The 49,453-nt window shown below is 63.0% G+C and carries 43 protein-coding genes; 15 read left to right on the forward strand and 28 right to left on the reverse strand.

What is annotated here, in order from left to right; genetic code table 11:
* The 14 genes from HY852_RS12040 to HY852_RS12105 all read right to left on the reverse strand — a co-directional run.
* Positions 1–983, reverse strand: a 983-nt coding sequence (locus HY852_RS12040; protein WP_291604900.1) for a tripartite tricarboxylate transporter permease, incomplete at its 3' end; no start/stop codon positions are given.
* A 3-nt stretch (positions 984–986) separates the two neighbouring features.
* Positions 987–1,472 carry a tripartite tricarboxylate transporter TctB family protein gene (locus tag HY852_RS12045; protein ID WP_291604901.1) on the reverse strand — a complete coding sequence of 162 codons (486 nt, stop codon included), beginning with the start codon at positions 1,470–1,472 and terminating at the stop codon, positions 987–989.
* A 98-nt stretch (positions 1,473–1,570) separates the two neighbouring features.
* Entirely contained in the window at positions 1,571–2,563 is a 993-nt protein-coding gene (locus HY852_RS12050; protein WP_291604903.1) for a tripartite tricarboxylate transporter substrate binding protein, read from the reverse strand.
* Between the two features lie 142 nt (positions 2,564–2,705).
* On the reverse strand, positions 2,706–3,449 hold the full coding sequence (locus tag HY852_RS12055) for an RsiV family protein (RefSeq protein WP_291604954.1): 744 nt from the start codon (positions 3,447–3,449) through the stop codon (positions 2,706–2,708).
* A gap of 106 nt (positions 3,450–3,555) precedes the next feature.
* Entirely contained in the window at positions 3,556–4,293 is a 738-nt protein-coding gene (locus HY852_RS12060) for a hypothetical protein (RefSeq protein ID WP_291604905.1), read from the reverse strand.
* Positions 4,294–4,360: 67 nt separating this feature from the next.
* Positions 4,361–6,517 carry a methylmalonyl-CoA mutase gene (gene scpA / locus HY852_RS12065; RefSeq protein WP_291604906.1) on the reverse strand — a complete coding sequence of 719 codons (2,157 nt, stop codon included), beginning with the start codon at positions 6,515–6,517 and terminating at the stop codon, positions 4,361–4,363.
* Positions 6,518–6,553: 36 nt separating this feature from the next.
* Positions 6,554–7,015, reverse strand: a complete 462-nt coding sequence (locus tag HY852_RS12070; protein ID WP_291604907.1) for a GFA family protein — start codon at positions 7,013–7,015, stop codon at positions 6,554–6,556.
* The gene (locus tag HY852_RS12075; protein ID WP_291604908.1) at positions 7,012–8,883 is read right to left on the reverse strand and encodes a methylmalonyl-CoA mutase family protein; all 1,872 of its coding nucleotides are present in this window, start codon (positions 8,881–8,883) and stop codon (positions 7,012–7,014) included. Before HY852_RS12075 ends, HY852_RS12070 begins: the two co-directional genes overlap by 4 nt.
* A gap of 95 nt (positions 8,884–8,978) precedes the next feature.
* Positions 8,979–9,470 carry a 2-amino-4-hydroxy-6-hydroxymethyldihydropteridine diphosphokinase gene (gene folK, locus HY852_RS12080; RefSeq protein ID WP_291604909.1) on the reverse strand — a complete coding sequence of 164 codons (492 nt, stop codon included), beginning with the start codon at positions 9,468–9,470 and terminating at the stop codon, positions 8,979–8,981.
* Positions 9,463–9,840 carry a dihydroneopterin aldolase gene (folB, locus tag HY852_RS12085; protein WP_291604910.1) on the reverse strand — a complete coding sequence of 126 codons (378 nt, stop codon included), beginning with the start codon at positions 9,838–9,840 and terminating at the stop codon, positions 9,463–9,465. Before folB ends, folK begins: the two co-directional genes overlap by 8 nt.
* Positions 9,837–10,694 (reverse strand): dihydropteroate synthase, encoded by an 858-nt coding sequence (gene folP / locus HY852_RS12090; protein WP_291604911.1) that lies wholly within the window; start codon positions 10,692–10,694, stop codon positions 9,837–9,839. The genes folB and folP overlap by 4 nt, the downstream gene beginning before the upstream one ends.
* Before the next feature lie 101 nt (positions 10,695–10,795).
* On the reverse strand, positions 10,796–11,167 hold the full coding sequence (locus tag HY852_RS12095) for a hypothetical protein (protein WP_291604912.1): 372 nt from the start codon (positions 11,165–11,167) through the stop codon (positions 10,796–10,798).
* Positions 11,168–11,412: 245 nt separating this feature from the next.
* Entirely contained in the window at positions 11,413–11,820 is a 408-nt protein-coding gene (locus tag HY852_RS12100; protein ID WP_291604914.1) for a DUF4332 domain-containing protein, read from the reverse strand.
* 22 nt (positions 11,821–11,842) lie between these two features.
* Positions 11,843–12,208 (reverse strand): DUF2267 domain-containing protein, encoded by a 366-nt coding sequence (locus tag HY852_RS12105; RefSeq protein WP_291604916.1) that lies wholly within the window; start codon positions 12,206–12,208, stop codon positions 11,843–11,845.
* A 346-nt stretch (positions 12,209–12,554) separates the two neighbouring features.
* On the opposite strand from HY852_RS12105, the gene HY852_RS12110 reads away from it, so the two are divergent.
* Positions 12,555–14,189, forward strand: a complete 1,635-nt coding sequence (locus tag HY852_RS12110; RefSeq protein ID WP_291604918.1) for a helicase HerA-like domain-containing protein — start codon at positions 12,555–12,557, stop codon at positions 14,187–14,189.
* A gap of 128 nt (positions 14,190–14,317) precedes the next feature.
* A complete protein-coding gene (locus HY852_RS12115; protein WP_291604919.1) occupies positions 14,318–15,718 on the forward strand; it encodes a M20/M25/M40 family metallo-hydrolase in 1,401 nt (466 codons plus the stop codon).
* A 108-nt stretch (positions 15,719–15,826) separates the two neighbouring features.
* Here the strand turns inward: HY852_RS12115 and HY852_RS12120 are convergent, their stop codons facing one another.
* Entirely contained in the window at positions 15,827–17,473 is a 1,647-nt protein-coding gene (locus tag HY852_RS12120; RefSeq protein WP_291604920.1) for a glycosyltransferase family 39 protein, read from the reverse strand.
* Positions 17,474–17,784: 311 nt separating this feature from the next.
* Between HY852_RS12120 and HY852_RS12125 the strand changes: the two genes are divergently transcribed.
* Together HY852_RS12125 and HY852_RS12130 are read left to right on the forward strand one after the other, a co-directional pair.
* Positions 17,785–18,660 (forward strand): DUF308 domain-containing protein, encoded by an 876-nt coding sequence (locus HY852_RS12125; RefSeq protein ID WP_291604922.1) that lies wholly within the window; start codon positions 17,785–17,787, stop codon positions 18,658–18,660.
* A 178-nt stretch (positions 18,661–18,838) separates the two neighbouring features.
* Entirely contained in the window at positions 18,839–19,252 is a 414-nt protein-coding gene (locus tag HY852_RS12130) for a MucR family transcriptional regulator (RefSeq protein ID WP_291604923.1), read from the forward strand.
* Positions 19,253–19,258: 6 nt separating this feature from the next.
* Here the strand turns inward: HY852_RS12130 and HY852_RS12135 are convergent, their stop codons facing one another.
* A complete protein-coding gene (locus HY852_RS12135; protein WP_291604924.1) occupies positions 19,259–19,684 on the reverse strand; it encodes a SufE family protein in 426 nt (141 codons plus the stop codon).
* Positions 19,685–19,756: 72 nt separating this feature from the next.
* Positions 19,757–20,170 (reverse strand): DUF5330 domain-containing protein, encoded by a 414-nt coding sequence (locus HY852_RS12140; RefSeq protein WP_291604956.1) that lies wholly within the window; start codon positions 20,168–20,170, stop codon positions 19,757–19,759.
* 386 nt (positions 20,171–20,556) lie between these two features.
* Between HY852_RS12140 and HY852_RS12145 the strand changes: the two genes are divergently transcribed.
* From HY852_RS12145 to HY852_RS12160, 4 genes are all read left to right on the forward strand, one after another.
* A complete protein-coding gene (locus HY852_RS12145) occupies positions 20,557–22,383 on the forward strand; it encodes an ATP-binding protein (RefSeq protein ID WP_291604926.1) in 1,827 nt (608 codons plus the stop codon).
* Positions 22,376–23,059, forward strand: coding sequence for a peptidoglycan-binding domain-containing protein (locus HY852_RS12150; RefSeq protein WP_291604927.1), 684 nt, complete (start codon positions 22,376–22,378; stop codon positions 23,057–23,059). The genes HY852_RS12145 and HY852_RS12150 overlap by 8 nt, the downstream gene beginning before the upstream one ends.
* Positions 23,060–23,239: 180 nt before the next feature.
* Positions 23,240–23,440 (forward strand): hypothetical protein, encoded by a 201-nt coding sequence (locus HY852_RS12155; RefSeq protein ID WP_291604929.1) that lies wholly within the window; start codon positions 23,240–23,242, stop codon positions 23,438–23,440.
* A 64-nt stretch (positions 23,441–23,504) separates the two neighbouring features.
* Positions 23,505–23,858, forward strand: coding sequence for a DUF1491 family protein (locus tag HY852_RS12160; protein WP_291604930.1), 354 nt, complete (start codon positions 23,505–23,507; stop codon positions 23,856–23,858).
* Here HY852_RS12160 and HY852_RS12165 read toward each other — a convergent pair.
* Entirely contained in the window at positions 23,855–24,826 is a 972-nt protein-coding gene (locus HY852_RS12165; protein ID WP_291604931.1) for a DUF2336 domain-containing protein, read from the reverse strand. The genes HY852_RS12160 and HY852_RS12165 overlap by 4 nt on opposite strands.
* Before the next feature lie 246 nt (positions 24,827–25,072).
* Between HY852_RS12165 and HY852_RS12170 the strand changes: the two genes are divergently transcribed.
* From HY852_RS12170 to HY852_RS12185, 4 genes are all read left to right on the forward strand, one after another.
* Positions 25,073–25,261 carry a hypothetical protein gene (locus tag HY852_RS12170; RefSeq protein ID WP_291604933.1) on the forward strand — a complete coding sequence of 63 codons (189 nt, stop codon included), beginning with the start codon at positions 25,073–25,075 and terminating at the stop codon, positions 25,259–25,261.
* A 16-nt stretch (positions 25,262–25,277) separates the two neighbouring features.
* The gene (locus HY852_RS12175; RefSeq protein WP_291604934.1) at positions 25,278–26,039 is read left to right on the forward strand and encodes a hypothetical protein; all 762 of its coding nucleotides are present in this window, start codon (positions 25,278–25,280) and stop codon (positions 26,037–26,039) included.
* Positions 26,040–26,316: 277 nt separating this feature from the next.
* Positions 26,317–27,456 carry a peptidase M15 gene (locus HY852_RS12180; RefSeq protein WP_291604935.1) on the forward strand — a complete coding sequence of 380 codons (1,140 nt, stop codon included), beginning with the start codon at positions 26,317–26,319 and terminating at the stop codon, positions 27,454–27,456.
* A gap of 19 nt (positions 27,457–27,475) precedes the next feature.
* Entirely contained in the window at positions 27,476–28,669 is a 1,194-nt protein-coding gene (locus tag HY852_RS12185; protein ID WP_291604936.1) for an aspartate kinase, read from the forward strand.
* 132 nt (positions 28,670–28,801) lie between these two features.
* On the opposite strand, the gene HY852_RS12190 is transcribed toward HY852_RS12185, so the two are convergent.
* From HY852_RS12190 to HY852_RS12205, 4 genes are read right to left on the reverse strand one after another with little or no spacing between them, the layout of a single operon-like run.
* Positions 28,802–29,629: a hypothetical protein gene (locus HY852_RS12190; protein WP_291604937.1), complete on the reverse strand. Its 828-nt coding sequence runs from the start codon at positions 29,627–29,629 to the stop codon at positions 28,802–28,804.
* Positions 29,630–29,650: 21 nt separating this feature from the next.
* Complete coding sequence (locus tag HY852_RS12195) at positions 29,651–30,238, reverse strand: DUF1254 domain-containing protein (RefSeq protein WP_291604939.1); 588 nt, start codon at positions 30,236–30,238, stop codon at positions 29,651–29,653.
* A complete protein-coding gene (locus HY852_RS12200; protein WP_291604940.1) occupies positions 30,235–30,813 on the reverse strand; it encodes a DUF1214 domain-containing protein in 579 nt (192 codons plus the stop codon). Before HY852_RS12200 ends, HY852_RS12195 begins: the two co-directional genes overlap by 4 nt.
* 6 nt (positions 30,814–30,819) lie before the next feature.
* On the reverse strand, positions 30,820–33,093 hold the full coding sequence (locus HY852_RS12205) for a transglycosylase domain-containing protein (RefSeq protein WP_291604941.1): 2,274 nt from the start codon (positions 33,091–33,093) through the stop codon (positions 30,820–30,822).
* Between the two features lie 299 nt (positions 33,094–33,392).
* Here HY852_RS12205 and HY852_RS12210 point away from each other — a divergent pair, with 299 nt between their 5' ends.
* Together HY852_RS12210 and HY852_RS12215 are read left to right on the forward strand one after the other, a co-directional pair.
* Positions 33,393–33,908 carry a YcgN family cysteine cluster protein gene (locus HY852_RS12210; RefSeq protein WP_291604942.1) on the forward strand — a complete coding sequence of 172 codons (516 nt, stop codon included), beginning with the start codon at positions 33,393–33,395 and terminating at the stop codon, positions 33,906–33,908.
* Positions 33,909–34,068: 160 nt separating this feature from the next.
* On the forward strand, positions 34,069–35,649 hold the full coding sequence (locus tag HY852_RS12215; RefSeq protein ID WP_291604943.1) for an MDR family MFS transporter: 1,581 nt from the start codon (positions 34,069–34,071) through the stop codon (positions 35,647–35,649).
* A gap of 17 nt (positions 35,650–35,666) precedes the next feature.
* On the opposite strand, the gene HY852_RS12220 is transcribed toward HY852_RS12215, so the two are convergent.
* From HY852_RS12220 to HY852_RS12245, 6 genes are all read right to left on the reverse strand, one after another.
* Positions 35,667–36,914 carry an adenylate/guanylate cyclase domain-containing protein gene (locus HY852_RS12220; RefSeq protein ID WP_291604944.1) on the reverse strand — a complete coding sequence of 416 codons (1,248 nt, stop codon included), beginning with the start codon at positions 36,912–36,914 and terminating at the stop codon, positions 35,667–35,669.
* On the reverse strand, positions 36,911–37,300 hold the full coding sequence (locus HY852_RS12225; protein WP_291604946.1) for a response regulator: 390 nt from the start codon (positions 37,298–37,300) through the stop codon (positions 36,911–36,913). The genes HY852_RS12220 and HY852_RS12225 overlap by 4 nt, the downstream gene beginning before the upstream one ends.
* Positions 37,297–41,985 carry a GAF domain-containing protein gene (locus HY852_RS12230; RefSeq protein ID WP_291604948.1) on the reverse strand — a complete coding sequence of 1,563 codons (4,689 nt, stop codon included), beginning with the start codon at positions 41,983–41,985 and terminating at the stop codon, positions 37,297–37,299. The genes HY852_RS12225 and HY852_RS12230 overlap by 4 nt, the downstream gene beginning before the upstream one ends.
* A gap of 230 nt (positions 41,986–42,215) precedes the next feature.
* Positions 42,216–43,724, reverse strand: a complete 1,509-nt coding sequence (locus HY852_RS12235) for a hypothetical protein (RefSeq protein ID WP_291604949.1) — start codon at positions 43,722–43,724, stop codon at positions 42,216–42,218.
* A gap of 594 nt (positions 43,725–44,318) precedes the next feature.
* Entirely contained in the window at positions 44,319–45,956 is a 1,638-nt protein-coding gene (locus HY852_RS12240; RefSeq protein WP_291604958.1) for a thiamine pyrophosphate-requiring protein, read from the reverse strand.
* A 295-nt stretch (positions 45,957–46,251) separates the two neighbouring features.
* Entirely contained in the window at positions 46,252–46,941 is a 690-nt protein-coding gene (locus HY852_RS12245) for a hypothetical protein (RefSeq protein WP_291604950.1), read from the reverse strand.
* A 260-nt stretch (positions 46,942–47,201) separates the two neighbouring features.
* Here HY852_RS12245 and HY852_RS12250 point away from each other — a divergent pair, with 260 nt between their 5' ends.
* The gene (locus HY852_RS12250; protein ID WP_291604952.1) at positions 47,202–49,124 is read left to right on the forward strand and encodes an ATP-dependent helicase; all 1,923 of its coding nucleotides are present in this window, start codon (positions 47,202–47,204) and stop codon (positions 49,122–49,124) included.
* Positions 49,125–49,453: the final 329 nt, after the last annotated feature.

Consider the following 49,453-nt stretch of genomic DNA (forward strand, 5'->3'; position numbering starts at 1 on the left):
GCGATGGTGTCGCCGGGAATGCCGAACAGGAGCGACGGCACCCAGCCCGAGGCGATGCTCGCATTGTTGCTGGCGCCGGACTCGACGAGGCCCTCGACATGGCCGGTGCCGAACTTCTCGGGCTCCTTCGAGAAGCGCTTTGATAGCGCGTAGCTGACCCAGGCGGCCATGTCGGCACCGGCGCCAGGCAGCACGCCGATGATGATGCCGACGATGTTCCCGCGCGTCATCTGCCGGTGATATTTCCGCGTGAGCCTCCACTGGCCCGCCATGATGCTTCCGAACTTGCGCCGCGGGATCGGCGGCGGCTCCGGGGTGAGCATTGCGCGCATTACCTGCGCGACGGCGAACACGCCGACCAGCGCCGGGATCGGCTCGATCCCGCCGAACAGGTCGGTGATCCCGAACGTGAAGCGCGGCACACCGCCCGGATTTTCAATGCCGATGCACGCCACAAGCAGGCCGATGAACATGCCCGCGATCGCCTTCACCGGGGACGATCGCGCGACCAAAGTGGCGCACATCAGGCCGAGGAGTGCGAGCCAGAAATACTCGAACGTCGAGAACGAGAGCGCGATTTCGGCGAGCGGCGGCGCCAGGATCATGAGCGAGAGCGTGCCGGCGATGCCGCCGACCGCCGAAAACCATACGCCGGCGCCGAGCGCGAGCTCGGCCTCGCCCTTGCGTGTCATGGCGTAGGCTTCGTCGGCATAGGCTGCCGACGCCGGCGTTCCCGGAATGCGCAACAGCGCGCCCGGGATGTCGCCGGCAAAGATCGCCATCGAGGATGCCGCGACGATGGTGGCGATCGCGGCGATGGGCGAAAGATAGAATGTGACGGGCACGAGCAGGGCCGTCGCCATCGTCGCCGACAGGCCCGGCAGCGAGCCGATCACGAGGCCATAGACCGATGCCACCAGCATCGCGATGATGACTTCCCAGGTCGAAATGAGAGAAAACGCCTCGAGCAGGGTGTTCAGCATGGATCACCAGGGCATCGGCAGCAGACCGGCCGGAAGGGGTACGCGCAACAGTTTGGCGAAGATCAGATGGACGCCGATCGGCGCCAGCACGGCGAGCGGTAGCGCCAGCTTCCAGCGGGCGCCGAGCGCCGTCGACGTCACGTAGACGATCAGCGCCGCGGTGACGATGAAGCCGAGCCGTTCGGCGACTGCCACATAGAAGATCAGGAGCGCCGGCGGGAGCAGGGCGCGCAGGCCGTAAAGCTTCCCTGTCGGCGCCCTGGCCTGGCCTTCCTCGACCGGCACGAGCTCCTCTTCCTCTTCGAAGCTATGGCCGATGCCGAACGTGATCGCGAGCCCGCACAGCGCGAGTCCGGTCCCGATCACTAGCGGAAAAACGTTGGGACCGACCGGCTGTCCCGGCACGGGCGGCAGTAGCCAGCCCCCATAGGCGGCGGCAGCGCCGAGGACAATGAGAAACGATCCCGTAACCTGATCGGGAAGCCGCATGGCAAAGTCCTTCAGAGGGGGTTCCAGCCTGTCAGGAAACAACGATGAAACGTGCGCCGCAGGACGGCAGACGTGAACGCGTCCGCCGCCAGAACGGATCAGGCCTTGGAAAGACCTGCAGCCTTCATTGCCTCACCCATCTGGGCATCGCCCTTGTCCATGAAGGCGGTGAATTCGGCCGCATCGCCCCACACCGTGCCGAAGCCGCGATTGCTCATGAAGTCCTTGAACTCCTTGGAGTCGTAAACCTTCTTCAGCGTCGCGGTGAGCTTGGTTGCGATCTCCGGCGGCAAGCCCTTCGGCCCTGCGATGCCGCGCCAGGCTCCGGTCGAATAGTCGATGCCCATGGCCTCCTTCAGTGTCGGGACGTCAGGAAACACGGGATTGCGCGCCGGCGCCATGATGGCGAGGCTGCGCGCCTTGCCGGCCTCGATGATGGCGCGCGCTTCCGGCACCGAGCAGGTGGTGAGGTCAAGGCCGCCCGCGGCGAGATCCTGCATCGCGGGCGCGGCGCCGTTCGATGGCACCCAGGCGACATGATTGGCGGCGAGCCCCATCGCCTGCAGCCAGCCAACCAGGGCGAGATGCCAGATGCCGCCCTGACCGGTGCCCGAGGCCTTGAATTTGCCGGCCGGTGCCGCCTTGATGGCGTCGGCAAGCTCCTTCACGGTCTTGTAGGGCGACGACGAGGAGACCTGAATGCCCGGCGGATCCTGGTTCATCAGCGCAAGCGGCGTGTAGCTGCGCGGGGTCAGCTCGGTGAGCCCCTGCCAGTGCATCATCGAGATTTCGACGGTCAGCATGCCGATGGTGTAGCCGTCGGGCGCTGCGGTAGCGATCGCCGAATGGCCGACGACGCCGGAGCCGCCGGTGCGGTTGACGACGTTGAACGGTTGGCCGAGCTCCTTCTCCAGCAGCGCGGCGACAATGCGGGCGGTCGCGTCGGTGCCGCCACCCGCGCCCCACGGCACGATCACGGTCACCGGACGCGCCGGGTAGGCTTGCGCCAGGGCTGGTTTGAAAGCGAACGCTGCCGTAGCCGCTGCAGCAATGGACGAGGCCGCAAATGCGCGTCGCGTGATCTTGGTCATGCGTTCCTCCCGACCGGCGCCCGTGACATCGGGCGCTCTTGTATGTGCGACATTCTAGGCAGCTTTGCGCCGCGCTCGCAAGCAGTGAGGCCGCCATGCCGATGCGCCGCGTTCCAGGCAGCGAGCAGGCGCTAGTCAGCGGTTATTGCCGCTCGTTCTCGTCGCCTTTGGGCCGGCCGCCGCCGAAGATACGCTGTCCCTCGGGCGACAAATACGGTTTCAAGGTCTCCCAGGGAACGAAGGCGACATACTCGCCTTCGGCGTAGGGACCGACCGCATAGGGCGGGTAATGGAAAGTAAGGCCGGAGCTCTTGCCCGCTTCGGTCGACGGCGCGAGCGTCACCGCGCCGATCTTGAGCAGTCTGGGTTCGAGATCCTTGAACCACTCGGCGGTCGCGGTGTCTGCCGCATCGCGCTTCTTCTTCTCGACCTTGAGCGAGGCGATGACCGCTTGCAGCATCGCCTTCATGGTCGGGCCGTTGTCGGCGGTCTCGCTTAAGAACGGGCGGATGCTGATGCGCTTGTTCGCGGTCTTGTCCCACAGGATGGTGTTGACGTCGGAATTGGGATGGGCGCCGTGGGTGTCCATGTAGTCGGACCTGATGACGCTGACATAGCGGTCCACCACCACCGAACGGACCTGATATATGCGCTCGAAGTCCCAGCCGCCGTCCTTGAAGAGCTGCGGATCCTGCTTGCGTGAGGCGGCGGCCTCCGCGGCATTCTTGTCAAGCCACCTCCGCCCCTCGGCAAGGCAGTCGGCGGCGAGCGCGGGATCGGCCTTGATCCTGTCATCGAGCATGATGCGCGCGTCGATGTTCCTGTTCTTGATCTGGGCGACGGGCGTGGGTTCGGCGGCTTGCATCGGCGTCCACGCGCCGCACATTATCAGTGCGGCCAGGATTGCGAGGCTTGCGACGGTGCGCCGCGATTGGCCCGCGACAAATGCGAGCTGTGCTTGATCCTGCATGTTGATCAGTTCATTCGCTCTGTTAGATTTCTCTTTCTTTCCACTCGCCTGCGAATATCGCACGCCCCTGTGCGGACAGGTAGCGGCTGAATTTCCGCCACGGCACGAACACGACGACTTGCTTCGGTGCAAACCGGCCGGGGACGAAAAGCGCGTAATGAAAATTCAAGCCGGCGCTCTTTCCCGGAATCGTGGAGCCCGCCAGCGAAATTGGCCCGATCCCGGACAGGGAAGGTTCGGGCTCTCGGACCACGACGGCGCCGGCGCTGTGGGCCAGCTTTTCGGCAAGGCCGGCTTTCACCAACTCGAACAGCGCGTGCATGGTCGGTCCACGGTCGGCGGCTTCCGTCAAGAAGACGGCTGGCGAGACGCGACTGTCCGTCTTCGCATCCCAGAGCAGGGTATCGATGTCGAAGGCCTTGTATTTGCCGTCTATATCGGTGCCGCTCATGCGGATGATGCTGTAGTAGCGCCGGCCGGCGATCGATCCGATGTCGTAGCGGCGGCCGAAATCGGCAAGCTCGCCTGGCGGTACGCTCGCTCGCGCCATTGCCTCGGTTTCGACTGTGTTGGCCCAGTCTCGCGTCTCCTGCTCGCAGTGCTCGGTCAAGCCGCGGACCTGCAGAATGCGGTCGTCCACGAACATGAAAACTTTGGAATACTGGCCGATGACGCGGACCAGCGGCGGCATGTCGTTGGCGATGCCCGGCGAGGCGCCGAACAGGAAGAGCAGGGCGAGGGCGACGGCCGACCGTCTCATGGTCGTTCGTCGCACCAAGAGCTCTCCCGGTTCACGATTCGAGCTCTGGCTACCTGCGTTCGGCTGATTACTCCGCCGCCTGGCTGCTGTGGCCGAGCCGCGCGTTGAGCTTGTGGATCAATTCCTCGGCGGCGTCCGCGATCACCGTGCCCGGCGGGAAGATCGCTTCGGCGCCGGCCGCATAGAGGGCATCGTAATCCTGCGGCGGCACCACGCCGCCGACGATGATCATGATGTCGTCGCGGCCCTGCTTCTCCAGCGCTTCCTTGAGCTCCGGCACCGCGGTGAGGTGCGCGGCAGCGAGCGAGGATACGCCGAGAATATGCACGTCGTTCTCGACCGCCTGCCGCGCCGCCTCCTCGGCGGTGGCGAACAGCGGCCCGATGTCGACGTCGAAGCCGAGGTCGGCAAAGGCGGAGGCGATCACCTTCTGGCCGCGGTCATGGCCATCCTGGCCGATCTTGGCGACCAGGATGCGTGGCCGGCGGCCCTCGGCTTCCTCGAAGGCTTCGATCAGCGCCTGCACCTTTTCGACCCTGTTGGACATGGCGGATGCCTCGCGCTTGTAGACTCCGGTGATGGACTTGATCTCGGCGCGGTGACGGCCGAACACTTTTTCCAGCGCGTCGGAAATCTCGCCGACGGTAGCTTTCGCCCGCGCGGCATCGATGGCGAGCGCGAGCAGGTTGCCGTTGCCTTCGCCGGCCGAGCGGGTCAGTGCCGACAGAGCTGCTTCGACGTCCGTACTGTTGCGCTCACCCTTCAGGCGCTTGAGCTTGTCGATCTGCAGGCGGCGGACGTTGGAATTGTCGACCTTGAGGATCTCGATCGGAGCCTCGTCAGTCGGCTTGTACTTGTTGACCCCGATCACGGCCTGCCTGCCAGCGTCGATCCGCGCCTGGGCCTTGGCGGAGGCTTCCTCGATGCGCAGCTTGGGCAGCCCGGCCTCGATCGCCTTCGCCATGCCACCGAGCTCTTCGACCTCCTGGATATGGCCCCAGGCCTTGACCGCGAGGTCGCGGGTCAGGCGCTCGACGTAATAGGAGCCGCCCCAGGGATCGATGATGCGGTTGGTGCCGCTCTCTTGTTGTAGGAACAGCTGGGTGTTGCGGGCGATGCGCGCGGAGAAGTCGGTCGGCAGCGCCAGCGCCTCGTCGAGCGCATTGGTGTGCAGCGACTGCGTGTGTCCCTGCGTCGCCGCCATCGCCTCGACCGTCGTGCGCATCACGTTGTTGAAGACGTCCTGCGCGGTCAGGGACCAGCCGGAGGTCTGGCAGTGGGTGCGCAGCGACAGCGAGCGCGGATCCTTCGGGTTGAACGGCTTGAGCAGCTTCGCCCACAATAGGCGCGCGGCGCGCATCTTGGCGACTTCCATGAAGAAGTTCATGCCGATCGCCCAGAAGAACGACAGGCGCGGCGCGAAGCGGTCGACGTCGAGGCCGGCGGCAAGACCGGCACGCAGGTATTCGACGCCGTCGGCCAGCGTATAGGCGAGCTCGAGATCCTGCGTCGCGCCGGCCTCCTGCATGTGATAGCCGGAGATCGAGATCGAGTTGAACTTCGGCATCTTCTGCGAGGTGAAGGCGAAGATGTCGGAGATGATCCGCATCGAGGGCGATGGCGGATAGATGTAGGTGTTGCGCACCATGAACTCTTTCAGAATATCGTTCTGAATGGTGCCCGACAGTTTTTCCGGCGGCGCGCCCTGTTCCTCGGCCGCCACCACGAACAGCGCGAGGATCGGCAGCACCGCTCCGTTCATGGTCATCGACACGCTCATCTGGTCGAGCGGGATGCCTGCGAACAGCGTGCGCATGTCGTAGATGGAGTCGATGGCCACGCCCGCCATGCCGACGTCGCCGCCGACGCGCGGGTGGTCGGAATCGTAGCCGCGGTGGGTGGCGAGGTCGAAGGCGACGGAAAGGCCCTTCTGTCCCGCAGCGAGGTTGCGCCGATAGAAAGCGTTGGAATCCTCCGCCGTGGAGAAGCCGGCATATTGCCGGATGGTCCAGGGCTGGTTGACGTACATGGTCGGGTAGGGGCCGCGCAGATACGGCGCGATGCCGGGCCAGGTCTCAAGGAAGTCGAGGCCGGCGACATCGGCTTCGCCATAGGCCGGCTTGACCGGAATGCCCTCGGGCGTGAGCCAGGGTTCGGCCTCGCCGGCCGGCGCGGCGGCGGTCTTCTGGAAAGCGATGTCGACGAAATCAGGTATGCGGCTCATGGTTCCAACTATAGCAAAAGCGGGCGCTCGCGGCGCCTAGTCATGGTCCGGGTGCTGGTGGCTGACGATGCCGGCCATCTTCTCCGGCCCGTAATTCTGCAACGTGGTCTGGCTCGGCAAATTGGCGATCCCGACTACCCAGCCGAGGCGGGACTCGCTGCCGTACTGGCGGGTCGGCACGACGTGGTCGGGCCGATCGAACGTGCCGGTCATGATCTCGATGCGGTCGCCGTCGATGCGGCGATAGCTCAGCGGCGTGCCGCAGGCGGCGCAGAAGTCGCGCTCGGCAATGGAGGAGGAGCGGAATTTGGCCGGCGTGCCGCGGGTCCAGGCAAAGTCCTTCTTGTCGATGTCGGCAAGGGAGGCAAAGGGCGCACCGGTTGCCTTCTGGCACATCCGGCAATGACAGATGCTCACGCGGGTCGGCGCCGCCGCTGAGAAGCGGATGGCGCCGCACTGGCACCCGCCGGTGAGAACCGCCTTGCCCGCCTCGGTCATGCCTGCTCCATCCGTCGATAGGCTTCCTGCAGGGTCGCGAGCGCATCGCCGCCGGCAAAGATGAAGTCCTTGATGCCGGCGGAACGGAGCCCAGCCTCCTTGTCGCCCGGACGGCCCGCCAGATAGATATGCGCCCCGCCGGCGCTTTGCAGGGCCTTAGCCGCTGCTTCCGCCTGTTCCGCATAGACCTTGTCGGAGGAACAGAGGCAGAGGAGTTCTGCGCCCTCGGCCTTGTAGGCGGCGGCCAGTTTGGCCGGATCTGAAAAGCCCGCGCTGTCGACGACCTCGATGCCGCCGGTTTCGAAGAAGCTCTTGGCAAAGGTCGCGCGCGCGGTGAAATCGGCGGGCGTGCCGAGGTTGGCGAGGAACACCCTGGGCCGCGCCCCCGTCGCCTTCAGCCTGCCATCGGACTTGTCGCGCAACCGTTCGAACGGCTCGGCAAGGCGCATGGGGCTAAGCGCCTCGAACTTGAATTTGGGCTCGCCATAGGGCGAAAGGACAACGGGGCTCGCTTCCAGCACCGTGGCGTCGGCCTCGTGCAGGTTGGGAAACTCGCTGGCCCCCGTCAAAATCTCGCGGCGCTTGGCGATATTGGCCTCACGCGCCTTGCGCGTTGCGGCCACCTTGTTCTGGATCAGGTTGCTTTGCAGCGCGGCAAAGATGCCGCCCGCTTTCTCGATCTCCTGGAACAGCGCCCATGCCGCTTCGCAAAGCTGGCTGGTCAGCGTCTCGATGCCACCGGAGCCGGCCGCCGGATCGGACACCTTGGCGAGGTTGGATTCCTCCAGCAGGACAAGCTGGGTGTTGCGCGCGACGCGGCGCGCGAACGGATCCGGCAGGCCCAGCGCCTGCGTGTGCGGCAGGACCGTGATCGCGTTGGCGCCGGCAAGGCCGGCGGCAAAGGTCGCCATGGTCGCGCGCAGCATGTTCACGTAGGGATCGCGTTGGGTCAGCATGCGCCAGGCGGTCTCGGCGGAGATGAACAGGCGCTTCGGGTCAAGGCCGCACGCCTCTTCGACCCGCGCCCACAACAGGCGCAGCGCGCGAAACTTCGCCATGGTCAGGAACTGATCGGCATCGGCGGCAAGCCGCGCATAGACCATGCTGCTCGCCTGCTCTAGCGAGACGCTGCCTTGCTCGATCGCGCGCAAATAGGCAACGCCGCAAGCCAGCACGAACGCAAGCTCCTGAACCTCCGATCCGCCGGCATCATGGATCACCCGTCCGTCGGCCGCGACGAATGGACCCTTGAAGCCTGAGGCGACGAGGCCCTTGACCGCGTCCGCCACCGCAGGCGCGATCTCGTCCCAATTGTAGGGGCTGTGCCCCCACGCCGCGCAGGCCGCGAGGGGATCAAAGCCGAAGCGAATGTCGCATGCGGCCGGATCGAAGCCCTTCTTCTTGACGTATTCCGTGACATGGACGGCGGCCGCCCGCGACTGGGGTCCGACCTGGAGTTCGAGCGCAATGCCGGCATCGAGATGTACGCCGTCCAGCACCTGCGCGACGGCTTCCGCCGTCGGTTCGAGCCCGAAGCCGTGGCCGCCATTGCTGTCGGCGAAGACAAGCGTCAGCCCGGTCGCGCCATTCTCGAGATCCAGCAAGGCCTGCGCGTTGGCCATCGCAGCGTCCGGATGGTCGATCCGTTGCATGACTTGCCAGGGGGCGGCGGCCGGCCGGCCAACGACCGGCGCAACCGATGCGGCGCGCCGATAGATCGGCTCGATCTTCAACCCGTCATAGGTCTTGGCCACGAGTTTCTCGAACGGCGCACCCTTCAGCACGCCATCGACCAGCTTGCGCCAGTCGTCGTATGAAGCCTGCGGAAAATCCGCCGCAAGTCGCAAATCGTCAGTTACCGAGGTCATTCGGTAGGGGGCTCCCTGGGTCCGTCGTCGTCATCATTTGGCGCGAAATTGCCACGTCGCATAGGCCAAGCCAAACAGTTGTTTTCCGGCCTTGCTTAACCGGTATCGGGCAGCCGCTCAATTCCCTCCGTCGACATCCCTGCCAGCGCAACGCGAGCCGTTCGGCCGCCGATCAGGCGATCCGGCGCAATCTCCGCGAGCGGCACCAGCACGAAGGCGCGCTCGAACAGGCGCGGATGCGGCAACCCCAGTTCAGGTGTTTGCAACGTGACGTCGTCATAGGCGATCAGGTCGAGATCGAGGGTGCGCGGGCCCCAGCGCCGCGCCTTGTCGCGTTCGCGGCCGAACTTCTGCTCGATCTTCTGCAGCACGAACAATAACGCATGCGGATCGAGGCTGGTTTCGATCTCGACGCAGGCGTTGATGAAGCGCGCCTGGTCGTCGTCGCCCCAGGGCGGGGTCGCATAATCCGACGACCGCGCCCTAAGAGTGGCTTGCGCCATGCCGCAGATCTCGGCGATCGCCTCTCTGAATGTCGCGCGGACATCGCCGACATTGCCGCCGAGCGCAATCAAGACGCTAGCCATTGGAGGGGTGCCGCGAGCGCGTGAGAACGATGCCGACGTCATCGAAGATCGCGGCAATCGGCGCGTGCGGCTTGTGAACGGTGACCTTCACGGCTCGGATGCGCGGAAATGCGGAAAGGATCGCGTCGGCAACCGCGCCGGCGGCGCGTTCCAGGAGCCTATAGTTGGTGTTCTTGAAGGCGGCAGTCGTGGTCGCCACCACGTCGGAGTAGGACACCGTGTCGGAAAGCCGGTCCGTGCGGGAGGAATCCGACAAGTCGGTATAGAGCTCGAGGTCGATCACGAAGCGCTGACCGACCTCCGTCTCATGCTCCATCACGCCATGGCGCGCATGGATGACGAGGCCGGAGACGAAGATGGTGTCGGTCATTGCTGTTTCTCGATGGCGGCCGCGACCCGCAGCGCCTGCACGGTTTCTGCGACGTCATGGGCCCGGATGATCTGAGCTCCGCGCTGCGCCGCGAGGATATGCGCCGCGATCGAACCACCGAGCCGTTGCTGCGGCTCGGAGGGCGAAACGGAGGCGATGAACCGCTTGCGCGAGGCGCCGACCAGGACGGGTAAGTTGAAACGGCGAAACTCGTCGAGGCGCGCGATCGTCATCATGCTCTGCTCCGGCGTCTTGCCGAAGCCGATCCCGGGGTCGAGCACGATATTTCCGGGCGGGATTCCGGCGTTGGTCGCGATCGCGATGGAGCGCTCGAAGAAAGACACGACGTCCTCGATGATGTCGACCGCGGGATCGGAGCGGTCGCTGTTATGCATCACGATCACGGGCGCATTGCGCGCAGCGACCACCTTCGCCATGCCGTCATCGCGCTGGAGCCCCCAGACATCATTGGCCATCGTGGCGCCGGCGTCGAGCGCCCAGGCCACCACTTCGGACTTCATGCTGTCGATGGAGACGGGGACACCGAGCGACACCACTTCGGCAAGCACCGGTTTCAGCCGCCGAACTTCCTCCTCCATCGAGACCGGCTGCGCGCCGTAGGGACGGGTGGACTCGGCCCCGATGTCGATAATGTCGGCACCGTCTTCGATCAGGCGCCGGGCCTGGGCCAGTGCCCGCTCTGGCGCGATGAAACGACCGCCGTCCGAAAAGGAATCCGGGGTGACGTTGAGCACGCCCATGACGGCGGGACAGGATTTTGCCAAGAGCGCCCGCAGCACCGGATGTGGGCCCGGGGCGGTCGGTGCGGCGGGGCTGGATGGCCGGGCGATCATGCCGTCGCTTTGCGCGGTCGGGGAAAAGGAGTCAAGACGGGGGAGGGGTGGCGGCACCGTTTGGACCATCAGAGCGCGATCGAGCGGACGTTCGCGATTTCTCAGGTCTGTCGCCTTCTCCATGTGAGAGCCGATAATCCGGAACAGGCCACGGCTGGAATGACGCCGGCCAGGCTAAAGGGCAGAAGTTGCAACAGCCCAATTCCAGTCAGCCCCGACGCATACAAGACAAAAGGCGTCGCGAAGAGTCCTGCCAGCGCCCCTACCATGCAGGCCCGCTTCCAAAATTGTGCCTTCCGCAAGAGAAAATCCAGCAAGGCGCATAAAAGAAATGGGACGAGTCCGAATTCGTAGACAATGAGCAGAAACTGCCAATGCCGCAAAAGATCGCCGCCATACGGAACGGCCAGGACGCAAACGACCAAGAAACTCATGGGAAGGCCGAGCAGGGCGAAAATCGGGAAGCGTCTCATGCCGGGAATTGTACCGCTTGAACGATTAAGGCGCAGTTGCTTCGCGCCCTCGGGGTGAGGAAGATGCCGCGTTGTCGTTGCGAGCCAACGGGTCGCGCGAACGCGCGCCCGATGACAGGCTCCGCGAAGCAATCCAGTGTGTTTCCGCGGCGGCAATCTTGATTGCTTCGTTGCTATCGCTGTTCGCAACGACGAGTTCGCTGAGACGATGTCAATCGTACGAGCGCGGATAGCGGTGCAACAACTTAATACGAAATCTTAGGCGGGAGCCGGCGCGCTTTGGCAATCAGGTCCTGAACGGACTTCTCCGACGGCAATACCCGGACCAGCTTTTGCTTCTCATTCACTTCGCGCATGTTCTGCGCAAGCCGAGCAGGGTTGCGATGGGCGAGTTCGCGGACCGTGGTCACGCCGGCCGCGCGCACCAGGCCGATCTTGGCCTTGCCCATGCCGGGAATGCGCATGTAGTCGGACACCTTGGCCCATTCCAGCAATTGCTGTTCGCTGATCCCGGTCTTTGCTGAAAGCGCCTTCCGTCCTTTCACCGAACTTGCCGCTTCGAGCAGCGCATCGGTGGTTCGGATGCCCAGCGCTTTCAGTTTGGTGGCGGAGAAAGCCGATAGGCCTTCGATCTCTGAGATGGGATATGTCATGGTGCGTGATGAGGAATGTGCTTCAGGCAAATTGGCTTAGCCCAGGGGTGCCGGAGATGATCGCGCCTATCCGGTCCGCTCCGATTTTGTTCCGGCCAAACCTGAAAAGCTCTCGCGCGACGTTCTGGATGTCGGCCATACCCAACCCGAGGCCCATCAGGCGGCTGCCGACGGCCATCAGGCCGCCGCCCATCAGCCTGCTGAAGCCGGCGCTGTTGTCGGCGGACGTGATTGCCGCCTCCGCGCCGGGGATTTCAGCGATCAGGGCTTCGACAGGATCGGAAGGACCTTCGCTGCGAAGGAAACTCAGGACGATGCCGACGGTTTTTTCGGCGACAGCAGTTTCGACGCCGGCATTGGCTGCCAGCCTTCCGATCAGCTCATCCATGTTTGTCGCCCCTCAGCCGGCTTCAATCACCGGGTATTCCTTCTCGGATTTATTCTGAGCTTGTGCGAATCGAATTACAAGCGATCACCGCATTCGGAGGCGCCATTTCGTCGCGGAAGATTATCGAGTGTTGCAGCGTTGCAAGAGTGGAGCTGAGATTTGCGAGGAATTGCCGCCGCGAGAACTTCCAATTTGCCACTTTCGGCTTAGAAGGCGCGATTGCTGCGTCGAACAACACGGCCTATCTCATACGAACGAGTTGACCGGTTTCAATCAATTCGCAACATAAGTTAAGATTGTACAACGGGCCTTCGAGCCTCTCATTCGCGCGATAAGGTAGGCAGCGATGGCGACATCCGACACCAAGTTGGCCGACACCGGCGACAAGATCGTCGTCGGCAAGGGAGAAAAGCCGGCGTGGCTGACGCTTGCATTTGCCAATCGCCACGGCCTCGTCACCGGTGCCACCGGAACCGGCAAGACCGTCAGTTTGCAGGTGATGGCCGAGGGATTTGCGCGCGCCGGCGTCCCCGTGTTTGCCGCAGATATCAAAGGCGACTTGTCCGGGATCTCGCAACCGGGTGAGGCCAAGGACTTCATCCTCAAACGGGCGGCCGACTTGGGGCTTGCGTTCCAGCCGGATCAATTCTCGACGGTGTTCTGGGACGTTTTCGGCGAGCAGGGCCATCCGGTACGCGCCACCGTCACCGAAATGGGGCCGCTGCTGCTGTCGCGCATGCTCGATCTGAACGACGTGCAGGAAGGCGTCCTCAACGTCGCCTTCCGCGTCGCCGACGACAATGGCCTGACCCTCATCGATATGAAGGATCTGCGTGCGCTCCTGGATGCGATCGTGCCGGATCCGGGAAAGAAGGGCGAGGAAGGCGAGGAGGATCCGTTGGCGCCCGTCCGCAAGGCGGCGCAGGCCTTCGGCAACGTCACCAAGGCGACCGTCGGCACGATTCAGCGTCAACTCCTGGTTCTGGAGAACCAGGGCGGAGAGAAATTCTTCGGCGAGCCGGCCTTGTTGCTAAAGGATTTCATGCGCACCGACCGCGACGGGCGAGGCTACATCAATATTCTCGCCGCCGACAAGCTGATGCAGAGCCCGCGGCTATACGCGACCTTCCTGCTGTGGATGTTGTCCGAGCTGTTCGAGGAGTTGCCGGAAGTCGGCGATCTGCCCAAGCCGAAGCTGGTGTTCTTCTTCGACGAAGCGCATCTGTTGTTCACCGATGCGCCGAAGTCGCTGTTGGACAAGATCGAGCAGGTGGTGCGGCTGATCCGCTCCAAGGGCGTCGGCGTCTATTTCGTTACGCAAAATCCGATCGACGTGCCGGACCGCGTGCTCGGCCAGTTGGGCAACCGCGTCCAGCATGCGTTGCGCGCCTTCACGCCGCGCGACCAGAAGTCGGTCGCCGCCGCGGCGCAGACCTTCCGGCCCAACCCGAAGCTCGATACCGTCAAGGTGATCACGGAACTGGGGAAGGGCGAGGCGCTGGTGTCTTTCCTGGAAGGAAACGGCACGCCCTCCATGGTCGAACGCGTGATGATCCGGCCGCCATCGGCGCGCATCGGCCCGATCACGCCGGAAGAGCGAAAGGCGATCACCGATGCCAGCCCGGTGAGAGGCAAGTATGATACCGCCGTCGACGCCGAGTCCGCTTATGAAATGCTGCAGAAGCGCATCGCGGGAACGGCCGCAACGGCCGGTGATGGCGGCGAGGGCACCGGTGGCGGTCGTGGCGGCGGAATACTCGGCGAGATCGGCTCGATCTTCGGAAGCATCTTCGGCACCGGTGTCAAGCGCGGCAGGCTCACGACAGGGCAGAAGATCGTGCGCGAAGTGACGCGGACCGTCACCAACACGGTGGTTGGCGGCGTGGTTGCCGATCTCGGCAAGTCGGTCGGCGGCCAGCTCGGCGGCTCGGTCGGCCGCGCGCTGGTGCGCGGCGCGCTTGGCGGATTGTTGCGGCGATAACCTTCGTCTCGCGTTCCCCGTCGTCCTAAGGGGCGGATGTGCCGAGATTCCCTCGCTGCAGGTGCTGGCTCGCTGGCGCCGGCAGAGCTAAAACGCTAGCCCGGAGCCACCGCAGTCAGGAAACAAGAATGTCCAACGCACAGCTTCAGACCGTGCTCGGCCGCATCGATGCCGATTTAGACAACAGCCTGGAGCGGCTGTTTGCGTTGCTGCGGATCAAGTCTATCTCGGGCGATCCGGCGTTTGCCGCGGACTGCAGGGCCGCGGCCGAGCATCTCGCAAGGGACATTTCGAGCATCGGCTTTGCGACCGAGGTTCGCGCGACGGCCGGCCACCCCGCCATCGTTGGCAAGAGCAGCGGCAAGGGAAAAGGGGCGCCGCACGTTCTGTTCTACGGCCATTACGACGTGCAGCCGGTCGATCCGCTCGATCTCTGGCGTCGTCCGCCCTTTGAGCCGGTCGTGACCGAACACGCTGATGGGCGGAAGATCATCGTCGCGCGCGGCGCGGAGGACGATAAGGGACAGCTGATGACCTTTGTCGAAGCCTGCCGCGCTTGGAAGGTGGTGACCGGTTCGCTGCCGCTCGACATCACCATCCTGATCGAGGGCGAGGAGGAGATCGGCTCGAAGAATTTCGTTCCGTTCCTCGAGGCCAACAAGCAGGAGTTCAAGGCCGATTTCGCGTTGGTCTGCGACACCGGCATGTGGGATCCGAACACGCCGGCCATCACGACATCGCTGCGCGGTCTCGTCTATGACGAGGTCAAGATCAAAGCCGCCAATCGCGACCTGCATTCCGGAGTGTTCGGCGGTGGCGCGCAGAACCCGATCCGCGTGCTGACGCGGATTCTCGGCGGGCTGTTTGACGATAATGGCCGCATCACCATTCCCGGCTTCTACGATGGGGTGAAGGATGTGCCGCCGGAGATCCTGGAGCAGTGGAATAGGCTCAATCTGACCCCGGAGACCTTCCTCAAGCCGATCGGGCTGTCGATCCCCGCAGGCGAGAAGGATCGCCTGCTGATCGAACAGGTTTCCTCACGCCCCACCTGCGACATTAACGGCATCGTCGGCGGCTATATCGGCGAAGGCTCGAAGACGGTGATTCCGTCGCTCGCTTCGGCCAAGGTCTCCTTCCGCCTGGTCGAAGGACAGGACCCCGTGAAGATCCGCAAGGCTTTCCGCGAGTACGTGTCCGCGCGGATTCCGGCCGACTGCTCGGTCGAATTCGGCGAACACTCCGGTGCGCCCGCGATTGCGCTCGACTGGAACATGAAGCCGCTCGCCGCCGCCAAGCGGGCGTTGACCGAGGAATGGGGCAAGGAGGCTGTATTGATGGGGTCTGGCGCGTCGATTCCGATCGTCGCCGACTTCAAGCGCACGCTGGGCCTCGATTCACTGCTCGTCGGCTTCGGACTCGACGACGACAACATTCATTCGCCGAACGAGAAATACGACCTGAAGAGCTTCCATAAGGGCATCCGCTCGTGGGCTCGCATCCTCGCCGCGCTGGCGGAGGGGAGGTGACCACACAACGAAAACGCCGCCCGGGATTGGACGGCGTTTCATTCCAGAAAGTGCAGAGGTAGTTCGACGCAATACTACAACGAGATTCCGGATTTTCAAACCCGGATGCTACGGCGCCGGGATCGAGAGCAGGCTGGAGATGGAACGGCTGCGGATGTCATAGACGCGGGCGAACACCACGTCGTCGCGTTTGATCTCGACCATGACCGGGGCGGTCAGTCCCTTGCAGTAGAACTCGCCGAGCGTCATGGCGAAATCGGCCGCGTGGCTGTCCCAGCCGATGGTGAAATCGGGGCCGAGCGCGACCTGGGCAGGACGTTGCGGGCCGCACACGGCGACCTTCCATTTGCGTCCCCCCGGGAATTCCTGCCGCTCGACCAACTGTTCGCGCAGGCCATCGGAGGCCTGCTTCAGTGCCAGGCCCCAATAGTCGAGCATGAACCGCTCGTCGGCGTCGCGCACCGTGCCGGCGATTTGATTGAAGTGGGTGTACTGGTAGGGGTGCAGGCGGATCATCTCGGCAAGCGGCAGGAGCAACCCGAAGCAGAACACCGCGAGCACGACTGGCTGCCAGCTCCGGTGGTTTTCCCGCAAGCGCTCCATGATCCAGGCCAACGCGATCCCGCCGAGCACCGTCATCGGCGGAATGACGAAGATGAAATGACGGATGCCGTTATAGAGCGCCGGCCGCTTCACCATCGCGATGACGAGCGGCAAGGTGGCGGCGAGGGTCAGCATCAGGAGGATCGTCTTGCGCCGCGCCGGCACGCTGCGGCGCGTCAGCATGACCAGCGAACCGACCGCTCCGCCGATCGAGAGCACCAGCAGCACTTCGGGAAGCTGCAGCGCGAACAGCGTCGGCAAATAGAACCAGGGCATGTCGGGCACGGAGACCAGCGCGCCGTCGAACATTTCCTTCCAGGGCTTCTCGAAGAAATGCGAGAAGTAGGTCAGCGCATCGAACGGGTTGCCGGGTTCCATGATCGACCACGGCCACATCAGACCCATGACGAGATAGCCGAGCACGAGGCCGGGAAGCAGCACATAGACCACATGGGCGAGGCGGCGGGTCGCTTCGCGCACGCCCTGAACCTTGACCTCTTCGATGAGCAGCGGGACGAAGCCGATCAGAGCGTAGATCACCGCCAAGCCGCCGAGAATGCGAGAACCGATCGAGAGGCCGGCGCCGAGGCCGAGGATGAGAATGGTGCGCGGCGATGGTGTGGGGTATTCCTCCGCCAGCCGTACAAGGCCCATCATCAGGATGACCATGGACACTGCGAACGGCGCGTCCTTCGGATTCATGAACATGTGCCCGTAGAAGGTCGGGCACAGCGCCAGCAGCAGCAGCGCGGTAGCTCCGGCGAGCGGCCCGGCGACGCGCCGCGCCAGGCGCCACGTCACTGCAAGTCCGATCACGCCGACGATGGCGCCGACCAGCCTTCGGGTTTCGAACAGCTCGAGCGGAATGATCTTGTGCAGGAGCGCGGCAGCCATGTCGAAGCCGCCGCCGTACATATAGAGGTTGGCGAAGGACAGCGCTGCGGTGTCCTTGAACCCGGAACCGAACATGCGCAGCAACAGGTCGGCATATTCGGCGTGGGTGTAGTCATCCCAGCCGAGACCATAGTCGCGGAAGCTCACTCCCGCGACGACCGCCACCACCGCCAGCACCAGCATGGCGAGGTCGTCGCAAGTCCTTTCGATCGAGCGCTGTACAGGCGTGTCGATCGCCGAAGTTGTTATCGATGACATGACTGCTAGTGACCCGGCGTTCCCTGTCGGCCCGAAGTGCGCTCTCGGGCCTGTTCCCCAGGGTCCATATAGCGCAGTTCCAATTCTAAGTAATTGGGATCGTGCTGAATTTACTGATGCAATGCAGCAAACGAAGCTCCATTGCTGGTGTTAAGACGTAGAGGGTCGAAGCTGAAGGGAATGTGAATAAGTTCCTGATTGCGTTGATTTAAGGAGCAGTCGGCGTAAAGCCAGCTGGCGAGGCGCACAATATGACTATATCGTGGCAAAGCGGTCTTGCGCATGGGTCGCGCGGCCGGGGGTGAACTCAGATGATGCTCGCTCTACTGATCGGGGGGATTGGCGCCATCCTGGCGGGTCTCCTGGCGATCCTTTTCGGCATCCCGGTCCAGGAGTTCAGCTTCGGCAACACCTTAATATTGACCGGGGCGGCAGGTGTCTGCACCGGAATGGTACTGCTCGGCCTCGCCGCGGTCGTGTGGGAGCTTCGAATCATCGCCCGCCGCCTAGGCCCCGCCATTCCGGCCGAAACGCGGGTCAGGCCGATCCTGCCACCTGGGATATCGGCGGCAGCAATTCCTGCCGAGGGAGAGGGGCTCCTGTTTGGCGGTGACCAGGCCCCCGAGCCCGCCCAGGAGGAAGTGCCTTCGCCCCCGCCTTGGCATGACCAGGCTGGGGCGCGCGAGCGTTTGCGACCAGAGGCGCCGCCGCCTGAGGCGGCGGAGGGAGCGGCGCCGGCCCAACGGCAGCGGCGCAATCTGCTGTTCGCCTCGACGTCCCGGAAGGAGCGCGAACGTGCAGAGGCGCGTGCCGCCGAAGCGGTGCCGCCCGACCAGCGGCCGCCGGTCCAGCCCGAACCACCACAGCCGAGCGAAGCGCCACCCGCAACCTTTGAGGACGCTTGGCCGAAGCCGGAGCGCAGGTCGCCGGAGCCCTCGGAGCGGCGTCCGGTGCGGGCCCCGTCGATCTTCCCCGAGCCGGGCTCTACAGCGTCCTCGGAACGGCAGCCTCCGGTGCCGCCCAAGCAGCAGCCCCCGCCGGCGGTCACCGTGCTCAAATCGGGTGTGGTCGACGGCATGGCGTATTCGCTGTATTCCGACGGCTCGATCGAAGCGCAGATGCCGGAAGGCATGATGCGTTTTGCCTCGATCGACGAGCTGCGCGCACATCTCGACCAGAAGTCTTGAAAACGGCAAGTTTTGCTGGCGCGTTTCGCTAAATAGTGCGCTGTAGTTCTTGTCACGCGCCTAGTAATCGGCCCATATTCATCGAATATCGCGTGCCCAATCAGCGTATTGGCGATGCGGAATACCATTCCCGGTCTATCGGGCGTCCGGGCCCGATGGGGAGCTCGAGAGGTGAACCATGACCGATGCCGCCGGCAAGAGCTTCATTGAGCTGACGGCCAACATCGTCTCGGCCTATCTCAGCAACAATCCGACGCCGGCCGGCGAGATTCCAAACCTGATCAGCCAGGTTCACGGGGCGCTGACGCGGGTATCCAGCGGACGCACGGAGGCGCCGCTGGAGCCGACCAAACCGGCGGTGTCGGTGAAGAAGTCGATGACGCCTGACTACCTGGTCTGTCTCGAAGACGGCAAGCGCTTCAAATCGCTCAAGCGCCATCTGCGCACGCAGTACAACATGACCCCGGAACAGTACCGGGAGAAATGGGGCTTGCCGCCCGAGTACCCCATGGTGGCGCCGAACTATGCCGTTGCACGTTCGCAGCTCGCCAAGAAGATGGGGCTGGGGCAACAGCGGCGGCGGCGAAAATAGCCCTGCTCAGGAAACTTCGGCCAGCGTCTGCCGGGCGTCGGACCGGATACGCTCGACCATCGACCGCAAGCCGTTGGAACGCTGCGGTGTCAGGTGCTCGCGGAATCCGAACTCGTCGAACACCGCGAGCGCATCGGTGGAGAGGATTTCCTGCGGCGTACGACCGGAATAGAGCGTGAGCAGGATTGCAACCAGCCCGCGCACGATATGGGCGTCGCTGTCGCCGAGATAGCGCAGCACCGGCTTGCCGTCCTCGCGATCGGTCCGCTTGGACAGCCACACCTGGCTGACGCAGCCCTGCACCTTGTTCTTGGCCGAATGCTCGGCCTCCGGCATGGGTTCCAGCGTTCGGCCGAGTTCGATGACATACCGGTAGCGGTCGTCCCACTCGTCCAGAACAGCGAAATTGTCCCTGATATCGTCGATCGTCATGATGGCCTGCGGATGATCCCGGTACGCTTATATATAGGCTCGCAGGCGTCGAAATCGATAGTTTCGGAATGCCTAATTCGGCGTCTCGGGCCCCCGCCAATCCACGGCCAGATCGTCCGCCGTCAAGGTGTCGGGCGCCACTTCGGGGGGCGCGGCATCCGCGACGCCGATCGAGCCGGTATGGTCGGGCGCCTTCTTGTCCGGGATCACCTGGTCCTTTTTGTCTTTGTCCGTGATGATCTGGTAAAGCTTGCGCGCTCCGTCCTGCGCGCGCTGGCCGATCATGGTCGCAGCCTGGCCGCCCACTTCGCATGCGGCCGGCTGGCGCTTGCAGAACTGGGTCATGTCGGAAACGGCCGCGGTCGCGGCCTGCACGGCTTCGGTGGCGCCGATTTGCGGCGCCTTTTCCGGTGCGGGAGTCTTGTCCCGCGGCAGGAGCACGAGCACCAGCCCGAGCCAGAATGTGATGCGGAGCAGAAAGCGCATCTTGCGACCTGTCTGTTCGATCCTGTTGCGGGTTGCCCTCGCAAGCAGGGTCTGACTAACAGTCATCGATAAATCGCAAGTGATTGCATTGTGCTTAATTCATGCGGAAATCGCACCACTTTCCCTCCTCGGCACACTCGTAAATTTTGGATTGACGGCGGGCCACATCCACCATTTCGAAACCATAACGGCGCGCGGAAACCGGACATTCACCATCCGCGCCGAATGAGCGCGCCAATACAGACAAAATCGGTCGCGCATGCAGCGTGCCCGGCCACGTCCTTGCGGGCCTTAGCGTTCGTTTAATGTCGCTCTGACACGGTGGGGCAACGACAAGGAGGCGTTGCGGCACGTCTTCCCGACGAAACAGCCGAAGCGCAAGACCCGTGAGTGTGTTGAGTATCATCCGTGAATGTCTAGATGCGCTGCTGCATCCGTCGGCGCGATTTGATGCGCTGACGCGGGCCCGCCATCGCGCCTTCATGGCGCCACGGTTGCTCGGAAGTCTCGCGGCCTTCGCCGCATTTCCCATTTATCTGGCGATGCGCGGCGCGCCGAGCGCGATCGAGGTCGCAGCCTTTGCCTGGCTGATCGCGCCAATCCTGCTGTCCTGGTACCTTTCGCGCACGGGCCGTTATGAAGGGGCCCATGTGCTGTCGTCGCTGGCGCTGGCCGGCCTGATCATGGCCGTCGCGGTCACGACCGGCGGCATCGAATCGTTTGCCGCGGTCTGGCTCGTCGTGGTTCCGCTCGAGGCGGCCCTGTCCGCCTCGCGGCGCGTTGCCGGATTCGCCGCCGTGCTGGCAATTTCCTGCGCGGCGCTGCTCATCGCGCTCGGGCATTTCGAGCTGTTGCCGGCGGACCACGCCGACCCTGCCACGCGCAGCATGTTGATGGCCTTCGGCGTCGGCTCTGCGACCGTCTATGGTGCGGGACTTGCGTTCGGCGCGGAATCGCTGGCGCGCACCACGGTCGCCCTGTTGTCGCGCGAGGAAGAGCGATACCACCTGCTGGCGCGGAACATGAGCGACGTCATCTCGCGCCACCAGCATAATGGCGCGGTGCAGTTCATCTCTCCGGCCGTCGAGACCATGCTGGGGATCCCGCTCGCACAGCTGCTCGGGCACGGGCTGTTCGATCGCGTCCATGTGGCCGACCGTCCGGCCTATCTCACGGCCCTGTCGGATGCGGCGCGCGGTACCGTGCGCAGCGTCGAATTCAGGTTGCGGCGGGAGAACTGGAACGGAAACGGGCCCGGCGAGCAAGGGCAGGTCGATTTCATCTGGGTCGAGATGCGCTGCCGGCCCATGGAGCAGGACCGACGTGCCGAGCAGGTTGAAGTCGTCGCCGTGATGCGCGACGTCACCGGCCGCAAGATCCAGGAGCAGGCGCTGGAGGAGGCCCGCAGCGCCGCCGAGGCCGCGGATGCGGCAAAGACCCGCTTCCTCGCGACCATGAGCCACGAGCTGCGCACGCCGCTGAATGCGATCATCGGTTTCTCGGAAATGATCGCCCAGGAAGATGCGCTGATGCTGGACGCGGCCCGCCGCAGGGAATATGCGCAGCTGATCAACGATTCCGGCCAGCATCTGCTGTCAGTCGTCAACGGCATTCTCGACATGTCGAAGATGGAGTCCGGCAACTTCGAGATTTCTCCGGAGCCGTTCGCTCCGCGCGCGGCACTGATCAATTGCTGCAATTTGCTTGCGCTAAAGGCGCGCGAGAGCGGCATCGATCTCGTGACCGACGCGCCGCAGGACCTGCCGACGATGACCGGCGACCCGCGGGCCTTCAAGCAGATCGTGCTCAACCTCGTCACCAACGCCGTCAAGTTCACTGAGCGCGGCGGCAAAGTCACCGTCTCGGCCGTTGTCGATGGATCGCGGCTGACGCTTCGAATCAGCGACACCGGCGTCGGTATCGCACCCGACGATTTGAAGCGGATCGGCGCGCCTTTCTTTCAGGCCGGAACGACCTATCAGCGCCGGCACGAAGGTACCGGGCTGGGACTATCCATCGTCAAGAGCCTGGTCGCGCTGCACGGCGGTGAAGTGAGCGTGAAGAGCAAGCTTGACGAGGGGACGACCGTCGCGGTCACGTTGCCGCTGGTCTTCAAACCGGAAGCCGGAAAGCTTCCTGAAAGCAATGTCGCAAAGCTCATGCCGGTGCCACGGCTCGAACAGCAACCACCTGCGGTGAAGAAAAGTGCCTAGACTTTCTGCAAGAGATGACGACATGCCGAGCCGTCGCCGGGGCGCGAAAGCGGTCGCACTCGATACCGAGACCGAGCGCAATCTCGCGATGCGGATCCTGCTGCACAGTCCGAAGGACGCCCTCGCGACTTTGCTGGCTTTAGCGGCCATTAGCGCCGTCATCTTCAATGCGTTGTTCCTGCAGGCTGGACGCCATCCGGCGCCGATTTTCGGGACGGTGCTTGCCTTGCCTGCGGCTCCGGTCCTCGTCCCCGCCAATCCGCTGCCGCGTCCGCGTCCGGCGGAGGCGGGTGCGTTGCCGCTCGAACCGAGAGCGATGGAGTACAGGCCGGCCGAACCCAGGGCTGCCGAGAAGCCTGCGGAGGTGAGGTCATCCGCCGATCCCTTGACCAATCTCGTAAAGGCGACGGCCGGCACGACTTCCGCATCGTCCGCGAACGTCGCGCGGCCGCCGGCTCCAATTCCACAGGCCTCGGGCTCGCGCCGCGTCGCTGCCGTGCAGCGGGCACTCACTGAATACGGCTATGGACAGTTGAAACCGACGGGTACCATCGGTGCCGACACCCAGGCGGCGATCGGCAAATTCGAACGCGAGCACAAGATGCCGGTGACGGGACAAGTGTCGGAGCGCCTGGTGCGCGAGCTCGCCGCGGCGACAGGACGCGCGATCGAGTAGCGGGAAGAATGTGCGTCGGTCAGTGTCATTGACCTGCGTCAACAGTCGGTTCGACCAAAGAACAATCTGCATAGCCAAAGAAGAACCTGAGAACCGGCATTGATTTGCTGCGGATCAATGCCCGCAAACGTGCGGCGGAAAAAATCCTCTGATCCCTCACAGAGGAAAAGAGAGGCAGCTATGCTCAAGGTTTCGGTGATCGTGTGGATCATGCTGGGGACCGTGCTCGCGGGAATTGCCATGATTGTGGTGATGATGACTCCCAGCTTGACCGGCCAGGAGATGAAGAACATCCCCTACGCCGTTCTTGTCGGCTTCATCCTTGCCATGCCGCTGTCATACATGGTCGCAAAGCAAATCGGCGGAGCGCGAGAAGGCTGAAACCAACTGCCGTCCGGCATAAAGGCCTAGGCGCGAATCCTGCGCTGGCTTATACCGTCGGCGCATGCGGTTGAAATCGGGCATATGGGTGGCGGCGTATTTGCGTCGCTGCCAGACTGAGGGCGTGTTCGGCGCGGTACGACGGCGCGGGGCGGAAGAAGCTGGCGCCGTGTTCGTCAAGGTGTCGCTGCTGAACGGCAACGCCATGCTGTACGTGCCGGCGCCGCAATCGGCCTACGATGACAGTCGGCCGATCGAGCGATTTTTCGTTCCCATCTCGGCTGAGCCTCTGCCGGAAGCTGCGGTGGAGGAGCGACTCACCAAGGAAATCCGCTTCGACCCCGACGTCTGGATCATCGAGGCCGAGGACCGGGCCGGGCGGCACTTCCTCGATCTCGCGCGCCCTCACAGGGGCTAGCGCCCCGATCCGTGTGTCCCCGTTCGCACGGTCGTGCCGGGCTGCGCGGCGGCGCGCGGCTGCGACGAGGCTGCCCGCGCGCGCTGGCGTTCGTCGTCATAGAGCTGGGATTGATATTTGGCCCGCGTGACGGCGATCGTCGAACCGCGCCAGGCGGCCAGCATCACCAGCGCCGAACGTTCGCTCAAATGGTCGTACAGCCGGGACAGCCGATACACCATGTGTACGGAGGTGCCGATCTCCGGTTTGAAGAACAAAAGGATTCGCTGGAACACCGGACTTGGCATGTCGAGCGTGCGGGCCGCGACCGCCAGGGGCTCGCCGCCGGGATCGTCGACGATGTGTGCGGCGACGCGCGATGGCAGAATGAGGCTTTCACCGAGCTCGAGCGTGAAATTCTCGACGTCGCGGGCAAAAGCAGCCATCTCGAGGGTCTCGATGGCGCGTTTGGCGCGCCCAGTCGGAATGCGCGGCGCGGCTTTCAGAGGGGTGACGGCGAGATTGTGCAGGATCAAAGCCCGCTCGGAGCCCGTCGCGCGGAAGAAGATGTCGTAGATTTCGGCGGCATCCTTCGGCTGCAGTGACATGTTCGTTTGCATGCGCGACTGCGCCTCGCTTGGCGCCCTCGCAGCCACTGGGGCAGGGGACGAGGGAGGAATTTCGCGCGCGTGCGGCACCCGTCGTTCGGGCTCGGCAGCCTTGAGCCCGAGTTTCCGCTGGATGATGGCCGGGGCCGCCGGGTAGATCGCAAGCCGCGCGCGGACCGCCGCGCGCGTTGCATCGTCGACCTGATCGACCAGCCGCGAAGCCAGCTCCACGAACTGGCGTTCCTCATCAACGCTATGGGTGCTTGCCTGGACATAAAGGTCAGTCAGCACGCGCAGCAGCGTGGGGCGGATGTCGACGCCCTCGCGACGCGAGAGGTTCATCAGCCCGTCGAAACCCGTAAAGAGCGGCTTGGTATTCATTTGCAGGCGTACGCGACTCGGTAATCGTCGCTTTAGGCTATGCTGGATTGCTTTAATGCCCCGTTAAGGAAAACGGGGCGTGAAGCCGACCTCCGGTTTGCGCTTGTTGTCGTGCCGCAAAGGGACGACGGCTTGCGGCAGGAGTTTCACGGCGACGCCGTAAGTTAACATCTCGTTAACCATGAGCTGATCTTAATCACGACGTGTCGCAGGCCGAGTTCGGTCGCGCGGCCGAAGAGGGCTGACATGGGGACCATCATTGAATTTCCGGTGTCGCGGCGGCTGGGCTCGCCGGAAGATGCCAGTCTGCTCGCAGAAGAGGCGACGGTGGTGATCCTTCCCGTCATCCGCATCGAGCGCGAAACGGACGAGACCAGCGGCGACAGCGGACCCGAGCAGGGCACAGCGCACGGACGCCGTCGTCGGCGCCGTTGATAAAGGGCATATCGATATGCCGGGGACGTACCGCCCGATCCGGTGTCTATCATCGGCCCTGACGCTCCTCATCCTCGGAGCGATGCTCGGGGCATGCAGTGGCGGTGATTTCGGCCGTACCCGCGACGATCTCCGCAGCGACGATATGCACCGCTGGATCGGCGCCGAAGCGACCTCCAGCATCGGTGCACGGCCCTCCAGGTTCCAGCTCACCGACGAAGAGCGCCAATTGCGGGACCTCGCCTATCCGCTGATCGAGCCGCCGCGCTCGCGCCCCGCCTGGAAGAGCGTGTTCGGCGACTACAAGCCGATCCCGGCGCCGTGGCGCCAGAACGTGGCGTTTGATCGGACGACCTACGGGCGCACGCTGATCGACGAGCCGCACCGCTCGCATTCATCGCGCTACTCGCAGCTCATCGAGGACGTGCGTGACGACATCACGCGCTTCGAGCCGTTCTTCGCCAGTGCGATCCGCGTCATCGATCTCGACCGCAAGCGCCACGCCACCATGGGGCATGTCTCCGAGCTGACGCCGCACGAGCGCGCCGATGCGGTCGCCCGCATGCAGGAAAACTCTCTGATCGTGCAGTGGGTGCAGCAATGCCTCGAGCGTCGCGTCTCTTCCTATCGTTGGGCGCTCGAGCGGCTGGTAATCCAGGCTCCGGACAGCATGGCGGCGGACGCCGACCGCCTGATCTCCGAGCTTGCTGCGCAGACCGCTAATCCGCCGGTCGCCTCGCGCCCCCCCTTCGGGCGCGCGATCAGCGTGCGCGGCTAGCGCCTCTGCGGCAGCGTGCGATCGAGAAAGGCAAACAGCCTGCGTTCGAAATCTGCGAAACGCCACGCGGCTCCACAGTCGGCGGGCTCATGGCGCATGATTGGAAGCTCCCGATTCATAACAACTGCTCGCGTTGCGTTTGAGCAACACTGTTTGGAAAAATTGCTGACCTGCAGTTTCCGCCATTGCGCGTCCATATTGTGATCCAAAAAATCAGCGGCCTCGCAGGCCTTGGCTATTCAAACTGGCTCAAGTGGAGCCTTTGGAGGCTCGGATCATGAAGCCACGGACAGTGGCGGCGCCGTTGTGCGGAACCATCGTTCTCGCGGTTTGGGTCGTCGCGTGGCTCGCTGGCGTCGGTTCGGCCGATATCGAGAACCCCGGCACAGCGCAAGTCGTGGACCGCCTCGCACCATATCTCGCCGCCAACGCCGAATTGGCCGACGCCCCGCAGGCAACCGCAAGGGGCCACGCCACTATCGCTAACGCCGATGTGGCGGCCGCCGACGCGGTGGCAGGGATGGCCACCAACACGACGGCGTCCTCGGATGAGCCCCAATCGATCGTCGTGGTCGCGTTGACCGATTCGTCGCAGATGCTGTCGCCTGAAACTCCGCCCATGCAAATGGTGCCAGCGAGCACGCCTGATCCGGTGCCTGGCGACGCCAAGGAGGCCGCGGGCTCCATCGAAATATTGGACGAGTGCTTGTTAGCGGACGTCTGCGTCGACCGTTACCTGTGGGCGCTCTACCAGCGGGCGCCCAAGGAGGACACCATCAAGGTCCATGAGCGGAGGAAAGTGACAGTCAAGAAGAAGGGCAGAACAGTGACCGTCACCAAATCCTTCATCAAGCTCGTAAATGAGAATTTTGCATGGAAGGATCCGAAGGCGGCGGAAAGAGCCGGCATGACGATGATGGACTACGTGATCGGCGGCATGGATCGGAACTTCAAGCTGAAGCTCTTTCATACTCTCCATGCGGCCGAGGCGGCCGGGCTGTCGCCTGGCATAACCAGCGCGTTCCGCGATGACTACCGTCAATCGATCGCAAGCGGCCTGAAGGCAGCGTCCAACAGGTCGTACCATGGCGGGAGCCTCCGCGGCGGCTATGGCCGCGGGCTTGCGGTCGATGTCGTGAGCGTCAAGGGCGGCACACGGGCGCAGCGATGGATTTCCAGTGAAGCCCTCTGGAAGTGGATCGACGCACACGGGAAGGAGTTCGGAATCGGGCGACCATATCTCGACAGGGATCCGCCGCATCTGGCTCCGGTCGACGGCAAGGAATATGCCGCTCACCAGCGCGGGACGAAAGTTCAACACGCGGGATCAGATTTGAAGAAGCGCAACCGGCTAGCCGATCACAATGTCGGGAAACGCCCAAGAACCGCAAGATCGTCGAAGGCGAGAACGATCTAACCCGTTCAAGCACGGCAGAATGCGCAACAATCACATCATCGTGCAAAAATACGGCGGCGCCTGTCTGGAAACGCCGGCAAAAATCCGCGCGGTCGCGAGCAGTCTCGCCGATTTGCACAGGCGAGGTCATCGCGTCGTAGCGATCGTTTCCGCGATGGGTAGGACCACCGACGAACTTATCAAGATGGCCTATCAAGTAAGCCCGCATCCCAATCGCCGTGAACTCGATATGTTGTTAACCACCGGTGAGCGCATCAGCATGTCTTTGATGAGCATGGCGCTGTCCGATTTGGGCGTTCCGGCAATTAGCCTTACCGGCAGTCAAGCCGGAGTGATGACCGACGAATCCCATTCCTCCGCGCGCATTCTGGATGTGCGGCCCATTCGCGTGCGCGAAGAACTCGAACGCGGACGCGTCGTGGTCTTGGCAGGCTTTCAGGGCGTGAATCCGAGGACCAAAGAAATCACCACGCTGGGCCGGGGCGGCAGCGACACCACGGCGGTCGCCATGGCCGCGGTGCTAAAAGCCGAGTGCTGTGAGATCATCAAAGAGGTCGACGGAGTTTGTTCGGCCGATCCGCGCATCGTGGCGAATTCAAAATCCTTGCGTCAGCTGGATTTTGCATCGCTGTCCGAAATGTGCTTTTGGGGCGCCAAGGTTCTGCATCTTCGCAGCGTCGAGCTGGCACAAAGCCAAAACGTGCCTTTGGTCTTGAAAAAATGGGGCGGCGCTGAACACAGCACGCAAGTGATGAAAGAAGTTACGGCGATGGAAAGCGGAAAAATCTTGGCCGTCAACTCGATGGCCCGCATTGAGCATGTGGAGATCGACTCGGTGGATCTCAATCAAGGTCTTGAGAAATTCGCGCAGCATCTCAAACAAAATGGCTTGTCTTGGCCGCAACTCCTTGCCTCGGCTTTCACAGCCGGAAAAACCCGCATTATGATGACCTCCGATTCGGAGTCGCTCGACACTTTGCTGCGCACGCTTGAAAGGAGTGAAGACTTACGCAAACATCGTGAGACTTTGAGTTCGGTGAGCGTCACTTGCTTCGGCGGCGTTTCTTCAGACCTGCCATTTAAGGCGATTCAGACTCTGCAACATCACGGGATTGTCGCCGACAAATATGTCTTGTCGCCACTTTCGGTAAACCTGCTTGTTCCTGTGGAGAGCCGCGAGGCTGCGGTCAGGGCTTTGCATTCGCTGATCTAGGCCGTGTACCCATAAATTGGTGTCGTGACGCGACGATGCCATATCACTTTGCCCCGTTAGCAGCCGAGGGCACGTGGTGTTGCAAATCTGTTGCGAAGGGCCAGAAGCAGAAACTGGCACAAAGCCATCCACTCAGCTATTCAAGATGTTGGAGCCTCGGTCGTAAATCTGTTGATCGACGTGCCCGGCACCATGCGCGATTTCGAGTCTCCAGCCAAACTTCGCACCGAGACTCTCAGCTAACTCCGTACAGTGCTTGAAATGCCAGAGCCCGCGCGCGAGGCGATGAGGTCCTTGAGCCATGGCATAGTCCATCCGGGGCAGGTCGATGGCGTCAGGGTCACTGTCGGCCTCGCCTAGTAAGATGACGAGAGGCCGCCCCAAGTATCTCCGCAGATGAATTGCGTTGAGATCGAGTCCTCCCATGCCGATTGGATACTCCGCAGTGAGGTTCGGCAGCATGTAGACTCCGCAGTTGGCGGCAACGGCCAGATCAACGGAAGCGGCATCGGTGAGTGCAAGGTAGCGTAGGACGAACTGGGCTCCTGCGGAGTTGCCAAATAGGCCGAAGGTGCCTCGGCTGAAACCGTTCGCATGTCGAAGATAATGAAACAGCCTGTCGATGATCCCAAAATTCCACTGATCGCGCGGCAAGACTGTGTTGTCTGGCGGCGGCAGTCGCACTCCTCCGAAATTGTATGCATGCAGGCCCGGGAACTGATCCGGATCGAACTCCGGTACCAACACGATTTGCCCGTTGCGCTCAGCTTGCGGTGCAAGAAGGTCGCGAAACTCTGCAGCAGCGCGATTCAAGCCATGCATCGCAATGATGATACGTGCGTGCCGACCACTCGACCGGGGACAAAAGGAAAAGACCCGCATCGTTCGTCGCGAAGAGACGGCATCATCATCGCGAAACACGAATGAGCCGGCGCCTTCATCCAGAGTCAATCTGCTCAACTGCGTGCCTCCCCGGTTTCTTTAGCGCCGGCGGCGCGGGGCATCCGCCTGTTTTGCCGGCGTGTCCGTCTGGACCGCGCAGGTTGCGGTGGCGAGCGAGGCTTGCGCCTGCTGCATCAGGCCGGGCTCGGGCGCGAGCGCCTTCAGAAGGATCAGCCCGGTCGTGGTCGGGGAATCGATGATCAGGCGGTCGGCCGCCGTCACCTCCTCATCCTCGGGAAGGTCGTGGTGCTGGGCTTCGGTCATCAGGTCGAGTTCGATCACCTTGCGGCCGGCCGAGCGGTCGTTGATGGCGTAATAGGCGATCTCGTTGCGGGTATAGAAGGACACGGAGGTGTAGGCCTGGCTCACGGGCACCTTGAGCTTGATCGGGCCGTCCGACAGGTCGTAGCGGCAGATCGCCATGGCAAAGGCCGGATCCATGAACGGCATCGGCGAGTTGCCGGGATCGGCAAGAGGAAGCGGCGTGACGGAGGTCAGATTGGTCATCGGCATCAATCGCGCATAGGCGTCCTGGGTCGCGATGCGTGGCAAGGCAAGCACGCTGACCAGGTGCACGATGAGCCCGAGCACCACGCCGGCGATGATGGTGAATGCAATCCGGATCATAGGCACCCGACCGTTGCAATCGAGGGCATCGGCGCGTCGCGCTGCGTGCGCGTCGCAACGCCGACCGGCGTGTCATAGAGGCGCAGCATCAGGGTGTAGCGTTCTATGCCGCCGGTGGGGAGCCAGTTGCCGGCGCGGGCGCGCGAGGCAACGTGGATCTCGAACGATCCATCCGACTGCCGGATGATCTCCTGGCTGGTGAAGCCATAGCGCTGCAGCGAATTGGCGACCAGGTGTCCCTTGCGGTCATAGAGCGTCAGCGTCCAGAACCGCGCCGCGGGAGTTACACCGCTGACCACCACGTCGCAGCGGCCGTCGAGCGGCTTGCTGCTATCGTCGGCCATTGCCGTGAACGCCACGCCGTCGCCGGTGCCGATCGGCAATTCGCCGTTGCGGACGATGGTGGCGCGGGAATAGGGATCGACGTCGGCGGTGCCGGTCCTGGGCCGCGCCGTCCAGGCTCCGATCGTCAGCGTGCCGAGCTCGGTCCCGCGCGTCGTGGTCATCCAGGTTGCGCCGACGCCGACGACTGTCGCGAGAAGCAGCGCCAGCAATGTGATGAGGACCGGCCGCACGATGAGTTAATTCTTGCGCGAGTCGGAAGAGCCTGCGGTCTCCGCGACGTAGTTTTGCGGGAAGGCGAGCGCGCTTGAGGGAGCCGGTTTCGCCGGCTTGGGCGGCTCGTCCGATGACGACTTGGTCGCGCTCCTGGCCGCATCGTCGAGCAGCTTCTCCACTCGCACCAGGATGTCGGCGCCGCGCTTGGTCAGTACGGGTGGGGGCGCCGGCCCGACTTCCGGAGCCCTTGGGGCGCCCGTCGCCGCCATCGTTGCCGGCATGACCGGTTGCGGCAGCTTCGTGCCCATGCCGACGCCGGCGATTTCCTTGATTTCGACCCCGCGATGGGCCGCAACCATGATGTCGTGCCAGGTCTGTGCCGGCAAGGAGCCGCCGGTCATGCGGTTGGTGGGCGAATAGTCGTCGTTGCCGTACCAGACCGCGCAGGTGAAGTTGCCGGTGTAGCCGACGAACCACGCGTCACGGTAGGCGTTGGTGGTGCCGGTCTTGCCCGCGGTCGGAATGCCGTCCAGGGCGGCGCGGCGCGCAGTACCTTCGCTGACCACGTGGCTCATCATGCCCGCCATGTCGGCCGCAACCGAAGCCGGGATCGCCTGCCGCGGCTTTGGTCCGTCACGGTCCCAGCGCCAGACCGGGTCGCCGGTGCCGGTGCGCACCTCCAGCATTGCATGAGGAGTCACCGCCTTGCCCTTGTTCGGGAAGGTCGCGTAGGCGACCGCGTGCTCGAGTACCGTGACTTCGTCGGAGCCGATCGGCAGCGACGGGGTGTCAGGCAGCGGGGCCTTGATGCCGAAACGGCGCGCGACCTCGACGATCTTGGCGCGGCCGGCCTTCGGACCGTCCTTGCCGCCCATCGCGATCGACAGCTTGACTGGCACGACGTTGATCGAGCGGGTGATCGCCTGGGTCAGCGTGACCGAGCCGGAATAGGAATGGCCATAGTTCTGCGGGCACCAATTCCCGATGCACACCGGGCCGTCGACAATGGTCGAATTCGGCTTGAAGCCGTTCAGCAAGGCCGTCGTGTAAACATATGGTTTGAACGAAGAACCCGGCTGCCGGTAGGCGTCGGTCGCGCGGTTGAACTGGCTCGCGCCGTAGTCGCGGCCGCCGACCATGGCGCGGACGCCGCCGTCGAGATCGGCGACGGCCGTTGCCGCCTGCGTCGCGTGATAGTCGCGGCCGAACTGGCGGAGCTGGTTCTCGACCGCATCTTCCGCCGCCCGCTGTACGTTCATGTCGATCGCAGTGCGGACCACGAAGACACGTTCCGTATAGGACCTCGGGAAGGTATCGACGAGCTTGCGCATCTCCTCGAAGGCATAATCGAGATAGTAGTTCGGCGAGTTCTCGTCGCGGCGGTCGACGGCAAAGGCGGGGTTGCGGCGGGCGCCGAACACCTGGCCCTCGGTCATGAAACCGGCGTCGACCAGGTTGTCGAGCACCACGTTGGCGCGGGCGCGCGCCGCGGGCAGGTTGATGTGCGGGGCGTATTTGGTCGGGGCCTTGAACAGGCCGGCCAGCATCGCCGCCTCGGCCAGGTTCACGTCTCGCGCCGACTTGTTGAAGTAGAAATGTGCCGCGCCGTCGACGCCGAAGGTCCCGCCGCCCATATAGGCGCGGTCGAGATAAAGCTTCAGGATCTCGTTCTTGGTCAGCCGGGTCTCCAGCCAGATGGCCAGGAACGCCTCCTTGACCTTGCGCTCGATCGTACGCTCGTTGTTCAGGAACAGGTTCTTGGCGAGCTGCTGGCTGATCGACGATCCGCCCTGCCGAACGCCGCCGGCCTGGGCGTTGGTCACCAGCGCGCGGGCGGTGCCGGCGATATCGATGCCGAAATGGTCGTAGAAGCGCCGGTCTTCGGTGGCGAGCGTCGCCTTGATCAGCACGTCGGGGAAATCTTCCAGCGGAATCGAGTCGTTGTGCTTGATGCCGCGGCTGCCGATCGGGTTGCCGTAGCGGTCGAGGAAGCTCACCGCGAGGTCGGACTTCTTGAGCCAGTCGTCGTCGGCGGTTTCGCGAAAGGCGGGGATTGCCAGCGTCAACAGCAGGATCAGACCGCCCAGCCCCAGGGTGGCGGCCTCCGACAGGGGCTCGACGAAGACCCAGCGCTTCCACCGGCCGACATAGAAGCGGTCCATGAAGGTGGAGTACCGCTCATAGAGCTCGCGCGCGCCCTTGGCCGACGAGAACAGGGAGGAGTCGATGCGCGCGTCGACGTCCAGCAGGACGTGCCGGATCTTCGTCTTCCAACGCTGCGGTATGATCTGGCGCACTTGGAACCCTTAGGTCCGTTCAATTCGGGTCGGTTCGAAGCGTTCAAGCACCCGGCAGGGCCATCGAGACGTCTTGCGGGAATGTTGCGGCAAACCCAAGGCGCTCAGTGGCGTCCGTGGGGACTCAACGTTTCTTCTAGCCGAGCAGGGGCTATAAACCAATGCCGAGCTTGGCATTTTGACGCAAGCGCATGACGTGAATCCCGACTTTGATCGCACACCGCAGAGACACTGCTTGCGGTTATACCTCCGCACCCCCTAGATGCTTGCCAAGGCTCTTTCAAAATCACCTGAACCACATGACCGCAGCTCCCAAACGAATTTCCGACCAGGAGGAATTCTTCTGGAAAATCAAGACGTTGGATGAGATGTCTGAGGCTGAATGGGAAAGCCTGTGCGACGGCTGCGGCCGCTGCTGCCTGGAAAAGCTGGAAGACGAGGATACCGGCAGGATCTATTTCACCCACGTGGCGTGCAAGCTGCTCGATGCCGGCCTGTGCGCCTGCAAGGATTATCCGAATCGATCGGAGAAGGTTCCCGACTGCGTGCGGCTGAAACCGGCGAATGTCCGCACCCTGAACTGGCTGCCGCCGAGCTGCGCCTACAAGCTGGTGGCCGAGGGGCGCGATCTCTACTGGTGGCATCCCCTGATTTCCGGCGATCCCGCAACGGTGCACCAAGCCGGCGTGTCGGTACGTGGGCGTGTGCAGGGGACGGAGGACGAGATTCCGGACACGGAGCTCGAGCACCATATCGTGCAATGGCCGGCACTGTTGCCGAAGCGCGCACGGCTGAAGAGGCGGCCGAAGGATTGAATCCTGCGGTTTGGTGCGGGCACATCATCGGGATGGCCCGCCCGGCGGCGGAATGCGCCCATGCGCTGGGGCGGCTGCCGCGGCGTGGATTTGCTGCGTACATTGCCATTCATAGAACGAATCCATCGCGGCGTTGCGCCGCTGCAAAGTTACGCCCGAGATGAACAGGATCGAACGGCAGAGCGGTCAATCTGCCGACCAGGACGCGTTGTCGGCCGATGCTGAGGCGGAGCTTGCGAAAGTTCCGGAGCAGGTGATCGCGCTCAGCGAGGCACCGCCGCTGGCGCCGCCCGCGCCGCTGTCCCCTGGCGAGGTCCGCACCATCCTGATGAGCCTGTTGCTGTCGATGTTCCTGGCCGCCCTTGACCAGACCATCGTCGCCACCGCGCTGCCGACCATCGGGCGGCAGTTTCAGGACGTCTCCAGCCTGTCCTGGGTGATCACGGCCTATCTTCTGGCCTCGACGGCGGTGGCGCCGGTGTTTGGTACGCTGAGCGACATCTACGGCCGGCGCGCCATGATCATCGTGTCGCTGAGCTTGTTCATTGCCGGTTCGGTCCTTTGCGCGGTTGCGCCGAACTTGCCGGTCCTGATCGTCGCCCGCGGCCTGCAGGGGCTGGGCGGCGGCGGCATCATGCCGGTGGTGCAGACCGTCATCTCCGACGTGGTGAGCCCGCGCGAGCGCGGCCAGTACCAGGCCTGGTTCAGCGGGGTGTGGACCGCGGCGGGCATCAGCGGACCGGTGTTGGGCGGCCTCTTTGCCGAACACCTGCATTGGTCGATGATCTTCTGGATCAACGTGCCGCTGGCGGTGGGGGCGCTCGCGCTGCTGCTGCCGAAGATGAGCAAGCTCCCGGTCTATCATCGCCGGCGCGAAGTCGACTGGGTTGGCGGGGTCCTGTTGATGGCGTCCGCCGTGGTTTTCATGCTGGTGCTGACCTGGGGCGGTAACCGCTTTCCCTGGCTCTCACCGACCATCCTGTCGATGGTTGGCGCCTCTCTCGCCCTGACGCTCGCCTTCGTCTGGCACGCTCGCCGGGCGCACGAGCCCTTCCTGCCGCTGTCGCTGATGCGCGGAACGGTGGCGCCTTATGCGATCACGGCCGGCGGATGCGCGTTGGGGGCGATCACCGGACTGACCGTCCATCTGCCGCTCTATTACGAGGTCGTCTACCACCTGAGCGCCAGCGAGGCGGGCCTTGCCCTGATCCCGCTGGCCGCGATCTCCACCGTCGGCGCGGCGATTGCCGGGCGGAACATGGTGCACGCCAAGCACTACAAGCGCCTTTCCATCGTTGGCACCTCCGTTGCCGCCATCTGTGGCGCGGGGCTGGCGCTGACCACGCTGCCGCTATGGGGACTGCTGGTGCTGATGTCGGTGTTTGCGCTCGGTCTCGGCACGACGTTCCCGGTCAGCGTGGTCTCGCTGCAGAACTCGGTCGCCCGCGCCCAGATCGGCACCATTACCGGCGCGATGAACTTTTTCCGTTCGCTGCTGGCTTCGTTCACCGTCGCAGCTTTCGCGGCCATCCTGTTGATGGTGCTTGGGACGGACATCTCGCTTGCCGGCGAGCACCGCGGCTCGATCGGCGCGATCCCGACTGCCGACATGATCACCGCGTTCCGGTATGTGTTCGGAGCGGCTGCCGCGCTGCTCGGCATCGCTACGCTCTGCCTGATCGCCATGGAGGAGCGCCCGTTGGCCGGCCCCGCCTCGCGGCCGGTCGAGGTGGTGGAGTAGGCGGGCGGTGAGAACGACTATTCGAGCTGCATGCGGACGCCCTTGGCGCCGTTGAGCAGTCGTCTCAGATGAAAACCGGCCAGGGCATCGTCGGCATGCAAGCCCACCAGCGCCGCGAAGGCCGGCATTGCTGCAGCATCGCCTGCCTCGAGCTTGGCGAAGGCCGCGGCATACTGGCCCGCTGCCGGCCCGCCAAAGCTCTCCGGCGACAACGGTTCGTAGGCGCGCAACGGCTCGCTGCGACCGCGCAGCATGAGGTCGCCGACCGGGCGTCCTCTGAAATTCTCGACCGCATTCGCAACCGTGGCGCTGACGCAAATGCGGGTGCCGAGAAACTTGTTCGCCGCTTCGAGTCTCGCCGCCGTATTGATGGTGTCTCCGTAAGCGGTGTAGTCAAAGAAGCGGCTGCCGCCGAAATTGCCAACCAGCGCGGGACCGGCGTGAACGCCGATGCGGGTGACGCCGAAATTCACATCCCTTGCTTTCCAGCGTTTGCGAAACGCCTCCGCCCAGGCGTCGAGATCCTGCGCGCAGGCGACTGCGCGCGTCGCATAGTCGGGCTGGTCGCTCGGGGCGTTGAACAGAACCTCGATCGCATCACCGATCACCTTCGCCACGGTCCCCTCGTGCGCGAACACGACATCGGTCATTCCGCTCACATATTCGTTGAGCAGTTCGCCCAGGAGTTCGGGCGCGGTGCCTTCGATGAGGGAGGTGAAGCCGGTGATGTCGGTGAAGATGGTCGCAACGTCGCGCCAGTGCACCTCGGTGCCGTCGCCGACGCTCGCGGCAAGACGCTTGGCGAGCGCCGGCGAAAAGTAACGGGACAGCGAAGCATGGGCGCGCTCGGCTTCGGCCTGACGGCGACGCGTCTCGCGCAGCATTTCGACGTGTCGCAGGGTCTTGTCGATGGTCGCTTCGAGGTCGGCAAAATCGATCGGCTTGGTCAGGAAGTCGAACGCGCCGCGATTCATCGCCGTGCGGATGTTGCTCATGTCGCCGTAGGCCGAGACGATGATGGTCGATTTCTTGTCTTCGGACTCCTGCAGCTTGGCGAGCAGCGACAAGCCGTCCATGCGCGGCATGTTGATGTCGGAGACCACCAGATCCACGTGCGGATGCTTTTCGAGCGACAGCAGCGCTTCAAGCCCGTCACGAGCGAACATGAAGCTGACCGAACCCTCGCGCAGCTGCCGTCGGAATTTCTGAAGGACCAGCGCCTCCAGGTCCGGCTCGTCATCGACAACGAGGATGGTTGCGGTCATGCAGCCTGCTCAAGTCTTGCATCGATCTCCTGGCGCAACACGATGAAATCGATCGGTTTGGTCAAAAGGTCGGCCGCGCCGACTTCGAGCGCCTTGCGCCTGGTTTCGGCATCGCCATAGGCCGTAATCATGATAACGGGCACGTCGGGCCGGATCTCCTTGACCTTCGGCAGCATTTCGAGCCCGCTCATTCCGGGCATGTTGATGTCCGAGAGGATCAGGACCAGCGAAGGCTCCGGAATTTCCCCCGCATGCTTGAGCGCCAGCAGCGCCGAGGTGGCGAACTCCATCTGGAAGCGCCCCAGGCGCAGGTCGCGCCGGAATTGCTGACGGAACAGAGCCTCGATATCGGGCTCATCATCGACGACGAGAATGTAGACGCTCAATTCTTGCCTCCGGTCTGCACTTGCGCGGCCGCAGTACGTGGCAGCGTAATGATGAACTCGGTGAATACGCCAGGCTCGGTGTCGACGTCGATCTTGCCGCCGTGTTGTTTCACGATGATGTCGTGGCTCATCGAGAGGCCAAGTCCCGTGCCTTCGCCCGCCGGCTTGGTGGTGAAGAATGGATTGAACATCTTCTCCTTCACCTCTGGCGCGATGCCCGTGCCGTTGTCACGGATGCGGATTTCCACCTCGGTCCCGAGGTTCTTCGTCGTTGCGCGCAGGGTCGGCTCGAAGGAATTCCCAGCGGCTTCCTTGCGCCTGGTGGCCGAGTAGAAGCCATTGGAAATCAGGTTGAGGAATACCCGCGTGATTTCCTGCGGGTACAGGTCGATTATCCCCGCATCCGGATCGAGGTTTCGCTCGAGTGCGATGTTGAAGCCGGATTTCTCGGCGCGCGCGCCATGATAGGCAAGATTGAGGCTTTCCTCGACGATCGCGTTGATGTCGGCCGGGCGACGTTCGCCAGAGCCCTGGCGCGAATGCAGCAGCATGTTCTTGACGATCGAGTCTGCGCGTTTGCCGTGCTGCACAACCTTTTCGAGGTTGCCCTTCAGCATTTGCGCAAGCTCGCCGATCTCCTCCCGAATCTTGCCGTCGAGGGCGGCATTTTCGAGACCCTCGTTGAGCTCATCGATCAGTTCCGACGACAGCGCCGAGAAGTTGTTGACGAAATTCAGCGGATTCTTGATTTCATGCGCGATGCCGGCGGTGAGTTGGCCGAGGGAGGCGAGTTTCTCCGTCTGAATCAGGCGGTCCTGCGCGGTACGCAGGTCTTCCAGCGACTGCGACAATTCCTTCGTGCGCGCGCGAAGTTCATTCAACAGCCGGGCGTTTTCAATCGCGATGACGGCCTGGCTGGCGAAGTTGGCAACAACTTCAGTCTGTTTTTGCGTGAAGGGCTTAACCTCCTGGCGGAAGATCGTGATCGTACCGATCAGTTCATCCTCTCTGTGCATGGGAACGATGACGAGCGTTCGGGCGCCGGCGAGATCGGCCAGCGCGCGAACGTTGGGGTTTCCTTCGAGATAGGGCGGCTGATTCCTGATGTCATCGATCTGGACGGTCTGCTGGGTTCGCTCAAGGGTCGCGAGCCCGCTTGCCGGATGCGGTCGAATGAGTTGGTAGAGGTGGGTGTCGACGTAAGCCTGCGGCGCGTTGTATAATGCAACCGTGCGAAACGCACCTTCTTCGTAAAGATTCATGGTGCCGAATTTGGCACCGCAGACGCGGATTGCGTTTTCCAGCATTTTCCGGAAAACCGGTTGCAGGTCTCCGCTTGAGGAGCTGATGGTTTCGAGAACTTCCGACGTCGCGGTCTGCTGGGCCAACAACTCTGTCAGGTCGGCGGTACGCTGACGCAGCTCCTTCAATAGCCGGGTGTTCTCGATCGCGATGACCGCTTGTTTGGCGAAGTTGGAGACGAGATCGATCTGCTTGTCGGTGAATGGCCGCACCTCACGGCGGTAAATAGCGATCGCTCCAATCAGATCATCTTCCTTGAACATCGGCACCAAGAGCAGCGTACGGATGCCCGCCAGTTCCACCGCCGCTACAGGCAGCGGATCGCCATCAAGATAGGAACGATTCTCGCGCATATCGGCTATCTGCACGGCACTTCGAGTTTGCATGACAAGAGCCAAGGGCGAGTATGGGGTGGAATGGTAGAGAGTCCCGCTTCGCCATTGCTCGGTATAGGCGGCCGACAACGCCCCGTGGATCGCCGCGCTGCGGAATGCATCACCTTCGCGCAGCCACATCACGCCGTAACTCGCGTCAGACAGCCGCGTTGCATTAGCCAGCATGGCCTTGAAGACCGGCTCCAATTCGCCCGGTGAGGAACTGATGACCTGTAACACTTCCGACGTCGCGGTCTGCTGCTCCAGGGACTCTGTGAGCTCGCGCGTGCGCGCCTGCACCTCCTCGAACAGACGGACATTGCCGATCGCGATCACCGCCTGGTCGGCGAAGGTCTGAAGGAGGCTGATCTGTTTGTCGTTGAATGGATTAACTTCAGTGCGGCGCAGCACAATGGCGCCGATGCTCTCACCGTCGCGCAATAGCGGCACGCTAAGTACGGTGCGGACGTTCGACCGATATGCATATTCTCTTGCGATCGGAAAAGCGTCCCCTTCGGGCCCGAGGAGATCACGCACGTGGACCGGATGACGATCGAGAATCGCGCGACCCGAGGGTGTTTGCCGATTGACCGATTGTCGCTGCCAGACGACGGGAATGGATCCGTGATGCGCAGGGTACAGGAGTTCATCGCCATGCTTCAGAACGGCCAGCGCATCAGCGGCCTCGCAAAGCTCGCAGGCGCTTTCGACGATCGCATTCAGGACCGGACCGACGTCGGTCGGGGAGGAGGCGATGACTTTCAGGATGTTGGCGCTGCCGGTCTGATAGGTGAGAGCCTCCTGCAGGTCGCGGCTCTTGGCCTGCACTTCGTCGAACAATCGCACATTTTCTATGGCGATCACCGCCTGGTCCGCGAAGGTTGAGACAAGTTCGATCTGTTTGTCCGCGAAGAGTTCAACGGCCTTGCGGCCGAGAAACAGCACCCCGATCGGCTGACCGGATCGAAGCAGGGGAACTCCAAGCAGTGTGCGATATCCCCCGACCCTCTGCTGCTCGGGAAAGGCGTATTCGGGATCCAGCAGGACATCCGGGATCTGAACGGCCTTGCCCTCGAGCAGCACCCGCCCGATCAGGCTGCCGCGGTCCGGATGCAGCCGAATGCCATGAGAGACCTTGGCCCACTCGGGCGAGAAGTTGTATCGGGTCGCATGGTAGAAGGTGCCGTCGGCGTCTTGCCGGGCGATGGCCGCCATCTCGGCGCCACAGAGCCGCGCGGCCGATTCCGTCAGCGTGTCGAGCACCGTTTGCAGGTCGAAAGCGGATCGGCTGATCACCTTGAGCACATCGGCGGTGGCGGTCTGTTGCTGCAGGGATTCGCTCAGATCGTCAGTGCGCTGGCGAAGCTGGTCGAGGAGCCGGACGTTCTCGATGGCGATGACTGCCTGGTCGGCGAAGGTGGAGACGAGCTCGATCTGCTTGTCATTGAACGGACCGACTGCGAAGCGGAAAAGGTTGATGACGCCGAACGTGTTTCCTTCGCGGACAAGGGGCACGCCGAGCGCCGCCCTGAATCCCATCAGCTTCTGTGCCTGCGGCCGCGCAAATTCGGCATCCGCAAGCACGTCGGGAATGTGTATGGTATGCCCATCAATGATGGTTCGACCGAACACGGAGCCTCTGTCCGGCTTTGTCGAGTAGCTTGAGAAGTGGCTGACCCACGCCGGCGGGCAGCCGAAGGTCGCGGCGAGCCGGTAATCGGAGCCGTCGAGGTAGCGTATCGTTCCGATGTCGGATTCGCACAGTCGGCATGCCGACGACAGCAAGGCATCCAGCACCGTTTGAAGGTCGAAAGCGGATCGGCTGATCACCTTGAGCACGTCGGCGGTCGCGGTCTGCTGCCGCAGGGATTCGCTCAGATCGTCAGTGCGCCGGCGAAGCTGGTCGAGCAGCCGGACGTTCTCGATGGCGATGACTGCCTGATCGGCGAACGTCGTGACGAGCTCAATCTGCTTCTCCGTGAATGGCTGTACGCGCTGACGCGCCAGCACGATTGCCCCGACCGGCTCGTTTTCGCGCAACAGCGGCACGCAAAGCGCGGTGCGCTGTCCGGCAAGCATGGTCGATTCCTGCAACTTGTATTCAGGGTCCGCGGCAACGTCCAGGATTTGCACCGGACATTTCTCGAGCACGGCGCGGCCGGTGATGGTGCCGCGATCGGGCCTGATCGGATGGGCCTTGAGAAACTCGATGTAATCTGCGGTGTAGCCGACGGCGGCGCCGGCGCGATACAGATCGCCTTCGCGCCGCATGATGAAAGCCATCTCGGTGTCGCACAGCCGCGCGGCCGTCTCTACCAGCGTGTCGAGCACCGGCTGCAGATCAAAGGTCGAGCGGCTGATCGTCTTGAGGACGTCGCCGATCGCGGTCTGCTGCTGCAGGGCCTCCGTCACATCGTTGGTGCGCTGCCGGACTTCGTTGAACAATCGCGCGTTTTCGATCGCGATCACCGCCTGGTCGGCAAACATCTGCAGCAACTGCGCGTGATGTTCGGGGAAGGCGCCGGGCTGGATCCGCGTGACGCTGATCATGCCGATCGATTTTCCGTCCTTCATCATCGGTGCAAACAGCATGGCACGGAAACCGCGCAGCCGTGCGACGTCCCTGATCTGCAGCTCGGAGATGGCTTCGGTGTCGGGGATCGGGACGACTTTGCCTGACGAGGCGAGCTCGAAACTCGGAAAATCCGCCACCGGCCGCGGAAACATATTCTGCAAGCGGTCGTCCGCGACGGGATTTGTGCGGGTAAACGCCGCAAGGTGCGCAATTCCGTCGACGAACCGGAAGACCGTGGTGGAAAAGCCGCCGATCAGACGGTTGGCGCTGGTGGCGATCGCATCGAACACCGGCTGCACGTCGGAAGGCGAGCTCGCGATCACCTTGAGGATGTCGGCGGTGGCGTTCTGGCGGTCTTGCGCGGCGCGCAGCTCCGCCGTCAGCCGGGCGTTCTCCTCCCTCAAGTCGGCGACGTCCTGAACCACCGCGGGCATGAGATGAAATCCACATCGTCCGGTGCCTCGCGGCATCCGGCCAATAATTTGCAGCAGTTGTAGCCGAATTATTTCATCACGGAACGCTTCCGGCCAGCATATCCGGACGAGTTCCGCACAATGGATGTCAGGTTCCAGGCCGGACTAGTGATGAATCTCAACACTCGTCATCGGACTCGATCTTCCGAATGCCACGCCTGATCGCTCGATAGATCCGGGCGCGGGCGCCCTCAATCGTCGCGCGATCTCGCTTCGCGATCCTCGGCCTCGAACGCGCGCGCTTCTTCGGCAAGCTTGTCACGGAATGCCTCGGGGATCAGCGCGAGGTCGGCAGCGCGCGACCGCAGGACCGCACGGCGGCACAACGCCTCGGTGCGCAACCCTGCCGGAACGTAGGCGAGCGCGATTCCATCGTTCCCGACCGCCAGCTCGCAGAGGGCAGGGGTGACAAGCTCCGGCGGAACGAACTCGAGCGCCTGGCCGTCGTCGCGCACCGCTTGTTCACAGCGCGCGGCGGTGCGCATGACCTCCGGCACGTATCGCAGGGAGAGGCCGTCGCGTCTCAACGCGAGGTCGACGTGATGGTCGCGAACGAGCTCGGGCGGGATCAGGTAGAGGTGGCATGCGCTATAGTCCACCATGGCGTCGCACACCGCTGGCGTCATCGCGCTGGGGTGAATGTTCTCGCCCTGGCCGCTCAGCTTGAGGGATTGGATGATATTGGTCTCGGTGAGGAACGCGGACCACACGTTCCCCAGCAGATGGAATGTCTCGGTCTTCTTCACATTCGACCGTACGGCTTCGAGCCGCTTGTAGAGCGGGTGATCAGCATAGATCTCCCGGACAGCTTCAACGACCTTTAGCGTCATGTACTTGGCGGGAATTTGGGCCAGCGTCTTCAGCTCCGGATCGTCCTTCGCCTCGCGCAGAACATTGATGAGAACCTCTTCGGTCCTGAACTGGCTGGGCAGGGAGTCGAAACCGAGGCGGCGCGCTGCTATCAGGATCATTTCCTCGGTCACGCGCCCCGCGGGGATGACCCCATGCAGGAGTTCGGGCGAGCGGCGAACGGCCTCGGCCAGCCGCTCGTCGGTCCAGTGCTCCTGAGGCGTGTAGATGAGCGCCCAGCCCGAATTGGCGAGTGCCGCATCGCACAGGGCGGCGGTGCGCTCCGCTTCGGGCACGAGCCGCAGCCGGTCCCATTGCGCACCGATGCGCACCGGGTCGGCTGCCTCGCCGCGCGCCGGCGCGCCGTCAGGCCGGAACAGCACGGCTTTCCCCCTCTGCATCGCCGATTCCAGACGCTCCCAGCTATCGAGGTCAGCCCGGACCCGCTGTGCAAGGGCGATCGGCAGCACGTCGTAGGCCCCTTCACTTTTGGATGCCTCATAAAATTGCTCTTCGATCTCGTTGCGGACGTCGTCCTCCTCACTCCAATTGAAGTCGATCCGCTGCGGCTCGCTAATGGACAGATCGTGGTCGGAACTGATGCACAGCGGCGTCTCCAGGCCGCCATTGAAATGCAGCCTGCCGTCGTTGTAGTGACCGATGACGGCATCGCTCACCGTCGCCGGACCCTGAATGATTATTTCCGCTCCGCCGCCGGAGGCGTTACGCGCTTTCAGCGGGCCCAGCACCAGCAGGAAAGCGCCGGACTCCATGTCGGCATTGACCAGCGCGCCATCGATGGTCAGGCCGCCATCCACCACCAGCCCGAAAATATCGCGATCGCCGATCATGGAATTGAGGGCGCCGGGATCCATTCCGATCAGCGTCGCAAACGCGGCCAGCCATTCCGCCGTCGTCGGCCTGGCGCCTCCGAACCACAGCCCGCGATAACCGTCCAGCGTCAAGTCGCCCGCAATCGCGAGATCTCCGCGGTGCACAAGGATTGGACAGTCCTTGAGATAGGATTCCCACGCCCATGATGTGAATCCCAGGATATGCTTTCGCAGGTTGAATTCGTCGGCCGCTGTGGTCGCTGGCATGAGCTGGAACATTGTCCGGTACTCGCTTGCGGGGAATGAAGGGTGTTCAGGGCAGGGAGCAACCAGCCGACCGCAGCATCTCAGCAATCGGACCGGTGCCCGCCAGCCTCTAGTCGCACTTTCCGCAGCGGAGGTTCACCACGCGATGTCGGCCGGACCGCGGAGGGCTGGCAAATTGCTCTTGCGTGGCAACACGACGATGAGACCGGCAGGATGCAACACCGTCAGCGTAAGCGACAAGCAATCCAGGCTGTCGCCGCGGGAGCAGTCTGGATTGCTTCGCTCCGCTCGCAAAGACGTATCGCGAGATGCGAGGTCGTTCCTGTGCGTCTTCGTCGATGCCGCTCAGGTCCCCGGCCGCGACACCTCGGTCTCCTTGCTGGTGATGAATTCCAGCAGCACCGGCACCCCTTCCTTGGTCTTCTGGATGCCGCGCCGGATCGCGGGGACGATGTCTTCCGGCCGCGTCACCCGCTCGCCATGGCCGCCGAAGGCGCGGGCCATCGCGGCGTAGTCGCCGGAGATGTCCGTGGAGCGATATTTTTCGGTCGAGACCGGCATCACCTTGAGCTCGATCGCCATGCTGAAATTGTTGAGCAGGATCGACATGATCGGGATGCGCTCGCGTACCGCGGTCTCGAAATCCATGCCGGTGAAGCCGATCGCGGCATCGCCCCAGACGTTGATGCACAGCTTGTCGGGCTTTGCCAGTTTCGCGCCCATGGCGAGCCCGAGCCCGTAGCCGAGTTGCGTGGTCTTGCCCCAGCCGAGATAGGACAGCGGCTCGACCGATTTCCAGAACGGCGACAGCTGGTCGCGCGGGCTGCCGGCATCATGGGTGATGATGGTGTCGTGGATGTCGACGGTGTGCTGCAGATCCCACAGCACGCGATAGGGGCTGAGCGGGGCGTCGTTGCTGGTGAGCTTGCCCATCCATTTTGCCAGCCATTCCTTGTGCGAGGCCGCGATCTCGGCGGCAACAGTCGAAGCGTCGCGATCGGAGGTCACCGTCTTGCCGATCTCTTCCAGCAGCGCATCCAGCACCAGGGCGGCGTCGCCGACGAGACCGACCCTGGCCTCGACGTCCTTGTTGAGATGCGCAGGGTCGAGCGTCGAGTGAATGATGGTCTTTCCCTTCGGCATCGCGATGCCGAAATGGGTCTCGGTGAACGAGCAGCCGATCCCGAAGATCACGTCGGCATCAGCGAGGAATTTCGGCACCGCGCGCGGCACGGCGAGGCCGCCGGAGCCGAGCGACAGCGGATGAGTCTCCGGGAACGACGACTTGCCCCCCAGGCTGGTCGTGACGGGGATCGCAAGCCGCTCGGCAAGCCGCTTCAGCTGCGGCCAGGCCTGCGCATAGTGCACGCCCTGTCCGGCATAGATCACCGGCCGCTTGGCGCCGATCAGAAGGCTGGCTGCTTCCTTCACATGGACAGGATCGGCGCCGTAGCGGGTGCGCAGCACCGGCGTGTAGTCCAGCGGCTCATGGACTTCCTCGTTCCACATGTCCGAGGGGATTTCGACGATGACGGGTCCGCCGCGGCCGTTCTTCAGTCTGGTGAATGCGCGGCGGAAGATGTTGCCGACCTCGCTGGCGAGAATGATCGGCTCTGCGGATTTCGCAAAAGCCTTCATCGCCTGACTGGAACTGAAGTTCGGCTCGATGTTCGACAGCCGGCGGGCATAGCCCATCGGCAGCACCAGCACCGGCACGGACTCGCCAAAACACTGCGCGACGCCGCCCATGGCGTTTTCGGCGCCGGGGCCGTGCTGCATGCAGAACGCGCCGATGCTGCGGCCCGAGGTGACGCGCGAGATCGCATCCGCCATGTGCAGCCCGACGCGTTCCTGCCGCACCATGATCGGGCGGATGTCGGCCTGAGCCGCGAATTCGATGAGATGGTTGACCGGATAGCCGCAGAGGATCTCGATCCCCTCGCGCCTCATGATTTCCGCAATCGCCGTGCCGAGCTTCATGATCGTCTCTCTCCCAGGGCGGTAAAGGCGGGTCGGTTCGCTCCGACCGTTCTGGGGAATAGAGGATCAGGAATTGGGGGATGGGTAAAGCGGGGTAGGCGAGGCGGCAGGGAAGGGCTGCCATGCAGGGCAATCGGCAGGGCGCTGCAGTGCACAGGGTAGAAGTCGTAGATGGGATAACTGGCCGGTCGCTTTCATCGCGGAGATATTGTTGCCACTTGGTGCGGCTGGCCCGATCAGAAGCTTGATTGAATTTTCGACCCTGGCAAGTCGGTGCGCCTTACATTTCGATACCTGACTAGAACGGAATATCATCGTCTAGGTCCGACCTCTTTCCAATCTTTTTTACTTCCTTCGGTGGCGGAAGATGCTTCGTCTCTGTTTCATTTTCCTTCGCACCCCAGATAAGTCGACCGATACTGTCTAGCCACTTGCGTGCGGGTTCCGCTCTTTCGGCGGCCTCGCCAAAGACTTCAGCGGCCTGAATGACCACTGCCCCCCACGCTTCAAAGCGGGTGCGGTCGCGATCCACTTCCTTCGCGAAATCGTTCAGCTTGTCGAGCAGGCTTTGCTTCTTGTCTCGGTTGACTTCAAGCTTCTCGATGATCTGCCGCATCTGTTCGAGATGGTGCCGAATTTTTGTTTTTGTAGCTGCATCGAATCGCACCGAGTAGCCTTTGGCACGTCGAGCATGACGAATGCTGAGCTTGGTTCGGTAATGATCTACATCTTTCCCAAAGTCAGCGTAGGTCTGGTAGCTGACATTCGCGATACTCGGCACCTCGGTTTCGAACTCCGTCGAAATGCCCAGCTCCTGGATGGCCGCAACTACTTTGCTGATGTACTCAACGTAGTACATGTTTACATAGTCGTTCTCGCCAGCGACCTTCAGCTTGGCTTCGCACTGTTCTCTGAAATGCTTTTCCAGTTGCAGAAACGCCATCTCCGGATCATCCGGCAGTTCTGCATAAGCTTCTTCATCGGTCATCCGCACCCCCGCGACTCGGGGGCATCATAGCGCAACACTGCAACTCACGCGCGCGTGGGTAGGACATCTGTAGGTAATTTCTCTTTCTGAAAACGGCTTCTATTACCAATACCTTAGCGAAAATGTGTAGGTCTGCCCCTAGCACCATCGGATCGTGCCCAACCGCCGCTAATTCCCTACATATTCAATTGTCGAAATCGCGTCCCGTCGGTGGTAGTGTCCCGGCGCCTCAACCAGGGGATCGAGCGGCAGGGGGAAGAGTGGCTTGGGACGAAGGGTTGGATAAGGACGGTGTAGCCTACAAGATCGCAGCCACGGAGGCGGACCGCGTTCGCGTGATTGCCGGGCCAGGAACCGGCAAGTCGTATGCAATGAAACGCAGGGTTGCGCGGCTCCTGGAGGAGCAGGTCGAGCCGGAGAATGTGCTCGCCGTCACCTTCACCCGCGTTGCTGCCGAGGATTTGCACCGCGAGCTGCAAAAACTTGAGGTGCCGGGTTGCGAGAAACTCGAAGGACAGACGCTCCACGGGCTCGCAATGCGCATTCTCGCACGCGAACATGTGCTGAACAGTCTCGGGCGCACTCCCCGTCCGCTTAATAATTTCGAGCAGAAGGCGATGTACTGCGACATTGCTCCCGTCACTGGCGGGAAGAAGGAGTGCAAGGCTCTTGTTGAGGCCTATGAGGCCGCGTGGGCGCGTAGTCAAGGCGACGAGCCGGGCTTCCCGGCGACCAATAAGGAGAAAGCGTTTCAGAAGATCCTGCTCGACTGGCACATATTTCATAAGAGCATGTTGATAGGCGAGGTCATTCCCTACCTCGTGCGCTATCTGAAGGACAATCCCGCAGCCGACGAGCACACTGAGTTTGACCACGTCCTTGCGGACGAGTACCAAGACTTGAACAAGGCTGAGCAGACCGCGATCGCGTACTTGGCCGAGAACGCCCACATTTGCATCGTCGGCGACGACGACCAGTCGATCTACTCCTTCAAGAGTGCACACCCCGACGGTATTCGCGAATGGAAAGACGTTCATGCCGAATGTGCTGACTTTGAGATGGCCGATTGCCAGCGGTGCCCCACAACTGTCGTGGCGATGGCGAACTCGCTCATCAGCCACAACAAGAACCGTGACCCGCGCGAGCTGAAGCCTATTGAGGCGAAAGGCGAGGGCGAGGTGCAGATCGTTCAGCTCACCAACCCGGCCATCGAGGCGAAGTGGATCGGGAAAAAGGTCAAAGAGCTTCTCGATGCGGGCGTACAGCCGAGCGAGATCATCGTCCTTGTCCAGCGCAAGCGGGCTGCGCGCGTGATCCTTAAAGCGCTCAAGGCTGTCGAGGTTCCCGCGAAGTCCTACTATGAGGAGAGTCAGCTCGAAACCGACGAGGCGCAGAAGCGCTTTGCTATGTTCAAACTACTGCTCGACAAGGAAGACCGTGTGGCGCTGCGGTACCTGCTTGGCATCGATTCGAACGACTTTCGTGCACCGGCCTACGCGCGGGTGCGTGAGCACTGCGAGAATAGCGGCGACACGCCTTTCCAGGCGATGGAGAAGCTCGCAGCCGGTACACTCGAGTTGCCGCATGTGAAATCGTTGATCGAACAGTTCAACGCGATTGGCCAAGCGCTCACCGATCTCGATCTACTTACTGACGATATGGGGCAACTCATCGACATGCTCTTTCCGGCTGATGTGGAGAGTATCACCGAGCTACGCGAATTGGCGCTCTCGGCAGCTAGCGAGGTGACGGACGCTCACGATCTGTTCAGCGCAATGATGAAGGAGATCACGCAGCCCGACATCCCGCCCGAGGTGAAGGAAGTGCGTGTCATGAGCTTGCACAAGAGCAAGGGTCTTAGCTCGCCGTTCGTATTCATCGCACAGTGCGTGCAGGGTGTGCTGCCCCAGATTTCCGAGAAGGGCACGCCGAAGGTGATTGCGGATGCGGCGCTTGAGGAAGCTCGCCGGCTCTTCTTCGTTGGTGTGACCCGCGTGAAGGCTGGGAATTGCCATCCCGGCAGTCTCTACATTACCTACCCAAAAGAGATGCTCGCCGGCATGGCAAAGCAGCTCGGCATCCCGTTCACGAAGAGCAACTACGGGCAGGCTCAACTCTCGCCCAGCATCTTTCTCCAGGAGCTCGGGCCATCCGCTCCCAAGCCCGTCGCTGGTAAGGTGTGACAATGTGATACGTCCGCTGCCGTAGTATCCGCTCGTACCTGGCCCAATCTGCCTGGCAGGCAAATCAGTCGAAAACCTGTCAAGCCCCGCGGCAAAAATAATTCTCTTTTTCAGAATTCGGATTTGGCGTATAGATCGTCCGTCTCACCCGGCACGAGGGGCGGTCGTACGTCGTCACGAAACGCGGGTTGAGATGCGGTGGACGCGGCAGCGTCGGGCGCGCAGGCAGTCGCAGGGCTGGCCTTCAAGGCTGGTGAGCGATCAGGCGGCGCGCGGACGAACGACGATGAAGCGCGTCCTTGCTTCGGTTCGATGGCGAGCACACGCCA

The organism is Bradyrhizobium sp., from assembly GCF_016213215.1.
GTDB lineage: Bacteria > Pseudomonadota > Alphaproteobacteria > Rhizobiales > Xanthobacteraceae > Bradyrhizobium.

What these genes read in the sequence shown, in the direction of transcription:
- HY852_RS12125 (WP_291604922.1), top strand. Translation starts at nt 17,785, where the DNA reads ATGATGCTCGCTCTACTGATCGGGGGGATTGGCGCCATCCTGGCGGGT.
- HY852_RS12245 (WP_291604950.1), bottom strand. Translation starts at nt 46,941, where the DNA reads ATGACCGATGAAGAAGCTTATGCAGAACTGCCGGATGATCCGGAGATG.
- HY852_RS12170 (WP_291604933.1), top strand. Translation starts at nt 25,073, where the DNA reads ATGGGGACCATCATTGAATTTCCGGTGTCGCGGCGGCTGGGCTCGCCG.
- HY852_RS12235 (WP_291604949.1), bottom strand. Translation starts at nt 43,724, where the DNA reads ATGATCGGCGATCGCGATATTTTCGGGCTGGTGGTGGATGGCGGCCTG.
- HY852_RS12055 (WP_291604954.1), bottom strand. Translation starts at nt 3,449, where the DNA reads ATGTGCGGCGCGTGGACGCCGATGCAAGCCGCCGAACCCACGCCCGTC.
- HY852_RS12180 (WP_291604935.1), top strand. Translation starts at nt 26,317, where the DNA reads ATGAAGCCACGGACAGTGGCGGCGCCGTTGTGCGGAACCATCGTTCTC.
- HY852_RS12140 (WP_291604956.1), bottom strand. Translation starts at nt 20,170, where the DNA reads ATGCGCTTTCTGCTCCGCATCACATTCTGGCTCGGGCTGGTGCTCGTG.
- HY852_RS12050 (WP_291604903.1), bottom strand. Translation starts at nt 2,563, where the DNA reads ATGACCAAGATCACGCGACGCGCATTTGCGGCCTCGTCCATTGCTGCA.
- HY852_RS12120 (WP_291604920.1), bottom strand. Translation starts at nt 17,473, where the DNA reads ATGTCATCGATAACAACTTCGGCGATCGACACGCCTGTACAGCGCTCG.
- HY852_RS12175 (WP_291604934.1), top strand. Translation starts at nt 25,278, where the DNA reads ATGCCGGGGACGTACCGCCCGATCCGGTGTCTATCATCGGCCCTGACG.
- HY852_RS12155 (WP_291604929.1), top strand. Translation starts at nt 23,240, where the DNA reads ATGCTCAAGGTTTCGGTGATCGTGTGGATCATGCTGGGGACCGTGCTC.
- HY852_RS12130 (WP_291604923.1), top strand. Translation starts at nt 18,839, where the DNA reads ATGACCGATGCCGCCGGCAAGAGCTTCATTGAGCTGACGGCCAACATC.
- HY852_RS12060 (WP_291604905.1), bottom strand. Translation starts at nt 4,293, where the DNA reads ATGAGACGGTCGGCCGTCGCCCTCGCCCTGCTCTTCCTGTTCGGCGCC.
- HY852_RS12220 (WP_291604944.1), bottom strand. Translation starts at nt 36,914, where the DNA reads ATGACCGCAACCATCCTCGTTGTCGATGACGAGCCGGACCTGGAGGCG.
- folP (WP_291604911.1), bottom strand. Translation starts at nt 10,694, where the DNA reads ATGATCGCCCGGCCATCCAGCCCCGCCGCACCGACCGCCCCGGGCCCA.
- HY852_RS12165 (WP_291604931.1), bottom strand. Translation starts at nt 24,826, where the DNA reads ATGAATACCAAGCCGCTCTTTACGGGTTTCGACGGGCTGATGAACCTC.
- HY852_RS12195 (WP_291604939.1), bottom strand. Translation starts at nt 30,238, where the DNA reads ATGATCCGGATTGCATTCACCATCATCGCCGGCGTGGTGCTCGGGCTC.
- HY852_RS12135 (WP_291604924.1), bottom strand. Translation starts at nt 19,684, where the DNA reads ATGACGATCGACGATATCAGGGACAATTTCGCTGTTCTGGACGAGTGG.
- HY852_RS12070 (WP_291604907.1), bottom strand. Translation starts at nt 7,015, where the DNA reads ATGACCGAGGCGGGCAAGGCGGTTCTCACCGGCGGGTGCCAGTGCGGC.
- HY852_RS12160 (WP_291604930.1), top strand. Translation starts at nt 23,505, where the DNA reads ATGCGGTTGAAATCGGGCATATGGGTGGCGGCGTATTTGCGTCGCTGC.
- HY852_RS12210 (WP_291604942.1), top strand. Translation starts at nt 33,393, where the DNA reads ATGACCGCAGCTCCCAAACGAATTTCCGACCAGGAGGAATTCTTCTGG.
- HY852_RS12095 (WP_291604912.1), bottom strand. Translation starts at nt 11,167, where the DNA reads ATGAGACGCTTCCCGATTTTCGCCCTGCTCGGCCTTCCCATGAGTTTC.
- HY852_RS12075 (WP_291604908.1), bottom strand. Translation starts at nt 8,883, where the DNA reads ATGACCTCGGTAACTGACGATTTGCGACTTGCGGCGGATTTTCCGCAG.
- HY852_RS12185 (WP_291604936.1), top strand. Translation starts at nt 27,476, where the DNA reads ATGCGCAACAATCACATCATCGTGCAAAAATACGGCGGCGCCTGTCTG.
- HY852_RS12110 (WP_291604918.1), top strand. Translation starts at nt 12,555, where the DNA reads ATGGCGACATCCGACACCAAGTTGGCCGACACCGGCGACAAGATCGTC.
- HY852_RS12215 (WP_291604943.1), top strand. Translation starts at nt 34,069, where the DNA reads ATGAACAGGATCGAACGGCAGAGCGGTCAATCTGCCGACCAGGACGCG.
- HY852_RS12230 (WP_291604948.1), bottom strand. Translation starts at nt 41,985, where the DNA reads ATGCCCGCGGTGGTTCAGGACGTCGCCGACTTGAGGGAGGAGAACGCC.
- HY852_RS12105 (WP_291604916.1), bottom strand. Translation starts at nt 12,208, where the DNA reads ATGGATGAGCTGATCGGAAGGCTGGCAGCCAATGCCGGCGTCGAAACT.
- HY852_RS12045 (WP_291604901.1), bottom strand. Translation starts at nt 1,472, where the DNA reads ATGCGGCTTCCCGATCAGGTTACGGGATCGTTTCTCATTGTCCTCGGC.
- folB (WP_291604910.1), bottom strand. Translation starts at nt 9,840, where the DNA reads ATGACCGACACCATCTTCGTCTCCGGCCTCGTCATCCATGCGCGCCAT.
- HY852_RS12100 (WP_291604914.1), bottom strand. Translation starts at nt 11,820, where the DNA reads ATGACATATCCCATCTCAGAGATCGAAGGCCTATCGGCTTTCTCCGCC.
- folK (WP_291604909.1), bottom strand. Translation starts at nt 9,470, where the DNA reads ATGGCTAGCGTCTTGATTGCGCTCGGCGGCAATGTCGGCGATGTCCGC.
- HY852_RS12115 (WP_291604919.1), top strand. Translation starts at nt 14,318, where the DNA reads ATGTCCAACGCACAGCTTCAGACCGTGCTCGGCCGCATCGATGCCGAT.
- scpA (WP_291604906.1), bottom strand. Translation starts at nt 6,517, where the DNA reads ATGAGCCGCATACCTGATTTCGTCGACATCGCTTTCCAGAAGACCGCC.